This is a genomic window from Devosia sp. 919 (assembly GCF_013185965.1).
Classification (GTDB): domain Bacteria; phylum Pseudomonadota; class Alphaproteobacteria; order Rhizobiales; family Devosiaceae; genus Devosia.
The window spans coordinates 2417965-2475071 of record NZ_JABAOL010000001.1 but is presented as its reverse complement, the minus strand read 5'-3'; the positions used below and the strand labels follow the sequence as shown (position 1 = coordinate 2475071).

Here is a 57107-nt window from a genome sequence, read left to right as displayed (position 1 = left end):
ACGAATTTTTGAGCGAGCAGGACGGTGCGTTCGGCGCGCTGGTTGACGCGGTGATGCTGGACCAGTTGGGGATCGGCGTCGGTGATCGCTTCCAGCTCGGGGGCACCGAGTTCGAGGCGCGCGGCACCTTGTCGAGGTTGCCCGATGCGGCGGTGCGCGGCTTCAAGCTGGGTCTGACGACGCTGATTTCAACCGATGCTTTTGCCACCGTATCGGATCGGACCTCGCCGCTGCCGGGTTTGGGCGTATGGTATCGCTACAAGCTGCTGCTCGAGGAAGGTGACGCCGAAGCGGTGCAGGGGGAGATCGCTACGGCACTGGCTGATACCGGCTGGACCATCCGCACCGCCCGTGACGGGCTGGGCGACATGGTGCGCTATTACGACCAGTTCATGCGCTTCCTGATGATTGTCGGGTTGGGTTCACTGCTGATCGGGGGCGTCAGCGTCTGGACCAGCATGCAGGCTTATATCGCCGAGCGCACCCAGGTGATTGCGGTGCTGCGCAGTATTGGTGCGACGCATAACCGGGTGTTGGTGCACTTCCTGTCCCAAGTGGGCGCGCTGGCGCTGGTTGGCGTGGTGGCTGGCATCGCCATTGGCGGCGGTGTTGCTTATTTCGTGCTGCCTTATGTGGGCGAAGCCATGGGTATCGGCCTGCGGCCGAGCATCAATCCGCAACCGCTGCTGGTTGCAGCTGCGGCAGGGATCTTGACCGCCTTCGCGTTTTCCTTCCAGCCGCTGCAGCGCACGCAGGCGATCCGGCCCATCCTGCTGTTCCGCGCCAAGGGGCTGGACGTTGGCAGCGCCAAGTGGACCGATCTGTTGCGCATGCCGCAGGGCCTGCCGATGATCATCGCCGGTATTGGCCTCTTCTGGCTGGCTTATCTGATCACCGGCGATGCACTGCTGGTCGCGGCCTTCGCCGTGGCGAGTGCGCTCTCGGTGGTGCTGTTCCAGCTCTTTGTCCGCGCAGTACGGGCGACGATTGCCGGACTGCCCGAAATGCCGGGGCAGGTGCTGCGGCATGCCGTGCGGTCCATTGCAGTGTCGCAAACGGCGGCCGCCTCGATCGTCACGGCGGTAGGCATGACGCTGACCATGCTGATCATCGTGCTCGTGCTGCAGGGCAATCTGCGCCAGGAGTTCCTCGGCGCTTCGGCCTTTGATGTCCCCACGCTGGTGGCCTCAGACCTGTTCCCTGACGAGATGGAAGATCTCGAGGCCATGCGGGCAACCACGGCGGGGATCGAAGCTGTCGTGGCAACCCCCATGCTCCGCGGCGCGCTGGCCGAGGTGGCTGGTGAGCCCGTGGACACGCTGCGGCCGCGCGGCCCCGAAGCCACGTTCCTGCTGTCGGGCGAAGTGCCCCTGACCTATCGCGATGCCTTGCCGACCTCCTCGGTGGTGACGGCGGGCGAGTGGTGGCCGGCGAACTATGAAGGGCCCGGCCTGGTTTCGCTGCACCGGAGCCTGCGGGAGGGGCTTGGTGTCGATATTGGCGACGAGCTGACCTTCAGCATATTCGGCGAGCCGATCACTGTTACGGTCGCGAGCTTCCGCGATTATTCCTGGCAGGGCGGCATCGACTTTCTCGCCACCTTCTCGCCCGGGGTGCTGGAGGAGTATCCAACGACGCTGTTTGCCGCGGTGACGGCGGCACCCGGCGCCGAGGAGCCAGTGGAGCGCGCGCTTGCCAGCACCTTGCCGGACGTGAACTTCATCCCAGTGGGTGAAACGCTCAAGCAGGTGACGGACGCGCTGCAGCAACTTTCCTTTGCCGCCTTGCTGGTGGGTGGATTGGCGGTCGGTAATGGGCTGCTGGTAGTGCTGGGCAGCATTGCGACCGGCCTCAAGCAGCGGGAGGCTGATGCCGTGATCAACAAGATGCTGGGCAAGGCCCGGCCAACCATCCTGACCACGGCGCTGGTGCAGTATCTTGTGCTGGGGCTGCTGGCGGCGATCCCCGCAATGGTGGTGGGACTTGGCCTGGGCTGGCTCGTCAGCCGGCTGTTGACTGATGTGGAATTTACCGCCGAGGCGGCCACGCTGTTCAGCGTCGTGATCGCCAGCATTGCGCTTACCGGCGCATTGGGGGCGGCGACCTTGCTGCGCGCCACCACGGCTGCACCGGCCCGGCTGCTGCGCGAGTTGTAGCCGGCGTCGCCCTTCGGGCGGGACTTACTCGACCTTCTGATGGGCTTTTCTAGTTTGCCGGTTTTGCCGGCGCCTCAGCGTCGGCATGGAGGGGCGCGACCACCGGGGTAGTCTGGGGGATGGTTCGGAATATGGCCTGGTCGCTGGCTTGCGGGGACGGTCGGATCCGGGTGCGCCAGATGCCAAAGCCACCAGCTGCGAGACCCATGGCAGCGGAAAAGATGAAGAGCCCATCGGGTCCGAACAGCGATATGCTGAAAGATGCGATCAGCGGGCCGAGGATCGAACCCACGGAATTGAGCAGGATCAGCCCGCCGCTCGCCGCCACCAGATCGGCCCTGGCGACGTGGTCGTTGGCGTGGGCGAGGCAGAGCGGATAGATGCTGAAGGAAATGCCGCCAAACAACAGGGTAGAAAGCAGGAACATCCAGCTGCCATAGCCGGAGGTAAGCATGGCAATGCTCAAGAGCGCCAGGGCCCCGCATACACCGATGATGATGGTGCGTCGGTCGAAGGCGTCGGAGAGTTTGCCCAGGGGAAATTGCAACAGCACGCCCCCAGCGATCAGCACGGTCATGAAGGTTGCCGTCCCCGTCATGCCGAGGCCCGTCGAGGCCGCATAGACGGGCGCGAGGCCATAGATGGCCCCGATCACGCCGCCGCTGAGGAACACGCCAACCAACCCCAGTGGAGAGGCTTGGTAGAGGGCGCGGAGGCTGAAGGAGCTGACATCAGGCAGCGACGGGGGCGCCGAGCGGGTCAGGCAGACCGGCACCAGCGACAGCGAAAGCAGGATCGAGATGATCATGAACAAGAGTGGGCTGCCGCTGGCATTGAGGTTCAGTAATTGCTGGCCTGCAGCCATCGCCGCGTAGAGCGTGACCATGTAGGACGACACGATCAGGCCGCGCGTCTTGTTGCTGGCTTCGGCATTGAGCCAACTCTCGATGCACATATAGATGCCGGCAAGGCACACGCCTTCGGCAAAGCGCAAGGCCGCCCACAGGATGAGATTGTCCGAGAGGGCGTGGCCGAGCGAGGCGGCGGAATAGACCGAGGCGAATGCCGCGAAGGCGCGGATATGGCCCGCCTGCTTGATGAAACGGAAGCACTGCAGCGAGCCAAAGGTCAGGCCGGCAAAGAACGCGGCCGTCACGGCGCCCACAGCGAGCGAGCTTGCCCCGGTATTGGTCATGCGCAGGCCAATCAGGGTGCTGAGCGCCCCATTGCCCAGCATGAGGATGGCGACGCTGGCCAGCACCGGCAGGATTGGGCGAATGGATCGCAGCATGTGTTTCTCCGGCCCTTGTGCTAATGTTAAAACCCGGAACCGCAGAAGCGGTCCCAAGCCAGACCGGCTCGCGACCAGTTGGTTGATGCCGTGCGGCCTCGCCCAAGGAAGCGGAACCAGGTGGGGATTATTCGCAATCCAGCCGGCATCCTGCTGTTCGATGCCTTGGTGCTGCCGGCACCATTGTTTCACCGCAGGGAGCGCGATAGCAGCGATTTCCAGCAGCTTTGCGGCAGCGAGGTTATCGGCAAGGAAGCTGCTATTGGCAACCGGCACAATGCGGTTGACCGGGAAACCAGCGGTCGCACCCCCCCGATCGCGATCACGGAGGTGATGACGACCCTGGAGGGCGCCAGCATCAGTCTCTGGTTGAGCCGGGCCGTGACGGTACGCAGTGCGAGGGCGGCTGGACCTCGATCGGCATCTGCCAGGGGGTCGAGCCAAAGGCCTAGCAGGCCCCATCGGCTGCTGGGTGCGCCTGAAGCCGCACCGGCCTTGGGCCGTGCGGGTATGGGCAGGCGGGCATCGCAGCAAGAACTGCGACATGGGGCGAAGTTCGCCTCGGTGCCGGTCGTCCGGCAAAAGGGTAGAAGGTGAAGCAAGCTTCGCCCCATGCTCCATCGGAGACTCTTCGGTGAGGACCGTCCGTGGCTAGACCCGTGCCAAACGCCAGAAGCCCTGAGGCTTCATGGACCGGGGGATGAAATCGGTCCCGGATCATCCTCGTCCCGAAGGAGCTTGGGCGACCCCAAACTCATCCGATATTCCCGCACCGACCGTTCGTCGCGACCGCGCAGCTTGCCCAGGAACAAGGGGGATTGTGCCTGAGGTTTTCGGGGGCGGGGATAAGTTTGTGGGGTGGGGGCGCGCCGTGGGACCGGTGTTGGCCGCCCTCGTGGTTCGAGGCTGCGCTGCGCTGCGCACCTCACCATGAGGGCTCCGGATGGATCTGGTCGTTGCGGGACCTCGATGAGCCCTCATCCTGAGGTGCCGCGTAGCGGGCTCGAAGGGCAAAGGCGGCAATCACCGCTCCTTGCGGCTGGCCAGAGCAGGCAGTGCCTCATAATCATAGCTGATCAGCGCTTCCTTCTTGCGCCGGCTCCAGCCCTTGATCTGCCGCTCGCGCTCGATGGCATCGACGATCCGCTCATAGGTTTCGGTGAACACCAGTTCCACGGGGCGGCGGCTTTTGGTGTAGCCTTCAGTGAGCCCCTCATTGTGTTCCCAAACCCGCTGTTCGACCGGCTTTTTGGTGAGGCCGGTGTAAAAGGAGCCATCCGAGCAGCGCAGCAGGTAAACGGTGACTTCCATGATGCCCTCCGGAGCCTGATGCTGGGGCGGAAACGGGGTGGGTGCAAGGGGCTTGCGCGGCCATTACCAAGGCGTGTTGGGAGCCCTCATCCTGAGGTGCCGCGCAGCGGCCTCGAAGGACGGGGGCGGCTTGCTGAAATCGCGGTGGGTGCTATGGACGGCATGGGGGCTGCGCCCTCGTGGTTCGAGGCTGCGCTGCGCTTCGCGCCTCACGATGAGGGCTAGGGGGCGGTAATGCTGGGTGGGAGATCGGTTCTGGGGGCGTCGGTTTTCCCCGCCCTTGCGGCAGCCCTCATCCTGAGGTGCCGCGCAGCGGCCTCGAAGGACGGGGCGGCTTGCTGGACTCGCAGTGGGTGCTATGGACGGCATCGGGGCTGCGCCCCCGTGGTTCGAGGCTGCGCTACGCTTCGCGCCTAAGCAAGCGAGGGCCGGAGGCCCTCGCTGCATGCTGCTATTTACTGAGTGTGACAGGTAGGGCAGCAGTAAAAACAGCCGTTGACCTGCGTATAGTAGGTCTTCGCAGAAGCTACAGCAGGACGGCAGTCTGAAAATTCGCCAAGGTAAATGCGATTTTCAGCCAGCGGCAGGCAGTAGCAGGTCTGGATATGGACCTCATGATCGCCATTGGTCTGTTCGTTCCGGTTTACGTAGTAGGAAGCCATTGGGCATGCTCCTTTCTCCCGCAACTCTTGTGCCAATGTGCTCGGGAAACTCGACGGGTTTGGTGCCAAACACCTGCCCGTCGATTATCCTTGGGGCAGTAGCGAACGCGTCGCTTCCCGCGGTGCGGTCCTTGCGGCTCACCGCGATCTGCTCTATCGCATCGCAGAACTCGTCGAAGCCGTCGCCATCAAGCGAGTGCAGGGATACCAGACCGCCGCCTCGTCGGCCGCAGCGAAATCCCCATGGATCGTTTCCACAAGAAGCGCCATAGCTTTTCCTTTAACATGGAGGTGCTCTGGCTCGCTGTGAACCTCTATGTACTAGGCGAGCACGCGGGACGCGCCGTTTTAGACGTGACCGGGTCCGGCACACCGCGGGGCGGCGACGACACAGTGACGATGCTGGACACATCATTGGATTGCCGCCCGTCAGCCAGTCCGCAACCGCAAGTATCCCTTCAAGGTGTTGGGTAGCAATACGCTGCCCAGCACGTGCTCTCGCATCGCGACCACCTGTGATGGCGGGGTGGGGGCCGCCTGCAGTCTGTCAGCTTTCGGGACGCCAGGATCGAATAGCCGCCGTTTGGCGCCGTTTGGGCTGAGGGCAGCTCCCGACCCCATTTCGGCCATTATCGCTCTGTTTGGCACCGCCAAAAGCGGACATCATCTTGATGCTTGTCAGCTTCTTCGAGTTCAAAGAGCATCCATGACAACCCTTAGAAGCCAGGACGTTCTGGGTGGCTTGAACAATGCACCCGGCAAAGTTGGAAGACCAATCATCAAGGACCTGGATCAGCGATCCGGCCTAGGTCTTTCCGGCAACGATCATAATGGGAAGAAAAGAAATGCCGTAAGGGCAGCCAATATGTTTATAGCCGACCGGTGTCGAAATTTCTCTCGCGAGTGTCGAAATGCTTCTTCTTGGCGCGACATTGAACAGGATGAGGAGCTGACAATGAATAAGCACGTATTAGCCACGCTTAAGGACGACATCATCATGGGTGAGTGCACCCGGTGGTATGACGGACGTATCTGGTTCGCCGACTGGATCAAGGGCGCCATCTACGCCGTAGATGATGCCGGGTATAGCACGACGGCGATAACCTTGAAGTCGCTTCCAATTTCGTTCGACTGGAACAATGAGGGGCGTTGTTTTGTCGTGAATGCCGGCGCGCGCAGGCTGCAACTGCTGGAAAATGACCAACTGACCGACTTCGCCGATCTGTCGGCAGCGCCCTTCCCCTACAATGAAATCGTTATCGATGATGCCGGCCACATTTATATCAACAACATCAATTTTCAGTTTCCGGGCGGTGAATTTCAATCCGGTTTTATCGCGCTAGTAACGACAGACGGCCGTGTACTCCGCCAAGAGGGGGATTTGGCCTTTCCTAATGGCATGGTCGTGACGCCAGACGGCAAGACGCTGATTTGCGCCGAGTCTTACAACGGCAAATTGACTGCATTCGACATTGCACCCGACGGGACTCTGTCCAATCAGAGGCTGTGGGCGCATATCGAGGGACAGGGCGGCGACGGCATCTGCGTCGATGCGGAAGGCGCAATCTGGGCAAGTTCTGGAAAGCGCTGCGTCCGCATCATAGAAGGCGGCGCCGTGCTCGATACCGTCGATCTGGACCGGATGGCATTTGCCTGCATGTTGGGCGGAGTCGACGGTAAAACGCTTTATATCGCAGCTAACGAATGGACCGGCAAAATCGACCCAACTGGAACAACCGGTCGGCTTTACTCGACGCAGGTTCAAGTTCCCCATGCCGGCTTCCCCCGCAATGGGTGATGGGGGAAGTTGATCGCGCTTAGTGATATGCTATTGGCAGCAACCTGTCTGAGCATAAGGGGCATCTTTGCTGGGCCGAAAGCTGGCATCTCCGGCTTGATCATCCCGACCCTTAGGTCTTTGGCTGAGTAGATAGCCTTCCCGTCCACCAAAACCTGTCCCTCGGCCTGCCCTAGTGTCAGTGCACCCCGCCGGGCTCGCTTGATGCTGACTTCGTACCTAACCAGGTTGGATGAGGGGGTGATGTCGCCACTAAAGCGCACTTCACCAACGCCAATAGCCCGCCCCTTGCCGGGCGACCCGACCAGCCCAGCCAATAGCCGACGATCTGCCACATGGCGTCCAAACCAAGGCATCCTGGCATGACCGGATCATTTACGAAGTGGCAGTTGAAGAACCAAAAGGCTTGGAGTGATATCGAGCTCAGTGGCAACGTAGCCGTTCCCATATGAACCCCCATCCATGCTGATTTCGGTGATCCGGTCCATCATCAGCATCGGAGGAGCGGGAAGCTGGGCGTTGCCAGGACCGAAATATCCCCCGTTGGCCGAGGCGATCAGGTCAGGCTTGGAGTACGACGACTGCGGTGTGTGGAACGCGTGTGGACTTGGCACCCTTCAATACTCCAGTCAGCTATGTGTCTGCCGCGAGGCTGTTTCAGTTCCACCAGAATTAACCCGCTCCTGTTGAGACCGCCACTCCCTTGAAGCGCCACAGCGCTAACGCGTCTGCCCTACTGCAAATTGGCACTCGATAGCGGACCGGCAGAAAACCACCCCGACTTTGCCGTTAGTATGGTGTGGATGATGGCAGCTTTCTGGAAAGCTAAGACGTGGGTAGCGCGACCATGCGTTGGAGCGTGCTCCTGGCTCGGGCCAATCCAGAGGGATGATGGCGTGCCGCGGCGCCTGAGCTTTGGCGCAATCACGAATTGCGCAAGTTGCGCTCCACACTTTGCAGGTGTTGGCGCATCACGGCCGCAGCGCGGCTGGTGTCGCGATCGGCGATAGCGTCGACGAGTTGCTGATGCTCCACAAAGCTGTGGTGATCGCGGGCAGGGCGGTCTGGGCCCCGCAATCGGCCCCAGGTTACTTCGCGTCGTACGGCATTGAGCGTATCGAGAAGCCCAAGCAGCAGACTGTTCTGGGTAGACTCGCCGATCAAGCGATGCAGGCGATTGTCCCATAACTCGTATTGTCGCCACGACGCGGCCTCAAGGGTGCGGGCAATGCAGTTGCGCATCTCGGCAACTTGCGCTGGCGTCGCATTCAACGCGGCGGCCCGGGCGATTTCAGGTTCAAACACGCTGCGGGCGCCCATTACCTCGATCGGGTTGCTGCGCTTCGCCATCGCCGACACATCCGCGAAGTTGTCGAAGGGGCGGCTGCCCCAAAAGGTGCCCTTGCCAACCTGGCGCCAGATGTGACCCTCGGCCTGCAGCACGGCAAGGCCTTTGCGCAAGGCAGACCGCCCTACACCGAGGGCTTCGGCTAGCTCTCGCTCGGGTGGCAGGCGCCGGTCCCCCGATAACTCGGTTTCGCCAAGAAGCGCTCTAAGCCTCTCGCCTACCTCCGCCGCCGAAACGGGCAACTTATTGTCCTGCATATCTCAACCAATCGCTATATTGGTTCCGGTATAGGCGGGCCCGTCGGGGCTGTCAAACGAATATTGGTAGTTGTCCAGACAGAAGCCGAAATCCGTTAACTCACTGTTTTAGACCAATAAAAGTAGGATTTCTCCCACGGCAAGGTACAACTCCATTGCGCGATTGGATTGATGTTTGCTTGAAAAGGTTGACATTGGTCTTGGCGCAGACTTAGTCTATTTCACGATTGGTTGCGGATTGGCTTGGCTAACAAGCAGCGCATCCCACGGGAGGGAAGACATGAAGTTCACAGCTAAACTCAGAACAACCACTGCTGCCTGGGTGTTCGGGGCGATGATCGCCGCCGCCCCCAGCCTCGCAATGGCCGAGCCGATCCGGATTGCGTTCGGCGATATCGCCACCGTTGAATCCCTGCACTTGCTGGTCGCGTTTGAGCGAGCCCGCGAACAGGGACTTGAACTTGAGGTCACCTATCTCAAGTCGGAAGATATTGCCGCGCAGGCCGTGGTCGGCGGCCAGGCTGATATTGGCGTCGGCGGCCCATATTCGTTGATCCAGAAGGTCAACGCGCCCGTGCGACTGTTTCTACAATTGAGCCAGCTCCGGTTTTATCCGGTGGTCAATTCCGAGTTTTATCAGGAATGGGCGGACCTTGATGGTCAGGACATCGCCGTGCATTCGCGCGGCTCGGGCACCGAAGCGATCATGAAGCTGATGGCCGACAAGCACGACATTTCCTATGCGAGCATTTCCTATGTGCCGGGCGCGGAAGTGCGCACCGGCGCTCTGCTGCAAGGCAATGTGAAAGCCACCATCGTCGACTCCTCGGGCAAGCGCATCCTCGAGCAGGAAGCGCCCGGCAAATTTGTCTTCCTGCCGCTTGACGATGTCAGCGCCACTGACGAAGCTTTGTTCGCGAACACGGCTTTCCTGGAGCGTGAGCCGGAAAGCGCCGCGATCCTGATCGAAGCGATCCTGAGCACTTGGCGCGATGTTGCTGCCGATCCCGCATCGATCCTGGAGATGCGCGAGCAGTACAACCTGCTGCCCGACGCCACCCCCGACATGGTGGCCGATATTGTCCCCTACTTCACGGAAGCCGCAGCCTTGGGCATGCCGCTTAATGGCGGCGGCCCGGATGCGGCCCGCGATGATTTCGACTTCTATACAATCTCTGGTGCGCTTGAAGGCAACGCCGCCGACCTCAAGGTCGAGGACTTCTGGGAATTCGGCCCGCTCGACGCGGTTATCGCCAAACTCGGCGCAAAATAGGTCTGAATATGTCATCTTCGATCAAACTGGGCACGATGACCGGGGCTCCCTCTGCCCCGGTCGGTAAGGGTGCATCCATCAGTCACGCCTACCAGAAGTGGCCGATACTTTGGCCGCTTTCCTCGCTGCTTATTCTGTTTGTTGCGTGGGAAGTGGCCGGAATGGTGCCCATCAGCATCGCCTTCCCCACTTTTTCCGCCACGGTGGCGGCGTTCGTGGAAATGGTGCTCGATGGCTCCATGATCTACGCCTACTTCCTGACCTTGCAGCCCCTCATACTTGGCGTCGTCATCTCGGCAATACTCGGCGTTGTCATGGGCATTGCCATGGGGCTGTCGCCCAAGACCGAATGGTTCGTGGCGCCTGTGTTTATCGTGCTCCAGGCCGCCCCCATGGCCGCACTCGTGCCACTGGTTACCTTTGTGTACGGCATTGGCCTGACGGCAAAGACACTCGCCGTCATCATGTTGGCTCTGCCGGTCATTGTGCTCAACTCCTATAAGGCAGTCCGCCACGTCAATCCTTCGCTGGTTGCCATGTGCCGCTCGTTCCAGGGTACCCGCCTGCAGCAAATCGCCAAGATCATTATTCCTGATGCTTCTGCCGTGATTTTTGCCGGTTTGCGCCTGGGCATCGCGGCCGGGTTTATCGGTGTGATGCTCGCGGAATTGTTGATCACCCCCACAGGGGTCGGCGACCTCATCACCTACCATCGCTCGGTGGCCAACTACGCTCACATGTATGCTGCGGTGGCCTCCATCATCGTTGTTTCCACATTCACGCTTGCCGGCCTCCAGCGCTTCGAGATCGCCTTCCTGCGTCCAGAAAAAAGAAAGAAGTGACATGGCGTATTCCGCTCTTTCACCAGACACTTCCCATGCATCCGTCGCGCCACCCGCGCCCATAGTCGATGGGGTGGTCAAGGTTCGCGGCGTCTCCAAGACTTATGGCGACATCGAAGCACTGCGCAATATCGAGCTCGAGTTTGAACGGGGCCAATTGACGACCCTGCTTGGGCCTTCGGGTTGCGGCAAGACAACGCTTCTCAAGATCATCGCCGGACTGGTCCCTGCGACATCGGGTGAGATCCAGGTCAACGACCGCGTCGTAACCGGACCCGGGCCCGAGCGCGCCTTCGTGTTCCAGGATTTCGCATTGATGCCGTGGGCCACGGTCATGCGCAACGTCGCCTTCGGGCTGGAGCTGCGGGGCATCAATGCGGCCGAACGCAAGCGCATCGCGTCGCGATATATCGAGGAGGTTGGCCTCGCCGGATTTGAGGACAAGTACCCACACGAGCTGTCAGGCGGCATGCGCCAGCGCGTCGGTATCGCCCGCGCATTCGCCGTCAACGCGGACGTGCTGTTGCTCGACGAGCCCTTTTCGGCAGTGGACGAACAGAACCGGCGCAAGTTCCAGGAAGACCTGTTGCGGCTGGTGGCCCTTGAGAAAAAGAGCTTCATCTTTGTTACCCATTCGATCGAAGAGGCGGTTTATGTATCGGACCGCATCGTCCTGCTTTCCCCCCGTCCGGGTCGCATTTCGCAGATCATCGATCCCCGGATCGATCGCAGTGCGACCCCCGACGACATCCGCCGCGATCCTGGCTACCTCGACACCGTCGAGGAAATCTGGAACGGGCTGCGTCATTACGCGGAGTGAGGTGAACCATGACCTTATTCGGTAAGCGCATTCCCATGATGGCCTCATTGCTGGTCTGGGCACTGGTGTGGGAAGTGGTGGGCCAGCTGGACCTGATCTTTCTCATTCCACCCATGAGCGCGATCATTCAGACCGGCATACAACTGGTCCAAAGCGTCTCCTGGCAGAGCGCATCCATCATCACCATCCGCAGCTTCTGCATCGGCATGGCACTCGCGATCGGCGTCGGCGTTCCGCTGGGAATTCTGATGGGCCGGTTCAAGGCCATCGACAATCTGATGGCGATTTGGGTCAACATGTTCGTCAGCGCCCCGCTGTCGGCCTTGGTGCCCATCCTGATGATCCTGTTCGGCCTGGGTGAGACCACGGTAGTGGTGACGGTTTTCCTGTTTGCGGTGTGGATCATCGTGCTCGATGCCCGTGCTGGCGTTATGCAGGTGCCGCCATCGCTGCTCGAAATGGGCCGCAGCTACGGCGCGTCCGGCTGGAAGTTGTTCACCCAGATCATCCTGCTGTCAGCGCTGCCCGAGATTCTCGCGGGTATTCGCATCGGCCTCATTCGCGGCGTCAAGGGCGTCGTCATCGGCCAGATCCTCGTATCGATCGTGGGATATGGCGAGTTGTTCGAGTTGTTCTCGCGCAGCTTCGAGATGGAAAGCTTCTGGGCCCTGACTCTCATCCTCTTCGCGGCAGCATTGCTGTTGTCTGCGCTGGTCGAAATCTTTGAAAAACGCATCGAGTACTATGCTGGAGCACGCTAAATGAACGTCCACGCCCCGACCAAAAACTATGTCTTTGACCCCTTGCCGATCCCGACCTTGCCAGTTGTGGGTTCCAGCGATCTGTTCCCGGTGCACCGCATTTACTGTGTCGGGCGCAACTTTGCCGAACATGCCATCGAAATGGGCCACGATCCCAATCGCGAACCCCCATTCTTCTTCCAGAAGAACCCCGATACGCTGGTGCTTTCGGGACAGGACTTTCCGTATCCCGCGCAGACCAGCGATGTGCATCACGAGATCGAGTTGGTTGTTGCCTTGAGCAAGGGCGGCGTCGATATCGCGGTGGAGGATGCCCTGGACCACGTTTATGGGTACGCCGTGGGTCTCGACATGACCCGTCGCGACCTTCAGGGCGTGGCCAAGAAAATGGGCCGCCCCTGGGAAACCGGCAAGGCCTTCGAAGCCTCGGCGCCTTGTTCCGCAATCGTGCCTGTCAGCCAGGTCGGCCATCCAACCGACGGCGCCGTTTGGGTCAAGGTCAATGGCGAAATGCGCCAGACCGGTGATCTCAACCAGATGATCTGGAAGGTGCCAGAGATGATCTCTTACCTTTCCGGCCTGTTCACGCTTCAGCCTGGTGACCTGATCTATGCCGGCACCCCATCGGGTGTGGGTGCTGTGGTCCGCGGCGACAAAATCCATGGCAAAATCGAAGGCGTTGGCGAGATTTCGACACTCGTCGTCTGACGCCATCTTTCGGGCGCGCTGGAGATCCAGCGCGCCTTTTTGCCGTTTTGATCCTCCCATCTCCTCATGCGTTTGACGCGCAACTTCTCAAAGCTGCCCGTCGTGCAGTGGCTGAAAGTTCATAATGTATAGCCTCAGTTTTATTCTTCCCTTCGCGCTCGGGCTTGCCGCCGTGGGCTGCGTTTCCGGCTTCATGGCCGGGCTGCTAGGGGTTGGCGGCGGCATCGTTGTTGTGCCAGTGCTCTACCACGTGCTCGAGGCGTTCGGCGTTGACGATGAGCTCCGCGCCTTTATCGCGGTAGGGACGTCGCTCGCCACGATCATTCCCACCTCGGTCCAGTCAATCAAGGCTCACCGAGCGCGAGGAGCGGTTGATTTCGACCTGCTCAAGTGGTGGGGCCCGTTTGTCGGCGTGGGTGTTGTCATCGGCATCCTGCTGGCGGCGATCTTCAGCGGAGCCGTGCTGACCGCCATCTTCGGCGTTGTCGCGGCAATCGTGGCGCTGCATATGCTGCTGACACCCGAAGGCGTTTATCTGCGCGAAAGCGTTCCCGCCAAGCCAGTCCAGGCGGCCATGGCTACCACGATCGGCACGATCTCGACCCTGATGGGTATTGGCGGCGGCACGTTGACCGTGCCAACGCTGAGCCTGTGCAACTATCCGGTCAGGCGCGCCGTGGGGACCGCATCGGTCATCGGCCTGATCATCGCTTTGCCCGGGGCCATTGGCTTTGTGATCAATGGCTGGTCCGCCCAAGGATTGCCGCCATTCTCGCTGGGCTATGTGAACATTGCCGGGTTTGTGGCTATCGCTCTGACCAGCATGTTCTTTGCGCCGCTCGGGGCCAAGGCTGCCCACACGATGAACCCGAAATGGCTAAAGCGCCTGTTCGGTGTGTTTCTCGCCGTCACGTCGGCAAAAATGCTGTTGGATTTCGCCACCCTTTAACGAACCCAGCCGCGGCCGCCCAAGTGGAAGGCCGCGGCTGGTCTATACTTTACCCAATGATCCGCGTGAAAGTGGCGGAGGGCCGCATCACTGCACCCGTCTTGGCTGGATCGGTGTGGTAGTAGCCACCCAGATCAGCCGGTGTTCCCTGGGCGGCCGCCAACTCTGCGACGATGGTCTTTTCGTTCGCCGCCAAGGCCTCTGCTATCGGAGCAAAGTGTTTGGCAAGGTGGGTATCTTCGGTCTGAGCCGCCAGTGCCTGAGCCCAGTAAAAGGCGAAGTAGAAGTGGGTGTCGCGGGTGTCGGTTTGGCCAACTCTCGAGCGGGGCGATTTGTCGTTGTCTAGGACCGCCTGTGTAGCGACGTCAACGGCGTTTCCGAGGACTTTAGCCTTGGCGTTCCCCTTGAGTTCATTCAGGAATTTCAGGCTTTCCCCCAGCGCACAGAACTCCCCGAGGGATTCCCAACGCAGGTGGTTTTCCTCGGTCAGTTGCTGGGCAAGCTTGGGGGCTGAACCTCCTGCACCGGTTTCGAACATGGCGCCGCCGTTCATCAACTTCACGATCGAGAGCATCTTCGCCGATGTTCCCAGTTCGAGAATAGGGAACAGATCCGTCAGATAGTCGCGCAATACGTTGCCGGTTATCGAGATGGTGTTTTCGCCCCGACGGATCGTCTCAAACGAGACCCGCGTCGCTTCACCCGGGGCAAGGATCTCGAACTTGTCGGTCAGTCCAACGGCGGCGAGCATTGGCTTGACGTAGTTGATGATCTGGCCGTCATGGGCACGGGTCTCATCCAGCCAGAAAATGGCCCGGCAGCCTTCTGCCTTCTGGCGCGCGATGCCGAGCTTGATCCAGTCTTCAATAGCGGTTTGCCGCGTCGAGGCTGCGCGCCAGATATCGCCGGCCTCAACTTCGTGCTGGTGCAGCACGTCGCCATCTGCTGCGATCAACTGGACAGTGCCGTCCTTGGGGATCTTGAACGTTGTCGGGTGTGAGCCGTACTCTTCGGCCTTTTGCGCCATCAAGCCAACATTCTGAACCGACCCTGCCGTGGCTGGGTCAAGGGCTCCGGTTTTCTTGAAATAGCTGATGGCCTCCCGGTAAACGGCGGCATAGGAGCTGTCTGGGATAACGCAGTTGGTGTCGGCTGCCTGGCCATCAGGGCCCCAGCCCTTGCCGCCGGCGCGGATCAGGGCCGGCAGGGATGCGTCGATGATCACGTCCGAGGGGACATGCAGGTTGGTTATGCCCTTGTCCGAATTGACCATGTACATCGCCGGGCGGTCTGCCAACACGGCCCGGATGTCCGCCTCGATAATCTCGCGCTCTGGCATCAGGGCGACTTTATCGAGCAGGGAACCAAGTCCGGAGCTGGGGTCGACCCCAGCATCGCGCAGCGCCGCACCATGCTTGTTGAATACGGGCTTGAGGAATTCTTCCACCGCATGGCCGAAGATGATCGGGTCCGAGACCTTCATCATGGTCGCCTTCAAGTGCAGCGAAAACAGGACACCGTTGCGCTTGGAGTCATCGATTTGTTGTGCCAAAAATGCGCTAAGGGCCTTGGCCGACATGAACGTCGCATCCACTACCGTGCCGGCAGGGTAATCGAGTCCCTCTTTAAGGACGGCAACCGTGCCGTCCCGGCCCGTCAATTCGATCCGGGCTGGCCCGGCCTGCTCAGCGCTGATGGTCACCGATTGCTCGTTGGCGCGGAAATCGCCGCCTGACATGGTGGAGACATAGGTTTTGCTGTCTGGCACCCAAGCACCCATCGAATGTGGGTGGGACTTGGCATAGTTCTTGACCGCGACTGCGGCGCGCCGATCCGAATTGCCTTCGCGCAGAACCGGGTTCACCGCCGAGCCTTTGACTGCGTCGAACCGCTTGCGGATTTCGTGTTCCGTCGGCGTGGATGGATTTTCGGGATAGTCGGGCAGGTCATAGCCTTGTGCCTGCAGTTCCTTGAGGGCACCGACCAGCTGGGGTACCGAAGCGGAAATATTGGGCAACTTGATCACATTGGCCCCGGGGGACTTCACCAGGTCGCCCAGTTCGGCCAGATCATCGGCCTGACGCTGCGCTTCGGTCAGGTTTTCGGGGAAAGCTGCAATGATGCGGCCGGCCAGCGAAATGTCCTTGGTGCCCACCGAAACGCCTGCGGCTGCAGCAAAGCGACGGATGATCGGCAACAGCGACGCTGAAGCAATCTCGGGCGCCTCATCGACCTTGGTGTAGATGATGTCGGGAGTCTGATCGATGCTTGGCATGTTTAACCTAGTTTGCTCTGATGGGGAGTGTTCGGGTGGCGGCGGGGCGACTGTTTATCAAGGCGGCTGCCTTGAGTTGGAATTTCGTCTTCCATTCTCAAGTGATGGGATACGGGCTTACGGCCGATGCCCAATCCAGTGGGATGCGCCGATTGCTGTAAGCAGGGCACTTACCTCCTGCTGATCGACTGCCATGACAATTACTTGCGTCCGCTTCCGAAATCAATCCCAACCAATTGTTCTGAACACAAACAGGCGCTTATTCTGGGACTTTGACCATTGAGTCTTGAAGAGAAGTGCCGGGGATGGCATGGATTGGTTGACCAATCGAGGGAACTATGGTGTCGAACCAACTTCTCGGAAACACTGATCCAGTAGCGCGACTGCGCGGCTATATCATTGAAGGCGGGTACACTCATGGGGTGCGCCTTCCTCCCGAACGCCAGCTGACCGAGACGCTCGGGATGACGCGGGCCACTCTGCGCAAGGCTCTCGACGTTCTTGAGCGCGACGGACTGATCTGGCGCCATGTCGGCAAAGGCACATTTGTCGCTGACGGGGCGCCGGTCGGGGCGAGCAGCGCTCTGGCGGGGCTCGGGCGGCAATTGACCCCATTTCGGATGATGCGTGCGCGCATCGCCATTGAACCGGGCATCGCACGCGAAGCTGCAATAAACGCTTCCGGGGACGCGCTGAGCAGGATGATGCAGGCCATTGATCGATCCAAAGCGGCAGCAAACTGGTCGGAATACGAAGCGCAGGATGACGTGTTCCACCGCACTGTGGCGGAGGCAAGCGACAATCGCCTGCTCCTGTCGCTGTTTGACCAACTCAACGAGGTGCGGCGAGCGGTGGCGTGGGGGAATGTGACGAGGCACAGCGAAAGACCGACCCCAACCCATGTCAGCTTTACCGAGCACGATGCAATTGCACGAGCAATTGGGGAGCGTAATTCGGCAGCGGCTGGCGATGCGATGCGGGCACACCTGCTTTCGGTCGCGCAGCGGCTTTTCGGAGAAAACTGACGCAGAGCGCCGCCAGATCGGTCCCCCGCCCGGAGAAAGACAATTTCCTCAGGCTAGACAACAGCGGTTTCGACCTCGATCGTCGTCTGGTCCATCTCGTCGTAGTCAGCAATAGGCCTCTGGTACAGCCCGATCACGGCTGCATGCCCCAAATGCTGGCCCGGTAGTGAAGAGAGTGGGGTCGGCCTTCTCATCTCTGGTTCTCAGGGCGCGGCACGTGCTCGTCGATATCCATGACGAAGCCCGGCGCGAACCCGTTGCCCCTTTCGGATAGGACGAAGTGATGGCCGCGCGGGTTTGCTACGACCCTCGTGCCACCGACCTGGTAATCCAGATGGCGGTGGATGTGCCCGTGGATCCAGACGTCGGGCGCGTCGGGCCCCTGCAAAATCGTCGATAGGCTGGAGCCATAGCACCAATCCGGGCATCCCCCGTGCCGGGGATCAAGGCTATTGGGATGTGGCGCATGGTGCGTCACGACCGCCGTCCTGCCGGCGAAAGGCTGCGCCAGCTCGGCCTCCAGGAATGACCGAGTCGCCCGATGCGCGGCGATGGTATCCTCTGGACGCAGTCGCTTCCGTTTGCCTTCGTGTGCCGTCGACCACCGCTTTATCGCCCGTTAGTCCGACATGCCCTCTCTGCCTGCAGCTTCGGCCATCTTCGATCGAGTATCGGAACGCCCAACCGTCTGAAAGTCGGTCCATAATGTGCCGCCCGCGAACCGCACGCCGGCGATCTGGACGCTGTTATCGAGCAGCAGATGGATACCGAAGCGATCCGCGAGTTTTCGCCCCGAGTCAGTCTGCTCCGTCATGGTGTAGCTGCCGCTGTCGGCGACGAAGAAGTCTTGGTTTCCGGGACGTAGATAACCGGCACGCCTGTGAAGCGATCTGCGATCCAGCGTAGGTGGTGCGCTTCATCATCGTTTACCCCCACATGGACCCGACATCGGCTGAATTCTCCATGAGACACGTAGCAAGCCCGCGATCGAGAGCCTAATCTCCAGGCCGGTCCGAACGAAGCGACAATGTCGATCCTGTCATCTCTGCCTTAACTGCCGGTGCTGCTGCAGTCTGCGCTTAGGCTCGCCGATGAGCCGCAGCAGAGCGACTTCGGTTTCATGTTGCCGCAGAGGAACACGCTTTCCCTGATGTTGATGGCAAGCCCAGAGCTTGATCTGTGGACAAGCGGCCATCACATGGGTAGTTATTGATCTTCAGATGGTGGAGGCCGGAGTGTTGCAGATCGATGTTCCAATGCCGACAATGCCCAACCGGCAGGACTTCTCGGCCGAGAGTGACCGCGTACGGCTCTCGAAGGTCGCCCTGAAAGCCTACAAGCGTCTCGTCAAAGAGTGGGGTCTGAAGGGTGAACAGGCGGCGGCGCTGCTCGATGTGTCCACGAGCACCTGGGAGCGCATGAAGCAGGAGGGCAAGGACAAGGCCCTCAGCCAGGACCAACTGACCCGGATCTCCGCCCTGGTGGGCATCTACAAGGGGCTGCATCTCTTGTTCGCCGATGGCATGGCCGACCACTGGCCCGGATTGCACAACAAGGCACCGCTGTTTGCCGGGATGAGCCCAATCGACTCCATGCTCAAGGGCGGCATTCCGCAAATGCTGGAGGTGCGGCGCTATGTGGACGCCGTCCGTGGAGGCTTGTGATTGTCGATCGACGGTGTGCCGGTCGTCACCGAAGCCTTTCCGAGGACGGTTCGACTGGTAACGACAGCGCGGCTGCGGGCGGCGGTGTTGACGCCTCTCGTCGACAACGAGGACGAGCTCGCCGTGCTGTCCGAGATCGAAGGCGCGACGAGCAGCCGGTTGATGGCACAGGATCGCGGTATAGCCGGGCTCGCCGCCAACGAGCTCGTCTACGATGTGCCGCATGCGCCTTTTATTAACGCGTCCTTTGCCTATGCCAAGCCACAGCAGCCGAACCGCTTCAACGGTGCTGACCGGGGCGCCTGGTATGCCGCTCTGGATGTCGCCACCTGCATCAGCGAGGTCGGATATCACCTGACCAACATGCTGGCAGACGCGGGGGATTTCAACGCCACCGTGGAGTACGCGGAGATGTTTTGCAGCCTCGCTGGCGAGTTCCTGGACCTTCGGCAGGTACCCGGCCATCCTTCGCTCGAGCCCGACCCGGTTAAGGCTTACCCGGTCGGCAACGCCATCGCGGAGAGCGCCCGGGCCACCGGGCTCAACGGCATCATCTACCCATCCGTACGACACCCGGGCGGCACTTGCATCGTCGCCCTGCGGCCGGCCGCCGTTCAGTCCGTTCGCCAGGGGGCCGTCTACCGCATGATTTGGAAGGGCGATCCAGCACCGCTGATCGAAGGGCCGCTGTGATCGCTTCGACACTGATCAGGTGGATGGTTGGACGGAAGCAGGGCAGGGGCGCGTTGCCGTCCGGCAGCAACGCGACCCCATTGCGGCCATTTACAGTTCAATCTGAGATGCCGGAAAGCGGCCATTCTTAGCGTACAGGGGGTGCCTAGAGCTTTTCAGACTGAAGGCCAACAGAATGCTGCTATGCCGCCGTGAGGCACTTGCTTTTGCGTGGCAGCGAGCTTGCAGGAAAGCGCCATGGCGCTTCCCTGCATTGGCTCAGTTAAGCTGGTAGAACATGGGTTCGCGGCGTTCCTTTCGCGTAAACATGCTCTGCAGGAAGCCCGGCGTCGGGTCTGAACTCATAGTCCAGCTTGGCAAGTTCGGAAGCTAGCCCGGGGCCGTCATCCAAGTTCGACAAGCCCAGCAGCAGGTCCAAAATTGGCTTGGCCAGAAGACCTGGAATCGAGGTGCTGCCCACATGCTCCAGGCCGCATACTCGACTCGCAAGCGACTGCCGTAGATCCGAAGCCTCTTCCTCAAATGCGGCTCGCCAACCTTGATCGTAAGCCGCCAGTCTGACGCGACCATGCTCCAGACCCAAGTTATGATGCGCCACGGCCGCGTCCCATTCTTAAGTGCTTCAACTTACGATTGAAGGATAGTACTGGTGGAATCAATGTCCAATAACGGCCAATGCCCCACCTGGGCGATCAACTTTTCCACTATAATGGCCCGGCTGCGCGAAGAGCACCGCTCCTCCTGGAAGCTGCCGTCAAGCCTCTCAGCGGCACTACACGACCAGTTGGCGCTCTGATCTCGCACCGGTTAGGTCCGCCTGTCGCTCGAGAGTAAGTACGGCGCGTGGACTATCTGAGCGGCGCCCTAATTTGCGTCTTAGCCAGAGAGGCCACTCCGCACCTCCCCCAAGGGTGGACTGAAGCCAGGGAAATACCGGAGAGCCCCGTTTCCGATGCCAGGGGAGCGGCCTGGAAGGGATGGTCAATCCCAAGGCGAAATTCTGCTTTGCAAGGCATACGGCCCCGCATCACTCGGGCTTGTATTGGCCCTCCGTGAAGGTATTTAGTGCGAAGGACTGACCTGACCCTACTAAATGTTAGCCTTGAGCAACGCCTGGGCAATGGTGAACCGGCAGTCTCCGCACGCTGACCAACGCGGCCGAGCCGGACGTGCGTGGAGGCCCTGCCTCAGTTGCAACACGCCGAGGGACACGATCCCGTCAACTTCGAGGACTTCCCCCGTCGCCACTCCGGCACCGGTGAAATCGTCACGATCTTGACCTTGGTCAACGCCGCAGTGGGTGAGGAAACTAGAATGATCTCAGGCTCCGAGGTGCGGGGCTTCCAAGGAGATCACGATGCGCCAAAACTCTGAGATCGAACCCCGGTATACTGACGGCATCCAGGCAGACGCTTTCCGCGACGCGATCCAGGAAAGAGTAGTAAAGACAGGACTTCTTGCAGCGCTTACCCTCCCCATGATGTTTGCAACGTCAGGGGCCGCTTTCGCCGCCAAGCTGGAGGTCGGCTCTCTGGCCTGCACGGCCGGAGAGAGCGGCGGCATCATCGTAATGACGGAGCAAGCGCTGGATTGCGTATTCCAGCCGTCCGACGGCGGTGAACCCCAGCAATACGTTGGCGAGGTCCGTAAGTTCGGACTGGACGTTGGCGTTACGGGCGGGACCCAGATCCAGTGGCTTGTTCTCGCCGACGAGTCCGACTGGGATCCTTCGGCGCTGGGCGGTAACTACCTCGGTGTGTCAGCCGATGCGTCCCTCGGCATCGGCGCGGGCGTTAATGTCCTGCTCGGTGGCACCAACGGCTCCATCGTGCTGCAGCCGGTCAGCGTCCAGGAAGAAGTCGGCCTCGATATCGCCGTCGGCATCACCGACCTTCAGTTGACCCCCGTATAACTGTACCCGACGGCGCCAACGGGCGGGCATTCTGGTTCCGCACCGCAATCGTCGGGCCATCAGAATGCGGCCGAGCCAAATGGCTCGCCAGACTTTTTCAGGCGCCCCACTGCTGTACCGAGTTGACAACCGTCCCGCACCCCAACCGGATCGCTACTAAGAGGAGCCGGCGTTGAACTCCGCTTTGTAAAAGGAGTGTCACTCGGCTCATCAAGGACCTACCCCGATCCATGGCCGAAATCTTCGAGACCCTTCGACGGAAAGCGCGCGCAGATGGTCAGCTCAATCGAGCTCTCCTGCTTGAAGCCGCTAAGCGTGTGCTGAACGAAAAGGGTGCCGCCGTCAGTCTGAACGAGATCGCCCAAGCGGCCGGGGTGGGGAACGGGACGCTCTATCGGCACTTCCCGACGAGAGTCGCCCTAGTGGCGGCAGTGTATCAGGAGGACGCGCGCGAACTTATCAACGCCGCTACCCATCTGGCTGCCACACGCGCGCCGCTAGAGGCGCTTTCAGCGTGGATGAATGCCTTTATCGGGTGTATTGCGACCAAACAGATCGTTGCGGAAGCCACTAATGCGCTGCTCTCCACATCCCTGGACAGCACAAACTCTTCCCGCGCCGATGTCGGCGCGGCCCTCACGTTGCTCTTCGATCGCGCTGTCGCCGAAGGACAGATAAGGGGCGATGTTGACCCGTTGGACCTCGTGCGGGCTGTAACCGGCGTCGCGACGATCAACTCGCACCCTGACTGGAAGAACAACGCTAGGAGGCTGATTGGCGTGATTATAGCCGGGCTGAGGCAGAACTCATCCACTTGAGGCGGGCGCGTGAGACTCTCCGCGACCACCTACCATGTTCGCTTTGGTCATTCTGGTCCTCAGAGCTACCGGACAGGAATCCACCCCGTGGCGGTCGGTCTGCAGCCGACCCCATCTCTGTCATACAGAGTGGGCGTGATAAGTTCCAGAAGCGGACTTTGCTGTTCCAGGGTTAGATTGGCGATGCCCGGTCAGTGGCCGGTACTTTGCAGACCGCCGCTATGGCGTCGTGGCTCGCCTCCAGAACCTCATCTGCAAGCGCCTTGTCGGCTTTCGCGACCGCCCGCGACACCGCAATGGCCCCGATCTGGGCGGCGCTGGCGGCAACGGCCAGTTGGCGCCGCTCGCTCGTGGTGAGCGAAGGCTCAAGCGATTTCTCAAACATTGCCACCACCTCCTCGAACGCATCTGCGAACCTCTCGCTGAGGGCGTCGCCCTGACGAGCAATCTCGCTGGCCGAGGCGGACATTGGGCAGCCGGTCTCAAGCCGGTCGCGCGTCCCCTTGGAGAAGAGGCCCTTGAGATATTCGTCGAACGAACTGGTGTGCGCTTGCTCCAGTACTCGCGTCTCAGCCACGTTGGCTTCGAAGCCATAAGAGAATGCTTCGGCAACGAGTGCTTCCTTTGACGGGAAGTGGGCGTAAAGCGCGCCATGCGTCAACCCGGCGGCCTTGGCGACCTCTGCCACGCCTACGCCATCTATACCCCGCTGCCGGAACAGTTGGCTGGCCGCCTGCAACAGGGCTTTTCGGTTCTCGGCCGACTTCTCCTTTGAAACCCGCATTTTCAACACCTCTGAACTTCGAGTCTGAATTTTAGTTGCATGCGCAACCAAAGTCACTAAGATTGTGACCGCAATCACAAAGTCTCGCTGCTTTGGCGAAGGCCTCTCCTGAACGGAGAAGGCCCACACTTGATCGCGCAACTACGAAGGAATGACACTTTGCGATATAAAATCTTTGGCAGACACACCGGCCTGCGGGTTTCCGAGCTTGTTTTGGGAACGGCCAATTTCGGCATGGCCTGGGGCCACGGCGCCGGCCCGGAAGAAGCCCGGCGGATATTTGACACTTATGCCGACCAGGGCGGCAATTTCCTAGATTCCTCCAATGGGTATCAGGGCGGCGAGTCGGAGGAGTTTCTCGGCGAGCTGTTGAAGGGCCGGCGAGACGATTTCGTTGTCTCCACCAAATACGCCGTTCAGACTGATCCGAGCTCGGGCGTTCTGGTCACCGGCAACAGCCGCCAGGCAATGGTGGCCTCGGTAGAAGCAAGCCTTAGGCGCCTCAAGACCGACCGCATCGATCTCTATTGGAACCACGTCTCGGACGGCGTCACCCCGCTTGAGGAAATTGTGCGCGGCTTCGACGACTTGGTCCGGGCTGGGAAGATTCTTTATGCCGGTCTCTCCAATTTCCCGGCGTGGCGTGTTGCGCGGGCGGCAACGATCGCCGAGCTGCGCGGCGCCGTTCCCATCGCTGGTATCCAGGTCGAGCATAGTCTGGTGCAACGAGCTACCGAACAGGATCTTATCCCTGCCAGCCAGGCGTTGGGCATCGGCGTGGTGGCCTATTCGCCGCTTGGCGGGGGCGTGCTGACAGGCAAATATCGTGCAGGCAAGAGCGACAGCCGGCGAGACGAAGCTTGGGCCGGCGCCGGATTCCAGCCCGAGAACAGCCCGCAACGGACCGCCATCATTGACACCCTGCTCGCGGTCGCAGAGGAGGCGGGCGTGACCCCTGGTGAGATTGCCATTGCCTGGGTCGCCAAAAAAGGATCCCTGCCCATCATTGGGCCGCGCACACATGAGCAGCTGGAAAGCAATCTCGCTGCCTCAAAAGTGTCGCTGTCGCCCGAACAGATGGAGCGCCTCGATGTCGTGAGCGCCCTTCCGCTGGCCTATCCTTACACAGTGCTCGATGACCCCCGCATCAAGGGTCTGATCACCGGCGGTAAAGACGATCAAATCGACCCTCCGGCCTATCCAGTCGCCTAAGCGAGGGAAAAAGCACGGCTTATCACCCAAAGCCGTGCGCCTCCCGCCACGCTTACCCCCAACATCGATGTTAAGTCGCCGTGCTTGGGCGCGCGCGACAGGAGAAATACCATGGACGATCTTTCGTTCGCGACCGCCCCGAGCGCGAAGCTCAATGGCAAGCACGTGCTCATCTTCGGTGGCACCTCAGGCATCGGCCTGGCAACGGCCAGGCAGGCCAAAGCCGCAGGTGCCGTTGTGACCGTCGTTGGGTCTGATCCAGCACGCACCCAGAAGGCTGCAACAGAGCATGGCTTTTCCGACTGGCGGGCCGCAGACATCGCCGATCCCGACGCTATTGGGCCGGCGCTCTCCTCCATCGGCACCGTCGATCACTTGGTCCTGCTTGCCGGATCATTCATTGTGGGCACGCTGTACGACACCGACATCGCCCTGTTTCGCCGTGCATTCGATGAGCGTCTGTGGGCTGCGGTTCACATTCTGCGAACCCTTGGAGATCGGCTGGCAGCGGACGCCTCGATAACCTTCGTGTCCGGCGTGGCGGCGGACCGACCCAGTGGCAACGGCACGGCGATCATCGCTGCTGCGAGCAAGGCCGTAGAAACTCTGGGGCGGGGGCTTGCCCAGGAGCTCGCTCCGCGTCGCGTCAACACCATTTCGCCGGGCCCTATCGATACCCCCATGCTGAGCAAAGCCCTTGGCGAGGGACGCGACGCCTTTGTCGCAGGCCTGAAAAAGCAACTGCCAGCAGGTCGTTTAGGCACTGCAGACGAAGCCGGTAACGCCATCATTTTTCTGATGTCCAACGGCTTTATGACAGGCGCCACCATCAATATCGATGGCGGTATGATCCTTACATCGTAACTGAGAAAGCAAGCGATCCTTACGTGGCTTTGTGGCTCGGCTCCGTCGCAAACGGACATCCAATCACAACTCCTTTGCCAATCTGCTCAAGTGCGCTTTTGCAGTTGGGGGCCGATCAGCAGACGGTCACCAAACCACCCCGTTCCTGCCGCTTGGAATGGCGTCCCTGAAGGGCAGGGTAGGGGCCGGGAGCGGAATAGCAGCTTTCGTCGGTGTGCCTGCGATAGCGGACATTCCGCGCACGCGGTGCCATGTGGTCATAATGGCGTCGGAGGCTATCAGTCCGGGTCGGAGAGAAGTAAGTGAAGCAGACGCTGTCGACAAAAGCGCCCAGGTTTGCCCAGTCGCGCTCGTTGAGGCAGGCGATATATTCGTTGTAGATGAGGGGCAGTCTGGCTTGGTCGAATGGGCTATCCTCAGCACGGCAATTTGCAGTCGAAATGCTCAACCTCAAAAGCCGCCGTTAAGTACGGCTTGGCGGGGTCGCATCGTCGGGCCGGCCGCCCATACCCATCCCCATGCCTCCGCCGCCTCCGCCAACACCACCGGCACCGCCTCCGCCATCTTCGCGGCCACCGCTGCCCTGCTGACCACCACCCCTGCCTCGTCCGCCAGTGCTGGCCGGTCGGCTCGGGCCCTGCATGGGGATCTGCAGGTCAGCCGGAATTGCAGACAGGTCGAGCGCCTGGCGAATGAAATTGCGTAGCGACACCACGAGCTCATCGGTATGGATCTGATTGCCGGCCACGAGGTCACGCGCCGCCTTCTCGGCCAGCCGAACATGCTCGTCAGTGCCCAGCAGGATTATGTCGGACAGCGCCGCTTCCACCGCGTCACGCATCTGGCGAACGCGTTCGAACATCTCGTCGCTCATGGTGCGCGGCACGACCGCCTCCCCGCCCTGCTCGGCCGCCAGCTTTTCAGCCGCTCGGATGTCGCGCAGGTGGCGCGGCTCGACCGAGAGTCTTCCGGTAAACGAGCCGCCCAGCACCTTGTACGCAGCCATCAAGGTCTTGAGGCGCTCGTTGATCTGTCGGTTTTGGCGCTGCTGGCGCTGCTGGATCGTGGTCATCATCACCAGCCGAATCCCGATGCCCACCAAAGCGAATAGGGCGACGCCGACCAGGGTGGTCAGGACACTCTCCCAAGAACTGAAATCGTAACTGCGCAAACTATTCTCCTGCAACTGGCGCCAGAGTGCCATGCTAGGTGGATTGGTGCAAAGCGAGATCGGGATCGTCTTCTCGCGAGGTTATTACCCTTGCGGTTGCTAGCCAATGTCCCCTGGAACCAAAAACCGGGCAAGCAGCAGCGACACTGCCACCAAATTCAGTGTGAGGTGTAACGCTAAGGAGGACATCTCGGCCTTTGCTGATTGCTTTTTGGCTAAGCTCTGCGCCAGAATTCAGACAGACTGCATACCACCCGGTGCAGTCGGTCGCACTTTGCTTTGTCGATTCTCATCCAGCGCCGCCACTGAACCGCTTCCAGCTGACTTACCCTGTCACCAAATCCTGCTAGACGTGCGTTTCACTTCCAAGCAGGACGCGCGATGAAGTCCCATCACCGCATTTACCTCCTCCAGTTCATCTTTGCCCTGTCCATGGGCGCTCTTCTGGCGCGCCTGCCGGATTTGCAAGTGCAGTTTGAACTCGGCGAAGGACAGCTGGGTCTACTCCTCATCACCATGTCCTGTGGTGTCCTTGCGGGGCTCACTTTTCTTGGGCGCACCGTGCAGCGCATAGGCGCACGTGCCACAACGTTCATGACCATCTTCGGCGCTACAGTTTGCTATGCGCTAGTTCCATGGATGCCTTCAGCGCTCGGAGCGGCCCCTCTGCTGTTCATTGCTGGTACTCTAGCAGGCGCCCTTGAGATCAACGCCAATGTGGAAGCGGATCGGCATGAGGCAGTGCTCGGTCGACGTATCATGAGCCGTGTTCATGGCATGTGGAGCCTTGGCTTCTTCGTCACCGCGTTGGCTGCGGCGGCGCTACGGCAGTGGGGAGTTTCGGTGGAGCTCCACATGATCCTGGCATTAGCGGTGGTGGTCGTATCGGGCACTCTCGCCTTCTGGAACATGCAAGGAGCCCCGGCAAGGATCGATGGCGGGTCAACGGATCAGCCGCCTTTCGCCTTGCCAACTGTGGGTCTGCTGCCTCTCTGCCTGCTTGGCGCTGCACCGCTTTGGGTGGAGGGGGCAGGGGTGGACTGGTCCGCAATCTACATGCGCGACATCTATTCAGTGGAGCCCTTCGTAAGTGGGCTCAGCGTTACCCTGTTCTCGCTCGCAATTGCTCTAGGCCGCCTTAGCATGGATCCGGTGGTGGATCGCTTTAGCCCTCGTGCAGTCGCCACAGTCCTACTTCTCCTGGCGATAGCCGGAGTCACGCTGGTTGCGCTGGCGCCAGATCCTGTGACGGCACTCCTCGGGTTCGCCCTGGCGGGTATTGGCTGTTCCTCTGTATATCCGCTGGCCGTCTCGGCCGCTGCTCGCCGTACCGACCGACCATCCACACAGAATGTCGCGGCACTCAGCCAAATGACCTTTGTCGTTTTCTTCGCTGGCCCACCTTTACTCGGCTTCGTCGCAGAGCACCTCGGCCTGCGGTTCTCTTACGGCATTATCTTGCCGGTGCTAATTGCAGCACTGATGGTGAGGGGAGCGCTTAGTTCTAAGCGCAGTACTGGGACACTGATAGGCATTCCAGCGGACCACTGAACGTCTGCCTTCCGGAACCGAATAATCAAAGCGGACGGTCTGCATTCCACCCCAAAGGGGCGGTCCGGAGCCGAGCCGGAATGCCGCTCTCATCGCCGCAGGCGCTTGGCTGCGGCACCGTCGTCGCAAATGTGCAAGCGAACCTCCACCAGCTTGCTTCCAGCAAACAGAAACTGCTCGGCCAAATGGATTGTCCCGGCAGAACCGACCAGACCTGCGCGAATGGTGGCGAACACGATATCCCCATCGCCGTATACGCCAAGCAGCTCAAAGCGGTCGAAGTCATAGAACGCCCGCACTGCGGGATAGAACTTCTGAAACTCACCCAATCCCCGATACGTCCCCCCGAAGGGCAGGGATGCCGGTTCATGCATGATGAGGTTATCGTCGAACCGATCGGGGTAGTCCTCGAGGCGCCTCTTGGAGCCGATCATTTCCCGAATGAACGCCTTGTTCTCGTCGGTTAAGCTCATATGGCAGCACTCCCGATTCCAGCCATCTGTGGCGGCTGTGTCGGTAAACTGAGTGAAGCGGCGGGCACGAACAAGTACGCACAAGTTTGGCTGCGAGTACCATTCTTGAAAGTAATGCGATGCGCTGGAAGCGGTCTGAGCAGAGAACGGGATGCCCGATAGAGGCAACCCTATCGGTCGTAGGTGGCGTGTGGAAGCCACTGATTTTCTACGCACTGCTGAGCGGGCGACGGCGCTTTGGCGAACTTCACCAGCAGATCCCCGGATCGACGCCGAGGATGCTGACGCTGCAGCTGCGAGAGTTGGAGGCGGACGGCGTCGTCGTCAGGACCGTCTTCGCGGAAGTTCCTCCCAGGGTCGAATACGAACTAAGCCCGCTGGGGCATTCTCTGGCGCCCGTCCTGGCAGGGCTGCATGAATGGGGGATACTGTATCGTCGGCAACTGCAACCCCCGGAGGAGTAGCATCCATTTGCCAGGACCTGGCCGCCCGTTGTTCGGCTGGTCGGCTGGCCTTGGTGTCTTCATCGATCCTGGATGGCTTCTGGCCAGGCTCCGTGATCGGTCCGATAAAGCTGATCGGTCAGATGTTCCACGCCGACCGCGCGGCCGTGACGATGACCGAGAACGATAGCATGTTCTGGGTCGGTTTGACCGCGCCGGCTATGATGCAGTCAGCAGCGTCCGCACCGTTGCTACCGGCATGAACAGCCGGAGGGGATGAGAGGGCATTGGGGTAAAGCCGTAGCCTTCATGGAGAGCTTTGCGTCGGGCCGTCTTCGTGGCGTCGCCGCAATTCAGGACATCCAGCACGGCCACGGCAATGCCGATCTTGTCGGCCGCGCTGGCGATGCGGCGCAGACCATCCACCAGCAGGTCGCCACCATAGCCATTCCCTTGATGGCCACCATCGACGCCGATCATAGAGATATAGGCGGCGGGAATGCTGCCATGGCCAGGGCGGGTGCGGGAGTATTTCGTCGGTAGGTCTATATAGTCCACCGCATGGGCATTGAGTGCATAAAAGCCGATCAGGTCATCGACGGGCCTGGTCATGACAAACACCCGCAGATTGTCCGCTGTGGCCAGCTTGTTCGCGGTTCGCTTGAAGAAGTTATCGACCTGTTCGACGCCGCAAGAAAAGGCCGCTTGATCATGTTTGTCAGGATCGAGCGGCGCAATGATGTCAGTCGTGTTTCCTTCGCTGCCGTCACTTGCAATCGATCGTAGTCCCGTGGTCCGAGTTGGGATGAAGGACCCGGCCACGCTAATCGGCCCCACCATCAGCGATACGTCCGTATATGGCGCCCGGGCACCATATACGGACGCAACTCGCAATGGATTGTCAGCTTGTTCAATCCAGTTGCCTGGCAACAACGTCCATCGCGACCGCCCGGGGACTCTGCTCGAGCTTTCAAATCTGTTTGTTGCCATTGCCACACCTTGGCTACTCGGCTGCGCTACGGATAGCGCTCCTCTCGGATGGATCGTCGAAGGGACTGCGGCGGCTGCCCCAGGACGCGCAGGAAGGCGCGCCGCATTCTGCCGGCCTCGCTGAAGCCAACGCGTCGGGCAATCTCGTCGAAGGTCCACAGACCTGCCTCGACGAAGTCTCGGGCGGCCGCGACCCGCATTTGCTCCACTGCTTTGGCTGGAGTCGTTCCCATCTCGCGCAGGAAGGCGCGTGCGAAGTTGCGCGGGCTCATCGCGGCGCGCTCTGCGAGCTGCTCGATCGTGAGCGCCTCATCGAGGTTCTCGTTCACCCATGCGACCAGCGCTTCGAAGCGTCCCGATTGACCGCCGAGCTCGAGCAGACCCGAGAACTGTGATTGCCCCCCAGGGCGGCGGGCATGAACTACCAATTGCTGAGCGGTGCGGCGGGCGATTTTAGGCCCGTGATCGTCTTCGATCAGGGCGAGGGCTAGGTCGATGCCTGCCGAAATGCCAGCTGAAGTCCACGTGTCACCGTCTTTGGTGAAGATGCGATCCGGCTCGAGGCGGACCCGTGGATAGCTGCGCCGGAAACGCTCGGTGCTCTCCCAGTGAGTGGTGGCCGAACGGTCGTCGAGCCTGCCGGCCTCGGCCAAGAGGAATGCGCCTGAGCACACGCTCGCCAGCCGGCGCGGCCGAACGGTCCTCAACCACTCAACGACAGTGTGGAAGGCGGCCATGTCCCAGACGAGCTGGCCGCCTGACACAACGATCGTGTCGATTCCGCCGGCGTCCAGTTTCATCGCCGCTAACTCGAGGCCGGAGGAACTGGTAATCATTCCTGCCGTTGGCGCCAGAACTTCGAGCGCATAACTTTCCGGAACATAGCGCGAAGCAATTTCGAACGCCGCCGTCGGACCGACCACGTCAAGAAACTGAAACCCAGGGTGGATCACCAAGCCGACCTTCCGAGTCATGGCAGTTTTCGCCCGATATATGTCATTTCGGACATAGTCGGCCCTGAGCTAAGCTCCAGTCAATATGCGGCTCAAGGAGAAGCGAAGTGAGGAAACGGATCGTCGCGGTTTGGGGCCTTGTGGGCACTGCAACTTTGGGGCTGAGCGGATTCGGCATCTGGCTGGCCACGCTTCCCTCCGACGTAGTAGCGTCGCCCGAGCCGGTGCCCGCGTCGGAGGAGGCCGCGGTACTGGAGGCGCTCCGGCCTCCCGCGGGCGAGCGGCCGATCATCGCTGTGATCGGCATCAACGATGCGACTGAGACCACCGACTACCTCGTGCCGACCGGCATTCTACGTCGAGCCAATATTGCCGATGTGATGATGGTGGCGACGGGACCAGGTCCGGTGCAGCTTTATCCCGCGCTCCAAGTCGAGCCGGATGCGGCGGTCTCGGAGTTCGACGCCGCGCATCCGGAGGGAGCGGACTACGTGATCGTGCCGGCCATGAGCCGGGATGATGACCCCGCGGTCATGGCATGGCTTCAGCAGCAATCGGCCAAGGGCGCCATCGTGATCGGCGTCTGCGCTGGGGCCAAGGTCGTCGGCGCTGCCAGCCTGCTCGACGGCAAACGCGCTACGACGCACTGGTACTATCTCAGGGACCTGCTCGGGCGCAGCCCCACCATCGACTACGTTGCGGACCGCCGCTTCGTAATGGACGGACACGTCGCGACGACCACCGGCATCACCGCCTCCATGCCGATGATGCTGACGCTGATCGAGGCCATCGCAGGGCGCGAGAAGGCGGAGGCGGTGGCCCGCGACCTCGGCCTACAAGACTGGGGTGCAGAGCACGCAAGTGCGGCATTCACTCTCACGCGTCCGTTCGCTTCGACCGTCCTCGCCAATACCTTGACCTTCTGGAACCGCGACGAGCTCGGCATCGCGCTCGAGCCGGGGAGCGACGAGGTGTCACTGGCATTGGTGGCCGATGCCTGGTCGCGGACCTATCGATCCAAAGCGGTCACGTTCGCAGAGCTACCCGCCGTGGTGACGGCCAACGGCATTCGCGTTCTGCCTGACCGGAACGCGGAGGCGTGGCCGGATGATCGTGTCGTCTCGATCTTCCCCGACCAGCAACCCGCAATCGCGCTGGACCAGGCCCTTCAGACAATCACCGAGCGATACGGCGAAGGCACGACCAATCTAGTGGCGATGCAGCTCGAGTATCCGAGGTCAGCCGAGTGACCGCAGTGGGAGGCCTTGGTCTGCCAAACGAAACCGTCACGACGGATACCAAGAGCGAAAGTTGCTCGCATGTCGATCTCGGTCACACCTTGTTCGTCGTGTTGGCATCAGCTCTCAACCGAAAGGAAAATTCGATATGCTCCGCACAGTCATCTTTGCCGCCGGTCTCGTTGTTGCCGCTCCCTCTCTTGCCCAGTCCGAACCCGCAGGCGACTACGCCGAGGTCAATGGCATGCGGATGTATTACGAAGTCTCGGGCGAAGGTGAGCCGATCGTCGTCCTGCCTGGCGCCCACATGAATATCATCACGATGGGCAGGATCATTCCGCTGCTCGCCGAGGCCCACAAGGTCTACGCCCTCGAATTCCAGGGACACGGCCGCACCAACGACATCGACCGGCCGATCACTTACGAGAATCTCGCCGACGACGTCGCCGCCTTCATGGATGCGGTCGGGCTCGAGCGGGCCGATATTTTCGGCTACTCGATGGGCGCAGGCGCCGGTCTGCAACTCTCCATCCGCCACCCCGACAAGGTCGGACGTCTCGTGGCCGCTTCGATGTCCTACAGCTCCGAAGGCTGGCAGCCGGTGTTCCAGGAAATGATCCCACAGATGTCGCTGGAGATGTTTGCTCAGTTCGAAGAGCAGTGGAAGTCACTCGCCCCAAATCCCGATGGGTATGAAGCGTTCATCGACAGGATGATCGCGCTCGAGCACGAGGAGTTCGACTGGCAGGAAGGCGTCGCGGCGCTCGAAATCCCGGTCCTGCTGATCACCAGCGATGCCGACGTGACCGTCCTCGAGCACTCGGTTGAGCTGTTCCGTCTTCTGGGCGGCGGGATCATGGGCGATATGGGCCAGCCCCTGCCCAAGTCACGGCTCGCGGTTCTGCCGGCGACCTCGCACACGGCGATCATCACCCAGACCGACCTGCTGATGGGCTTCATCGAGCCGTTTTTGAAGGACGAGACTCCCAAAGGCTTCTTTGAGCAGTAAGGGGGCACTTGTCCGACTACGACTCCGGGCGTCCCCGTAAGCGGACTCTGGCGCCCGGCACCGCAGCACCGAGCAAACAAGAGGACGAACATATCACTCGTCCACGTACAGGATTTTTCGATCTCGCTCGATGACTTCGGGGCGGTCGAGGGTCTCAGTCGCGATGACCCGTTCGGCCACGCCGGCGAACGGCTGCATGAATGGATGTTCGAGACGCGATGGTGGCATGAGAGGAGCGGAGTATCGGGTGGCACGAGCGGCGTCGACGACACCTTTGTGCCCCGCTTCCACACCAATAATGACTGCTTCATCCGGATCTCACACAAAAGCTGACATTCGGCTTCCCACCCCGTTTCTGCTGTTCCGCATAACGACCCGGAAGGGCAGGGTAGGGGCCGATAGCAGTCCGGCTGCTTTTAAGATCTATGGCCCAAAAGCCGCCGTGTAGCAGCAGATCGCCGCAGGGCCTATTCCATCCCACATCATCTTTCCGCGCTCGGCGTCTCTCGAGGTCCGGAGCTAACGTGAGGACTGGGCGGCTCCCAGGTATTTTTTGATATTAGGCGTGTCAATGCTGAGGGCTGGAGTGTCCATCCTGATTCAGGAGTTTAATGGCTAACACGGGGGACGTAGTCGCCGCTGCCGCCGACGAGAAAATCCATATCGGCTCCGCTGTCGGCCTGGAGAACATGTTCGACATAAAGCTTTTCCCAGCCACGCCGGTAGGGCGAGACGAAGGCCACGAGGTCGAGCCGACGGCGCTCCAGTTCGGCTTCGCTGACATCGAGGTGCAGCAGCCGGTTGGCGACATCCAGGGTGATTAAGTCGCCGTCGCGCACCAGAGCCAGCGCGCCCCCGGCCGCGGCCTCGGGCGCGACATGCAGCACGACGGTGCCAAAGGCGGTCCCGCTCATGCGCGCATCGGAGATGCGCACCATGTCGAGGATGCCCTTGTCGAGTACGCGCTTGGGGATGGGAAGGTTGCCGATCTCGGCCATGCCGGGATAGCCCTTCGGCCCGCAATTGCGCAGCACCAGCACGGAATTCTCGTCCACCGGCAGGTTGGGATCGTCGATGCGGGCCTTGAGGTCATCGGGATCGTTGAAGACGATCGCCGGGCCGGTATGCTGCATCAGGTGCGGGGTGGCGGCGGAGGGCTTGATGACCGCGCCGTCGGGACTGAGATTACCCCGCAATACCGCGATGCCACCGGCCGGCTTGAATGGGGCGCTCAGCTGATAGATCACCGCGCTGTCGTGCACGTCGGCACTGACATGGCTTTGCCCAAGTGATCGTCCGGTAACGGTCATTGCGTCCAGGTCGAGCAGCCCTACGATCTCGCCGAGCACTGCTGGCACGCCGCCGGCATGGAAAAAGTCTTCCATCAGATATTGTCCGGATGGCATCAGGTTGACCAGGCACGGCACGTCGCGACCCGCTGCATCCCAATCAGCGAGCGTGAAATCAACCCCGAGCCGACCGGCCAGCGCCAGCAGGTGGACGACCGCGTTGGTCGAACCACCCAGCGCAGCATTGAGCCGGACCGCATTGAGGAACGCAGCCTTTGTCAGGATCTGCGACATCCGCAAATTCTCGCGGACCATCTCGACGGCACGCCGGCCGGCATTAAAGGCCATGGCCTGCCGCCGGGCGTCGACGGCGGGGATGGCGCCGTTCTCCGGCAGGGCGATGCCAAGACCTTCGCAGAGACTTGCCATGGTCGACGCCGTGCCCATGGTCATGCAGGAGCCGGCACTGCGTGACATGGCGGCCTCGGCGGCCATGAACTCATCGACCGTCATCGAACCGGCGCGGACCGCCTCTTTGAAGCGGATCACATCTGTGCCCGAACCGATCTGCCTGCCCTTCCAGCGACCGGACAGCATCGGGCCCCCGGAGACAAGGATCGTCGGCAGGTCGACGCTTGCCGCGCCCATCAGGCTGGCGGGGGTGGTCTTGTCGCAGCCGACCAGCAGCACCACGCCATCGAGTGGATTGGCGCGGATTGAGGCTTCGACATCCATGCTGGCGAGGTTGCGGAACAGCATGGTGGTGGGACGCATGTTGGATTCGCCGAGCGACAGCACTGGAAACTCCAGCGGAAAGCCCCCCGCCGCATAGACCCCACGTTTGACGTGTTCGGCCAGGCCGCGCAGGTGGCCGTTGCAGGGCGTTAGGTCCGACCAGGTGTTGCAGATGCCGATCACAGGCTTGCCGTCGAACATGTCCGCGGTATGGCCCTGGTTCTTCATCCAGCTCCGGTAGATGAAGCCGTAGGAATCCTGGCGGCCGAACCACTCGGCGCTGCGCAGCTTGGGCTTGTCGTCCTTGCTCATGGTGTGCTTCCTAGTCGAGCCAATCGAGTATCTTGCCGGTCACTACCACGTGCTGGCCCTGGCGCACGCGGGCGCCCCAGGCCTGGCCAATGACGACGCCATCGACACCCGCCCGGGCCGGCCAAGCGGGGGCGTCGATGCGTTCGAAGTCATGTACCAACCCAACCACTTCGCCAGCTGAAACGCGGGTGCCGCATTCGAGCAGCGGCTCGTAATGGCCGGAAAAGGGTGTAGTGGTAAAACAGGCCCGGTCGACCATTTCGGCCTTGAGCTGGGTCTTGTCGCGATGATGGTCGATCGGCTCGATCCTGCCGTCGAGCAAGCCGTTGCGCATGGCGGCCGCCAGCACGCCATGCTTGCCCCAACGAACGCCGTTCGCCTGCACCGCCGAGCCCCAGCCCAGCTCTGCGCCGATGGTGATCTTGCCCAGACTCTCGGCCTCGGAGGGCAGCAGCCCCGGCGTCTCGTTCTGGTAGACGATGACGATCGGTGTGCCGAACCAGCGCGCCGTTTCCTCGATCCGGCGGCCCTGCACCGGATCGTCGATGGGGTGAAAGCTTGTGCCTGGCGCGAAGCGTCCCACATCGCCGCCAGCATGCAGATCAATGACGATATGGACATGGGGCCAGATCGCCTGCCGCACGAAGCGGGCAATGCGGTGGGTAATACGACCCAGAGCCGGCGTTGTGCCAGCGCCGTCGACGAAGGCCCGGTTGAGATTGGCGCCGTCATCGAGCGTTGAATCGCGCGTACCCGCTCGGAACGCCGCTGGGTTGAGCACCGGGACCAGGATGATGCGCCCGGTGACTTGGCCAATGTCGATGTCGCGGAGCAGGTGCCGGATCACCACCGGCCCCTCATATTCGTTGCCGTGGTTGGAGCCGAAAACGACCATCCCTTCCCCAGCCTTGGCGTCGGGGCCGACCATCACCGTCAGCGGGATCAGGTGATCGCCCCAGATTGAGTCGTGTTCGAGCGCTACGAAATAGTCTCGGCGACCGGGGCTTTCGAGGTCGAGCTGGGCGGGTTTGACGATGTGTCGCGGCATGGTCGATCCTTGTTCAAAGCGTCACGCGATGCGCGGCGATAAAATCGAAGTCCACGTCGACACCGCCCCCCGGACCGTCGGGGATGGCGAGCATGCCATCGTCGTCGATCTTGAAGCTGGCCTGGGCGATACCACCCGTCAGGGCGCTCTGGCTGACGTTGAACTCAACAAACGGCGCCCTCGGCAAAGTGGCGATGAGTTGCAGGCTGTAGCCCGTCAGCAAATGCGTCAGCCAGGAATGCGGCACCAGGTCGATATTGGCCCGTTCCGCCATCTGCGCGATGCGCCGGGCGACGGTCAGGCCGCCGCAGCGTGACAGGTCGGGCTGGATGATATCGACGCAGCCTTCGCCGATGAACCGCTCGAACTCCCAGACCGTCGCCAGTTGCTCGCCGGCGGCAATCGGCACGGGGCTGAGGGCGCGAACTTCGGCATATTCGTCGAAGCGCTCGGGATGGATGAAATCTTCCACCCAGCCCACGCCATAGTCGCCCAGCCAGTCGCACAGCTCGATCGCCTCGCGGCGACTGCGCATGGGACCCGGCTTGCTCCAGCCGGCAGGGTACCAGCCCGGATCGACCAGCAGATGCCGGTCGGGCCCAAGCGCGTCGCGGGCCGCGGCCACCAGTTCGCGATCGCGGCCTTTGTCTTCGCCGAAGACGCCCCAGCCGAACTTGACCGCCTGGAAGCCCTTGTCGATGTAGCCGCGCGCGGCCTCGGCCATGCCTTCCGGGGTCGAGCGAAACAGCGTCGACGCGTAGGCCAACACCTTATCGCGCTGGCGTCCGCCCATCAGTTGGGCTATCGACAGGCCGGTGGCCTGCGCGCGGATCGACCAGAGGCAGTTGTCGATAGCCGAGATGCACTGCATGGCAATGCCGCGCCGGCCATAGTAGGCGCTGCCGACGTAGAGCTTGTCCCATAGCCGCTCGATATCGAGCGGATCCTCCCCGATCAGGATGTCACCCAAAGTGTGGAAACCGAGCGTTCCCATGCCCTGCCCGGCGATGATGGCCACCGCTGCCGGTGCCAGCGTCTCTGCATCGGCCCAGCCTTCGATCCCCTCATCGGTCATCACCCTGACGAGCAGTTGCCAGTCGCCGTTGTCGGTCGCCTCCGCCCCGTCGGCAGGCGAAGCATAGGCTTGGTTGCCGCGCAGCAGGATGGGTTCGACCTGGGTGATGCGCATGGGTCGGCTCCTATGGTGCTGCGGGAGCGGGAACGGGTGCTGAGCCCCCGGTCAGCTCGGCAAAGTGGCAGGCGACGTGCTGGCCGGGCTCGATTTCGCGTAGGGCCGGATCGTCGGTCTTGCAGATATCCTGCGCCAGCGGGCAACGGGGATGAAAGTGACATCCACTGGGAGGGTTGAGCGGGCTGGGCATTTCGCCACGCAGGCGTTTGCGGCTCTGGCGCAGTCGCGGATGGGGCACCGGCGCCGAGGCCAGCAGGGCCTGGCTATAGGGGTGGCGTGGGGCGACATAGAGCTTGGCTTTGGGCGCTGTTTCGACGATCCGGCCCAGATACATCACCGCGATGCGGTCGGCGATATGTTTGACCACCGCCAGGTCGTGCCCGATGAACAGGTAGCTCATCGCCAGCTCTTCCTGCAGATCCTGCAGCAGGTTGATCACTTGGGCCTGAACGGAAACGTCCAGCGCCGAAACGGCCTCGTCGCAGATTATGAATTTGGGCTTGGGCGCAATGGCCCTGGCAATGCCGATGCGCTGGCGCTGCCCGCCGGAGAATTCGTGCGGATGGCGCTGGGCGTGCCTTCTGGACAGGCCCACCTTCTCGAGCAGTTCGCCAGCATAGTTGGTGAGCTCGGCCGACGAGCGCTCGCCCTGCGCGTAGAGCGGCTCGAGGATGATGTCCTCCACCTGCATGCGCGGATTGAGCGAGGCATGCGGATCCTGGAAAATGATCTGGAGATTGCGCCGCAGCCGCCGCAAGTCGCGTGGATCGGCTCCCACGAGTTCAGTGCCCATGAAGCGCACGGTGCCGGCGGTGGGTTCGATCAATTGCAGGATCAGTCGCCCGGTGGTGGACTTGCCGCAGCCACTTTCGCCCACGAGGCCCAGCGTCTCACGCTCGCCGACCGAAAAGCTGACCTTGTCGACAGCCTTGACCAGCGGCTTGTCGCGCTGGAACCAGTTTTCCGAGCGGGTCTCGAAACGTTTGACGAGTCCCTCGACCTCAAGCAGTGCGGTCATGCCAGAGCCTCCAGTGCGAGTTTGGGGGCGCGGATGCAGGCCGCCTTCTGTCCACCGGGCAAAGCCAAGAGCGGCGGCTGCGCCGTGGTGCATTCAGGGATCGCCTTGGGGCAGCGCGGCGCGAACAGGCATCCGGGCGGCAAGGCACCGGGCGAGGGCATGCCGCCGGGGATGGTGACGAGCCGCCGGGCGGTGCCCCCCATATCCGGCGTGCTGCCGAGCAGGCCCTCGGTATAGGGATGCTGGGGCTCGTCGAAGAGCTGAAAGATACCGGCTTCCTCGACCACGCGACTGGCATACATCACCACCACCCGGTCAGCGACTTCGGCCATGACGCCCATATTGTGACTGATCAGGATGATGGCGGCGCCCAGTTCTTCCCGCAGCCCATTGAGCAGGTCGAGCAGTTGCGCCTGGATGGTCACGTCGAGCGCCGTGGTCGGTTCGTCGGCGATCAGCAGCCGCGGCGAACAGGCAAGCGCGATGGCAATCATCACGCGCTGACGCATGCCACCGCTCATCTGGTGCGGATAGTCTTCCAGCCGACGGCGCGGGGACGGGATGCCGACCTTGTCGAGCAGGTCCACGGCACGGTCGGCGGCCGCCTTCTTGCTCATGCGGTCCTGCGCGGTAACCGCCTCCATGATCTGGTCGCCCACGGTAAAGACCGGGTTGAGCGAGGTCATGGGCTCCTGGAAGATCATGCCCAGCTGCTTTCCGCGCAGGTGCCGCAGCTCCCGCTGTGACATGGCCAGCATGTCACGGCCTTCGAACTGCAGGCTGCCGCGAAGCTGGGCCGTCGGTGGCAGCAGGCCCATTATCGCCAAAGCTGTGACGCTCTTGCCCGAGCCGGATTCACCGACAATACCCAGCAATTCGCCGGGATGGACGTCAAAGCTTGCCGAATTGACCGCCAGGACATGTCCCTTGCCGGCAGGAAAGCCGACCGAGAGGTCCCTGACGCTGAGAAGGGGCGTCCGGGTCATCACTGTTCCACTTTCATGCGGGGGTCGAGCACGTCGCGAAGGCCGTCGCCCAAGAGGTTGAGACCGAGCACAGTTACGGCGATGGCGACGCCCGGCACCATGGTGAGCCAGGCAGCTTCGCGCATATAGGCGCGGCCTTCCGAGATCAGCACGCCCCAGCTGGGCACGGTGGGTGGCGATCCGAGGCCGAGAAAGCTCAGCACAGCCTCCGAGAGGATGGCATAGGCAAAGACGAAGCTGAGCTGGACGATCAGGGGCGCCATGCAGTTGGGCAGGATATGCTTGGTTATGATGCGTGCGTCCGTTGCCCCCGAGGCACGCGCCGCCTGCACATAGTCCAGTTCACGCACCACCAGGATCGATGCGCGCACCACGCGGGCGGTCCGAGGGATGTAGACGACGGCCAGGGCCACAATTGCCGTAACTGCCGATGGCCCGAGGGCGGCTGCAATGCCGATGGCCAACAGCACCGCCGGAAACGCCATCAAGGCGTCAGCGACGCGCATCAGGATATTGTCGAGACGCCGATAATAGCCGGCGAGTGCCCCGAGCAGCACGCCGAACACGGCGTTGAGCAGGATGACCGCAAAGCCGATGCCCAAGCTCAGCCGGGCGCCATAGAGCACCCGGCTCAGCATGTCACGGCCCAGATTGTCGGTGCCGAGCAGGAATTGCCAGGAGGGGGGCTGGAAGCGGTCGCGGATCGACAGCGCATTGGGGTCGGTCCCCACCAGCAGCGGTCCCACGAGCGCGGCAAGGCAGATGAAGCCGAACAGCAGGCTGCCCAGAGCGAAAGCGCGGTTGGCCAGCATACGACGCATGGTTGCGCGGGTACGGGCGAAACGGGGCGGCACCGTCAGGGCGAGATCGGTCATTTGCCGCCTCCCACACGGATGCGCGGGTCGAGCCAGGTATAGAGCACGTCGACAACGATATTGAGCAGCAGCAGCGCTGCGGTGACGAAGAGCAGCCCGCCCTGGATCATCGGATAGTCGCGGCTGGAAATGGCGTTGCCCAGCAGGGAGCCGATACCGGGCACCCCGAAAATGGTCTCGATGACGATCGAGCCCGACAGCAGGACCGAGAGGATCAGTCCGAGCACCGTCACGACGGGCATCATGACATTGGCCAGGGCGTGCTTGCCGACGACCTTCCACTCCGAAATCCCCTTAGATCGGGCGGTGCGGATATAATCCTGGCTCAGCACTTCGAGCATGGTGGACCGGGTGATGCGGGTCAGCAGCCCCGCCTGCAGCAGCGCCAAGGAGACAGCCGGCATGGTTGCGGTGCGCAGCCAGCCAATGGGATCCTGGGAGAACGGCACATAACCCCCGGTTGGCAGCCAACCCAGATTGACCGAGAACAGCACGATCATCACCAGCGCCAGCCAGAAATTGGGCAGCGATACCCCGATCAGCGCGAAGATCGTTGCCGCCTGGTCAAGCCAGCGATTGTGGTTGAGCGCGGCGATGATGCCGGTCGACAGGCCCAGGGCAATGGTGAGGACAAGCGAATAGATGGCGATGCCGATGGTGACGGGCGAACGCTGGATCACCGCCTCGGTGACCGGAATGCCCAGCAGCAGCGAACGCCCCAGATCGCCCTGCAGCAGGTTGGCATAGAACGTCCAGATCTGCACATGAAGCGGCTGGTCGAGGCCGAGATTGGCCCGGATCTGTGCCAGGTCCTGCGCGCTGGCGGAGGGCCCGCCGATCACCGTCGCCGCATCCCCCGGGATCAGGTAGATGATCCCGAAGGCCATGAGGCTGACCAGGAACAGGATGGGGATCGCCTGCAGCAGGCGGCTGATCGAATATCCTAGCAAATGACGATCCCCGATGTTGGAGACCGGGCCGGTCGACCCGGCCCGGCGTGACTACTGCTCAAGCCAGACGTTTGATACGCGCGTATTGTAGTAGGGCTGGTAGCCCTCCACCGTCGCGAGCACGCCCTGGGCATTCGACATGATGCCGAACGGGATGGCCATCACGTTCTCAAAAGCGATCGCCTGGGCCTCGGCAAAGGCTTCGCGCCTGGCGTCGAGGTCGACCCCGGCCTCGATCTTTTCGAAAGCCGCGTTGAACGCCTCGTCACCGGCATTGTCCACGGGCTTGTAGACATTGTTGGGATTGGCGAGGTTGCGCAGCGAAGTCGGCCCGCCCTGCGCCGTTACCGTGGCCCAGAAGGTGAAGAAGATGTTCCAGCCAGCGGTTTCCTTCTCACTGGTGGCGAGCGCGGTCGGCCAGTCGAGCACCCGCAATTCGGCGTTCATCCCGGCGGCCTGCAGCTGTGCCGCCATCACCAGTGCACTGTTGTACATGTTGGGGAACTGCTGGTTGGTCAGCAGCACGATGGGCTCGTTGTTATAGCCTGACTCGGCGAGCAGAGCCTTGGCCTTTTCCAGATCGTGCTGGTTGTAGAATTCCTCGCCGGCGGTCGAGTAATAACCGGTGTCGGGAAACTGGAACGATGGGTTGAGCTTGAAAGCACCGTCAGTGGCCGCCTCCATGATTTCTTCCATGTCGAGTGCGGCCAGGATCGCCTGACGCACCTGCAGGTTGTCCGTCGGTGGCGCCGACCAGTTGGGATAGGCCACGTTGAGCGCGAAGTTCTCGAGCCGCACCAGCTCGATCCCCTCGGTGCCGGCGAGCCGTTCCTGGGAAATCGTCGGCACGTTTTCCACGATGTGGACCTCGCCGGTTTCCAGTGCGGCCATGCGGGCGCCTGGCTCGGTCAGCATGCGGAAGGTGACGGTATCGACGCAGGCCTGCTTGTGTCCGGCAAAGCCAGACAGGCCGGGGAAGCTGTCATTGGCGACATAATCGTCATAACGCTCGAGCTTGACGAAGCTGTCGGGGACGAACTCGGCGAACTTGAACGGACCGGTTCCGATCGGCTCGATCTGTCCGGCCGGCTTGGCTGCCTCTTCGGCCGGCAGGATGACGATCGGCACGGTGTAGGACGAGAGGCTTTCAAGGAATGTCGGCTGCGCCTCATTGAGCGTAATGACGAAGGTCTTGTCATCGGTTGCTTCCCAGGAGGCGACGACGTCGAGCGTCGCGCGATTGACGCCCAGTTCCTTGTAGCGGTCAAAGGAGGCAACGACGTCGGCGGTGGTCAGGGGCTCGCCATTGTGGAACTTGACGCCATCGCGCAGCACGAAGGTGTAGGTGAGCCCATCATCGCTCACCTCGATCAAGGCGGCGAGATCAGGGGCCGGATTCATGTTTTCGTCGCGAATGACCAGGGTTTCGAAGATGTTCATGGCCACGTTGCGGGTCGCCGAAGAGGTGGCGGTATGCTGGTCAAGCGTTGGCACGCCGGATTCAATGCCCACGATCAGATCGCCACCGGTCGCCGGACAGGTAAAGGCCTCCTGGGCCATTACGCTGGTCGTCGACATGAGGGCGGTTAGCGCGCCAGGCACAAGCAAGTTCAGAAGTCTACGAGAAGGCATATGACACTCCCATTTGGCTTTGGACCGATATGCGCCGGCGGTCGTCCATAATCCGCCGTCAGAGGCTGAGCCCACCGTGCCACCAGTGCTGGAACGGGTTGGAATAAAGGATGGAGTCGATGGTCTCGGTGCTGACCCGGGGCAGTGCGGTGCCTTCGACCTGCGCGTTGATGTTGCGCAGGCCGTCGATGCTCTCGCGCACATGGGCGAATGGGAAATCGGTGCCCCAGAAGATCTTGTCGCGCTCGGTGATGCGGTATTCCTGGGCCGTGATCAGGATGTTGTAGAACTGCCAGGGGCGGTAAAACAGGGCGGACACTTCGCAATAGACATTGGGGCGCTTGCGCGCGACCACGATGCACTCCTCGGCCCAGGGATGGGCCATGTGCGCCATGATCATCTTGAGCTCGGGATAGCGCCCGGCGATTTCGTCGACCGCCAGCGGGCGGCCATATTCGATCGGCGCGTTCTGGGCGAATGTCGTGCCCATATGCATGGTCAGGGGCAGGTTGTTCCTGACGCAATATTCGTAGACCGGCACCATGCGCGGATCGAGCAGCGACACACCGTTGTAGATCGGTCCGAACTTGACGCCCTTGAGCTTGAGGTCCTCGACCGCATGCTCGAGTAGGTCCATGGCGTCGGCACGGCGCGGATCGACGGCCGCAAAGCCAACGAACTTGTCCGAATATTTGCGAACGGCCTCTGCGGTAACCTCGTCATCGCCATCGATGCCAGCGCTGTCGGCGTAGCGCAGCGTAAAGACGATCGCCTTGTCGACGTCGGCCATGGCGGCATAGACCGTATCGGGATCCGCCAGCGGGCTTACGGCGCCAGGGCGCGCATGGGTGGTCCCGGCGGCAAACAGCGGCCGCACATGCTCGGGCTTCCAGAGGTTAACGTGGCAATCGACGATCATGGTCCGCCCCCTACAGCACGCCGAATTCGTCATAGACATCGGCAAGGCGACGCCCTGCGAGCAGCGCGTCGCGCGTCTTGTTCTCGCCCTTGAGCTTTTCGTAGGCCAGCGCCACGACCTCGGCTTCGATGGCCTTCGGAATCACCACGACCCCGTCGGCATCGCCGAACAGGATGTCGCCCGGATTGATCCGGACACCGGCGCATTCCACCGGCACGTCGATCGCGATCACCTCGCCACGCCCCTTGCTGTCGAGTGGACCAATGCCGGCATGAAACAGCGGGAATTCCAACTCGCGGACATGCCGGATGTCGCGCACCAGGCCGTCCATCACCGCACCGGCGGCGCCGCGGACCTTCGAGGCCGTGCTGAGCAGCCCGCCCCAGGGGGCAATGCGACCCGTGGCGCCGCAGGCACAGACCGCAACCTCGTCCGCACCCAGGCTGTCGACCAGCTTGATTTCGAGTTCATAGGGGTTTTCGCCAGCCTGCGGCCGCGCATAGACGTCGGCATAGAGCATGGTTCGCGCCCGCCCCACCATGACAAGGGTTTCGTCCAGCGGACGGATGCGAGCCGGCAGCGCCTGATGCATATACCCCAGCTCATCAAGGGTATCGGACAGCAGGGCACAAAAGAAATGCTCCCGCATCTGGGCAATAAGGTTGTCGTCTGACTGGCTCGGCAGGGTCATCGTCACATCCACGCTTTATCGTTAAAGTTGTGTCGCGGATTTTTCTTCGCGTCAAGCGGCCCTGACGATATTTCTGGCAGGAATGTTTGGTGCCTAAATTACAGCCTAGGTAAGAGACGTCTCAACTCGATGCGGCGGCGACGAATTCCACCGGCAGGACGATGTCCGGCGCCGAGAAGGCCCCTGTGCGAAAATTCGTCAACAGCTCCTCGCCCGCGCGCAAACCCATCTGGTAAGCGGCCGAGCGCACCGTCGTCAGCGCAGGCTTGCTGTATGCTGACAGATCGAAGGCGTTAAACCCGGTCACGCCCACTGTCTCTGGCACGGCGATCGCGTGGGCCGACAGCCATAGTAGGGCCGCCATGGCCATGCGATCGTTACCCCCGATAACCGCATCGGGCACGCCATGTGCGGCCACGGCCGCTGCGAGGGCCGTCTCGGTGTCGCCCAACCCCTCGTCGCCGCAGCGCACCAGGATGAGCTGGGCCCCGGCGCCCGCACAAACTTCCCGCACCCCCGACTCGCGCTCGTTCATCGCCGGCCATTCCTCGGCCGGCAGCAGCATCATGATGCGGCGCGCGCCGCGCGACAGCACGTGCCGGGCGATTTCCCTGGCGCCTCCCCGATCGTCCTGGCGGATCGTGCACACGCCGGGCGCCACCAGATGCTCCTGCACCAGCACGAGCGGCATGCCAAGGCTCAACAGCCGTTGCGTCAGGCTCTGACGCTGCTGTGCCGTTCCCGAGAGCAGCGCGCAGACCCCATCGGCCTCGATCTGGGACAGCAGCGGCGCATTCTCGAAATTGGCGTAACGAACCCCCTGCAACACAAGGGTATAGCCGTTGTCGGCGGCCACATTGGACAAGCCGGCAATGACCTGGTTGGTAAAGGGATCGCTCAAAAAGGCCGGCACGTCGTCGAGCACCAGCATGCCGATGGCATTGCGCCGCCCGCTCCGCAGACGCCGCGCCACCGAATGGGGCCGATAGCCCAACAGTTCGACGGCGGCGACCACTTTGGCCCGCGTTTCCTCACTGACCTGGCCGCTGCGCTGATTGAGCACATTCGACACCGTCATCGGCGTCACCCCCGCCAGCCGGGCAACGTCCTTGAGCGTTATAGTCCCGGTCCCGCCGAACTTCCTGTTGAAATCAGAAACCATCTTCCGCTCGCTAAGCTCACACCGGGCAGTATCGGGGCGCCCGCGAGCGGTCAATGTTGCCCGCTTCTGCCGCCAGCCGTCCACACCGAACGGCCCACGGCTGCCTCCCCGTCGCGAAATTGGTAGTAGACCACCCCTTTGCCTTCATCATTGAAGCGTTCTCTGCTGAACGGCTGCATTTGGCAAAATCCGCGAGGGGCGCGAATGTCCCGAATGGGGCGCACTCCTGCCCACCAGCTACGACCCTATTCCAGACCAATCTTCAAAGAGGATTGTGCGGCACTTTAGCGCGCAAGCAATGATTGTGGATAGTCCGACTTCAACCTGGGTGGAGGGTCTCGGGAGGCGCATATCGCCGAAGCACGTGGCCGCTTTGGTATGAACGACTACAAGTCCATCCGGCGTTGGTCGAGCAAGTATCCAGGCAAGCGGAAGCCCCTTCGACCCGAAGACACCATCGCGGCACACGCGGAGACCAGGAGCTTCCTCGATTCTCATCTGGAGCAAAGGTCAAAAACTCCGACCGTCGTTGTGACCCATCACGCGCCGCTATCAGAAAGCATCGACGTCACTGCGCGTCTATCGTGGTGCTATGCGAGCCGGATAGATTATCTTTTCGATGGCGACGCTGGTCCAGCACTATGGCTGCACGGTCATATTCATCAGCCGGTCGACTATGTTCGCGGAGCTACGAGGGTTGTCAGCAATCCCCGTGGCTACGCCTTCACTGATGAGCAACGTGAGAGGAAATTCAATCCGGGTCTGGTGATCGAGGTGCCAATCTAGGATCTTCCCGATAGGGCCGCACTCAAAGCCCTAAACGCGACTATGTCGGAGCGTCTTCCATCGCCTAGCAAGCAGAAAAGCCCCGGTTCCCGGGGCTTTTCTTTGGGTTCTGCTCTGAGAGCGGAACTGTTGCGTCGTTTGGGTGAGCACTAACTGTCGATATGCATAACCTTTGCGCGCATCCACATTCGGCGGCCGACTAACCCTCAGCTACAACCAGTCGTCGTACCGCAGGTATCACACTTCAAACATGTGCCGTTTCGGACCATCGTGAAGTTGTGGCACTCGGTGCATTGGTCGCCGGTATAGCCTTTCATCTGGGCTTCGGCGCGGAGCACGCCCGTGTCCTTGGACGGGGGCGGGGTTGGGATGGGGTGGAGCTCGGCGGCGTTGAGGGCAGTCGGGGTCGGGTCGATCTTGAGGGCCGTGGCCGAGCGCAGCGTGGTCACCGTCGAGGCGGAGGCTGCCGGCGCCGCGTAGTGCGCGGCCTGGGCGGTGGGGACCAGCATCAGCGAGGCGTTCTGCGTGCGGCCACGGGTCATGCCGCGGGACACGAACTTTTCGGCTGGAACCGGTGCCGGGCTGGCGGAAGCCGAGGGGCGCGCATGGTGTTCCTCATCAACGCCACCGGAAAGCGAGGTGGGGCTGTCGGGGTTCACATGGGCCAGGTCGTCGCGGTCGAGATAGGAAACGGCGAGTTCGCGGAACACGTAATCGAGGATCGACGTCGCGTTCTTGATCCGGTCATTGCCCATGACCATGCCAGCGGGCTCGAAGCGGGTGAAGGTGAAGGCCTCCACATATTCGTCCAGCGGTACGCCATATTGCAGGCCCAGCGAAATGGCGATGGCGAAGTTGTTCATCATGGCACGGAAGGCGGCGCCTTCCTTGTGCATGTCGATGAAGATTTCGCCCAGGCGACCATCGTCATATTCGCCGGTGCGCACATAAACCTTGTGGCCACCGACCACGGCCTTCTGGGTGTAGCCCTTGCGGCGATCGGGCATCTTTTCGCGCGAGCGCACTTCCACTTCGCGCTCGATGATGCGCTCGACGATCTTTTCGGCGATCGCGGGGACGCGGGCATCGGCGTTCATGGCGACAAGGTTCTCGACGTGATCCTCGTCCTCATCCTCGTCGGCTGCGGCGAGCACGGAGGAGTTGAGCGGCTGGGAGAGCTTGGAGCCATCGCGATAGAGCGCATTTGCCTTGAGCGCCAGGCGCCAGGACAGCATATAGGCCTGCTTGGCGTCCTCCACGGTCGCGTCATTGGGCATGTTGATGGTCTTGGAAATGGCGCCCGAGATAAAGGGCTGGGCCGCCGCCATCATCAGGATATGCGAGTCAACCGACAGGTAGCGCTTGCCGATCTTGCCGCAGGGGGTGGCGCAATCGAACACGGGCAGATGCTGGTCCTTGAGGTGCGGCGCGCCTTCGAGGGTCATGGCGCCGCAAACATGGATATTGGCGGCCTCGATGTCCTTTTTGGAAAAACCAAGGAAGGGCAGCAGCTCGAACGAGAAGTCGTTCATCTGCTCTTCGGTGACGCCGAGCGACTTGAGGAAATCGACACCCAGGGTCCACTGGTTGAAGATGAACTTGATGTCGAAGGCGGATGCGGTCGCAGCGTTGAGCGCGGCGATCTTGTCATCGGTGAAACCCTTGGCGCGCAGCGTCGATGGGTTGACGCCCGGTGCCTGGTTCAGGTTGCCGTGGCCCACGGCATAGGCTTCCATTTCGGCAATCTGGGATTCCGAATAGCCGAGGGTGCGCAGGGCCGGGGGCACGGCACGGTTGATGATCTTGAAGTAGCCGCCGCCAGCGAGCTTCTTGAACTTCACCAGGGCGAAATCGGGCTCGATGCCGGTGGTGTCGCAATCCATGACAAGGCCGATCGTACCGGTGGGGGCGATCACGGAAACCTGGGCGTTGCGATAGCCATGGGCTTGGCCGAGTGCGAGGGCATTGTCCCAGGCGAGCTTGGCGCGCTCGCTGAGGTTGGCGTCAATCAGCGAGGCATGATCGAGCGGCACGGGGGTGATGGAGAGACCCTCATAGCCCTCGGCATTGCCATGGGCGGCGTTGCGATGGTTGCGGATGACGCGCAGCATATGGGGGGCGTTGCGCTTGTAGTCCTTGAAGGGGCCGAGCTCCTTGGCCATCTCGGCCGAGGTGGCGTAGGCGACGCCGGTCAGGATGGCGGTGACGGCACCGGCAATGGCACGGCCTTCGGCGGAGTCATAGGGAATGCCCGAGGTCATCAGGAAGCCACCGATATTGGCGTAGCCGATGCCCAGCGTGCGGTATTCGAACGAGCGTTCCGCAATGGAGCGCGAGGGGAACTGCGCCATCATCACCGAGATTTCGAGCACAATGGTCCAAAGGCGGACGGTGTGCTCATAGGCCGAGGTGTTGAACGAGCTATCGGGGTTGCGATAGGGCAGCAGGTTCACCGAAGCGAGATTGCACGCGGTGTCGTCGAGGAACATGTATTCCGAGCACGGATTGGACGCGTTGATCGGGCCGGCCGCGGGCGAGGTGTGCCACTCATTGATGGTGGTGTGGTACTGGATGCCAGGATCGGCCGAAGCCCAGGCGGCATAGCCGACCTGTTCCCACAGATCGCGCGCCTTGAGGGTCTTGGTGACCTTGCCATCCTTGCGAGCGGTCAGGTTCCAGTCGCCATCGGTTTCGACCGCCTTGAGGAAGTCGTCGGTGACGCGCACGGAATTGTTGGAGTTCTGGCCCGACACGGTCAGGTAAGCCTCGGAATCCCAATCGGTGTCGTAGATGGGGAATTCGAGATCGGTATAGCCCTGCTTGGCGAACTGGATGACGCGGTAGATGTAGTTCTCGGGCACCAGCGCCTTTTTGGCGGCGCGCACTTCGCGCTTGAGGGCGGGGTTGAGGGTCACGTCAAAGCAATCGTCACCATTGCCTTCGCAATTGACGCAGGCCTTCATGATGGCCTTGAGGTGCTTGGAGACGGTCTTGGAGCCGGTCACGAGCGCCGCGACCTTCTGTTCTTCCTTGACCTTCCAGTTGATATATTCCTCGATATCGGGGTGATCGATATCGATCACCACCATCTTGGCGGCGCGACGGGTGGTGCCGCCCGACTTGATGGCGCCGGCAGCACGGTCACCGATCTTGAGGAAGCTCATCAGGCCAGAAGAACGGCCGCCGCCGGAAAGCTTTTCGCCACCGCCACGGAGCTTGGAGAAGTTGGTGCCGGTGCCCGAGCCATATTTGAAGAGGCGCGCTTCACGCACCCAAAGATCCATGATGCCGTTGTCATTGACGAGGTCGTCGTTGACCGACTGGATAAAACAGGCATGCGGCTGGGGATGTTCGTAGGAGCTCCTGGACTGCACGAGCTTGTGGGTGAAGGGATCAACATAGAAGTGGCCCTGGCCGGGACCATCGATGCCATAGGCCCAGTGCAGGCCGGTGTTGAACCATTGCGGCGAGTTGGGGGCGACGCGCTGGGTGGCGAGCATGTAGCAGAGCTCGTCAAAAAAGGCGCGGGCATCGTCCTCGCTGTCGAAATAGCCGCCCTTCCAGCCCCAATAGGTCCAGGTGCCGGCAAGGCGATCAAAGACTTGGCGCGAGTCCATTTCCGAGCCGAAGCGTTCGGCTTCCGGCAGCTTGGCGAGCGCGGCTTCGTCAGGGACGGAGCGCCACAGCCAGGACGGAACGGAGTTTTCCTCAACCTTCTTGAGCGCACGGGCTACGCCGGCCTTGCGGAAGTACTTCTGCGCAATAATGTCGGCAGCGACCTGGCTCCAGGTTGCGGGAATCGCGATGTTCTCGAGCTTGAAAACGACCGAGCCATCCGGGTTGCGAATCTCGCTCGTGGCGGAGCGGAATTCGATTGACGCGTAGCGGTCCTCGGCGGCGGCAGTGAAACGGCGATCGATCTTCATGGTGGCCTCGATTGATGCGGTTTGAGACTGGCGAGCTTAGTGGCCAGACTCCGGTGTTGGGTCATCGATACCATCTCCCGCGAAGCTGTCGACGGGAGAAAATTCGCTAGAGCTTGTGCGTGAGCTGCTGGCACTGATCTATATATAGTACCAGCCTGTGAAAAACGAGGAAAACCGGGGGTTCGCGAAACCGTTATCAAATCGTTAATGGATGATGATAAGGACGCCGCGTTCGGGCTCGATTGAGCGAAGAGTCAGGAGTCCTAAGGGCTTACCGAAATGCCGGCTGGCTGCGACTCTGGACCGCACGGGAGTCAATGGCAAAAAATCGAGCTGTGCGGAGCAGGGGGGGCCTTGTGTTTGCCGAGCGTTCTTGTTCCCCGCACGAAACCCTAGTGTCGCCATATGCAGCATGGTAAAGGCACTGCAGCCCCAACGCGGGCACAAGACTGATGTGGAACGCCCGATGAAAGACTTTCTCCTTGAGATTTTCCGTTGGTGGCACGGCCAGACCTGGGGCACCAGGCTGTGGCTGAAGCGGCACGGCGAGTTCGTGGGAACGGACCAGTTCGGCAACCGCTACTACAAGGACAAGAAGAGCAATCGGCGCTACGTGACCTATAACGGGCCAGCCGATGCCTCGAACATTCCCCCAGGCTGGTATGGCTGGATGCACGGGCGCACGGACCTGCCGCCCACCCAAGACACCTACACCCCCCATGCCTGGGAAAAGCCGCACCAGCGCAACATGACCGGCACGGCCGAGGCTTACCGTCCCGATGGCAGCCTGCTCAAATCGGGCGAGCGTCCCCGGGTGACGGGTGACTATGAAGCCTGGTCGCCTGAATAGGCCGAGACTTTGCGCTTCACTGATTTAGAGCCACTGCGCCTTTGGCGCCGAATCGCCGTGCTCGGCACCATTCTGGTGCTCGCCGTGCCAGGGTCGGCCGTCGCCCAGCCCATCGCCAATCCGGTCGCGACCTTTGCCGGGCTCGACAAGATCACCGGGCGCATCACGCGCTTTGACGTTTATGTCGACGAAACCGTGCTGTTCGGCGCGCTCGAGATCACGCCGCACGTTTGCTACAACCGGGCGCCAACCGAAACCCAGCAACGCACCTCCGCATTCTTGGAAGTGGAGCAGCGCAGCCTGCAGGGCGTGAGCAAGCGCATTTTCACCGGCTGGATGTTTGCAGACAGCCCGGCGCTCAACGCCGTGGACCATGCGGTTTATGATGTTTGGCTGGTGGAGTGCAAAACCTCCACCGATGTACCGCCGCCGGACGCGCGCTAAGATAAAATTCCCCTGGGCTGCAATTCTTGTGGCGGGCCTGTCGGCTTGGCAGGTCCACGCGCGTCCTGTTCCTGATCAAACCAGGAGAACACGATGCTGAGCTTGCCCCAGATCGTTGAACGGCCTGAACAGGCCTATGCCTATCTACCGTTCCGGGTCCGAATGGATGAGATGAAACTCCCGGCCGACCAGGGATTTCCGAAGCTGTTCGGTTTTCTAGGCGAACAGGGCACCGCCCCCAGCTCTGCGCCCTTTTACAATTATCGCCGCATCAACATGGCCGAGACCCTCGATGTCGAGGCTGGCGTGCCCGTGGCGCAGCCCGGGCAGGAGGCAGATGGCGTAAGGTTCGGCGTGTTGCCGGCGGGGCGCTATGTGACCCTGGACTGGCACGGCCACTACGATGCACTCGAGCAGGTAACGGCCATGCTGATCGGCTGGACGAGGTTGGTGGGCCTCGAGTTCGACATGGTCGAGAAAGCCGAAGGGGATCATTTCGCCTGTCGGCTAGAGATCTACGAGACCGATCCGAGCGAGGTCCCCAACCCGGAGGATTGGGTGACCACGCTGGCGTTTAAGCTCAAGCCCTGACAGTAGTTTCGATGCTGCTGTGGCGGGCAGTCAGCAGGGGGATCACGATCTCCATTACGCCGATCAGCACATGGGGCCACCAGATCCGATCGGCGAAGCCGAACAACCATGGCGAAGCTGCCAGCAGCAGACCGCTGGCAATGTCGAGGCCCAGATGCACCGGCATGGGGATGAGCTTGGCAATACTCAGCTCGTAGCGGGTGAGCAGGCTGTAGATGAGCGCGGTAACGCCCAAGATCATCGGCACCCATTGGGCCGCCGTTCCATCGGCAAAGCCGAGAATATAGGGCGCGAGGATCAGAACAATAGCGACGATATAGTCGATGACGCCATGGACGCGAGTTGGAATCATGGTCAGTTCTCCGGTTGTTTGGCGTCAACTGGAGCGGGGGACCTAAGTTCCGCAAGCAGCGCAGCGCTTAGACCATGTTATGGCAGCTGTGCTTGTTGCTTGCCGCTAGAACAGGTTGTCGAGCGCATTGTAGTAGCGGTAGCGGACCTCGTCCCATTCGGCGCCATAGCTGGCGAGGAATTGGGCGACACGTTCCTCGCCAATATTGTACTGGATGCTGCGGCAGGCTAGCGCCAGGTCCTGCCAAAGATCGGCCACGCCCAACCGAGCGCAATCAACCATGCCAGAAAAGCGCCCATCAGACGCAAGAATGTTGGGCGCGCAAGCATCGCCGTGAGTGACGATGCTGTCGCGGCTGGTGGGCCTGTTGCGGTGCAACCAGTCGAGCACAGCCCCTGCGCTCCACCCCTGCTGGTCGGGCCCGAAGTCGGTTTCGTCGACAAGGCCGGCCGCAACCTGGGCCTGTGCGGCGGCGAGGCGCTGATCGAGGCTATGGTCGAATGGGCAGGTGCGGGGATCCAGGGCGTGCAGCCGCCGCAAGCCTTGAGCGTAGATGCGGACAAACTCGGCTTTGTCCACCATCCAATGGGTAAGATCCTGGCCGGGCACCGCAGTCATGAGCAGCCATAGTCCGCCCTGGGTCTCATCCGTGTCGACGATGCGCGGCGCCTTGAAGCCCATGCGGGTGAGCCAGCCAAGGCGGTCGATCTCCCCAGGCAGTTCCGCCAGCGGATGGTTGGCTTCGCTTTTGAGGAAAACCGCGTTGCCATCGCTGAGGGCGATGCGCCAGACCCGCGCACCGGACTTGCCGATGGTGATCGGTGTCCAGTCGCGTGCGGCCAGATCAGCGAATTTCGGGGGAAGGTCCGCAGGTATGGTCATTGGCGGTCAATCGCGTGCCAGTCGCCTTGCAGGAGAAGCGCATTGCCCAAGCGCTCCTCGTAATCTGCCCGCGCAATTTCGATGCCGCCGAGCGATGCCAGGTGATCGGTGACAAACTGGGTGTCGAGCAGTGTGAAGCCGCCTGCATTGAGCCGATCCACCAGATGGGCGAGGGCCATCTTGCTGGCATTGGTGGCGCGGTGAAACATGGATTCGCCAAAGAATGCGCCACCGATAGCGAGGCCATAAAGGCCGCCCACCAGGTCCGGCCCATCCCACACTTCCACAGTGTGGGCAATGCCGCGACGGAACAGTTCGCCATAAACCGAGCGGATGGTGGCGTTGATCCAGGTGCTGCGCCGATCCTTACCCACGGTGGCACAGCCTTCGATGATGGCGGGAAAATCGGTATCAACGCGGATGGTGAAGGGGGATTTGCGGATCGCTTTGCGCAGGCTGGCGGAAAGATGAAAACCATCCAGCGGAATAATGCCGCGCATTTCCGGGCTGACCCAGAACACGTCCTTGTCGGCGGCGTCCTCCGCCATGGGAAATATGCCCGCGCGATAAGCCCGGATGATCAACTCCGGGGTGATCTCGATGCTGAACGGGTCAGGACGGCGCGGCATTTGTGTGGCTGCAACTCCTGGAGCGGTGTGCCCGCCCCGTGGTTCGAGGCTCGTGAAGAACTCGCACCAGACCATAGCCCCTATAACAGGGCGGTAGAAAAGCCCCCATGGTCAATGCGCCACCCAGCGCCGGACCACGAGGGCTTGAAGTCTAGACCTTGTTGGCGGCGAGGTATTTTTCGAGCCAGTGGATGTCGTAGTCGCCAGCCAGGATTTCCGGCTCCTTGATCAAGCGCTGGAACAAGGGCAGGGTGGTCTTGACCCCATCGATGACGAATTCATCGACGGCGCGGCGCAAGCGCTGCAGGCATTCCTCGCGGGTGCGGCCGTAGACAATGAGCTTGCCGATTAGCGAGTCGTAATAGGGCGGGATCTTGTAGCCCTGGTAAACGGCAGAATCGACGCGCACGCCCACGCCACCGGCCGGGTGGTAGAAGGTGATTGTGCCGGGCGAGGGAGCAAAGGTCTGCGGGTCCTCGGCATTGATCCGCACTTCGATGGCGTGGCCATAGAAGTTGATCTTGTCCTGCGTCATCGAGAGCGCCTCGCCCGAGGCGACGCGAATCTGCTCATAGACGATGTCGATGCCGGTGATGCGCTCGGTGACGGGGTGTTCCACCTGAAGGCGGGTGTTCATTTCGATGAAATAGAACTCGCCATTCTCGTAGAGGAACTCGACCGTGCCTGCGCCGGAGTATTTGAGCTTGCGCATGGCTGCGGCGCAAATCTCGCCGATCCGGTCGCGTTCCTCAGGCAGGATGGTCGGGCCGCCCGCTTCTTCCCAGACCTTCTGGTGGCGGCGCTGCAGCGAGCAGTCGCGCACGCCCAGATGAACGGCGTTGCCCTGACCATCGCCCAGCACCTGCACTTCGATGTGGCGCGGCTTGCCCAGGTATTTTTCCATGTAAACGGAATCATTGCCAAAAGCGGCCTTGGCTTCCGAGCGGGCCGTGGACCAAGCCACCAGCAGTTCGGCTTCGCTATGGGCGACCTTCATGCCGCGCCCGCCGCCACCGGCGGTGGCCTTGATCAGCACGGGATAGCCGATTTCGGCCGCCGTGGAGATGGCGTCCTCATCGTTCTCGACGGCGCCGGCGGAACCCGGCACAACGGGAATGCCCAGCTCAACGGCGGTCTTTTTGGCCGTGATCTTGTCGCCCATGATCTCGATATGGTGCGCGGAAGGGCCAATGAAGGTGACGTTGTGCTCGGTCAAAATTTGAGCGAAGCGAGCGTTCTCGGACAAGAAGCCATAGCCGGGATGCACTGCATCGGCGCCGGTGATCTCGCAGGCGGCCATGATCGAGGGGATGTTGAGATAGCTGTCCTTGGCGGCGGGGGGGCCAATGCAGACGCTTTCATCGGCGAGGCGCACATGCATGGCATTGGCATCGGCGGTGGAGTGAACCGCAACGGTCTGGATGCCCAGCTCCTTGCAGGCGCGCAGGATGCGCAGCGCGATCTCGCCGCGATTGGCGATCAGAACCTTCTGGAACACGGGGCCGCCTCCTATTCGATGACGACGAGCGGCTCGCCGTATTCCACCGGCTGCGCGTCCTGCACCAGGATGCGGACAACAGTGCCGGAGCGATGGGCGGGGATCTGGTTCATGGTTTTCATGGCTTCGATGATCAAAAGGGTCTGACCCTCGGTGACCTTGGAGCCAACTTCGGCAAAGGCGGGCTTGCCGGGTTCGGGCGAGCGGTAAGCGGTGCCGACCATGGGCGAAGTCAAGGTGCCGGGATTGGAGGCGAGGTCCTCAATCGCGGCGGGCGCAGCAGCCGGCACGGAGCCGGCAGGGGCCAGCGGAATGGCCACTGCTGGCGCAGGCGCGTATTGCGGCGGGGCTGCGTAGGTGACCGTCTCGCTGGCGTAGGACCGGGTGACGCGGACGCGGAAATCTTCTTGTTCAATCTCGATCTCGGCGAGATTTTCCTTGTTGAGGAGTTCGGCGATGGCGCGGACCAGATCCTGATCCACTTGCGATGACTTGCTCATTCTTGTTGGTCTCCCGCGCTTGCGCGTCGATCGTTGTTTACAGTTTTTCAGCCAGTGCCTGGAGCGCCAGCTTATAGCCGAGCGCCCCAAAGCCGCAAAGCACACCCACAGCAACGGCTGAGACAAAGGAATGGTGCCGGAATGGCTCACGCTGGTGAATATTGGAAAGGTGGACTTCGGCTACCGGCAAGCCGACGGCCTTGAGGGCATCGGCAATGGCCAGGCTCGTGTGCGAATAGGCGGCCGGGTTGATCAGGATGGCATCGGCCGTGGCGCGCGCGTCCTGAATCCAGGTGACCAGCTCGCCTTCATGATTGGACTGCCGGAAATCGACGCTGAGGCCGAGTTCGGTCGCCGTATCCCGGCACAGGTTCTCAATATCCTTGAGGGTATTGGAGCCGTAGATGCCGGGCTCGCGGATGCCCAGAAGATTGAGATTGGGTCCGTTGAGTACGAGTACGCGCTTAGCCATGAAGGTCGCCTTTGCACCGGCGGTTGAGGGCCGGAAGTTCGTCGGTTACACGACTCGGCGGCAAAAGGCAAAAGGCGGCGTCAGCCTTCACACTGGCTTTCACCACAAGCGCGCATG

General features: G+C 61.6%; 52 protein-coding genes and 1 pseudogene (2 of these 53 only partly in view). 23 read left to right on the top strand and 30 right to left on the bottom strand.

Annotated features, from left to right (window positions below; genetic code table 11):
• Positions 1–2156, top strand: partial view of an FtsX-like permease family protein gene (locus tag HRQ64_RS12075; RefSeq protein WP_172123464.1) — the 3' portion only. Its footprint begins 388 nt before the window's first position; the window shows 2156 of its 2544 coding nt (coding positions 389–2544); the start codon falls outside the window, past its left edge; the stop codon is at positions 2154–2156.
• A 49-nt stretch (positions 2157–2205) separates the two neighbouring features.
• On the opposite strand, the gene HRQ64_RS12070 is transcribed toward HRQ64_RS12075, so the two are convergent.
• Together HRQ64_RS12070 and HRQ64_RS12065 are read right to left on the bottom strand one after the other, a co-directional pair.
• A complete protein-coding gene (locus tag HRQ64_RS12070; RefSeq protein WP_172123463.1) occupies positions 2206–3447 on the bottom strand; it encodes an MFS transporter in 1242 nt (413 codons plus the stop codon).
• Between the two features lie 1023 nt (positions 3448–4470).
• Positions 4471–4758, bottom strand: coding sequence for a GIY-YIG nuclease family protein (locus HRQ64_RS12065; protein WP_172123462.1), 288 nt, complete (start codon positions 4756–4758; stop codon positions 4471–4473).
• A gap of 1617 nt (positions 4759–6375) precedes the next feature.
• Between HRQ64_RS12065 and HRQ64_RS12060 the strand changes: the two genes are divergently transcribed.
• Entirely contained in the window at positions 6376–7218 is an 843-nt protein-coding gene (locus HRQ64_RS12060) for an SMP-30/gluconolactonase/LRE family protein (protein ID WP_172123461.1), read from the top strand.
• 95 nt (positions 7219–7313) lie between these two features.
• Here the strand turns inward: HRQ64_RS12060 and fabA are convergent.
• Positions 7314–7832 (bottom strand): annotated as a pseudogene (gene fabA / locus HRQ64_RS12055) (bifunctional 3-hydroxydecanoyl-ACP dehydratase/trans-2-decenoyl-ACP isomerase); the annotation flags it as partial.
• Between the two features lie 310 nt (positions 7833–8142).
• A complete protein-coding gene (locus tag HRQ64_RS12050) occupies positions 8143–8823 on the bottom strand; it encodes an FCD domain-containing protein (RefSeq protein ID WP_172123460.1) in 681 nt (226 codons plus the stop codon).
• Positions 8824–9103: 280 nt separating this feature from the next.
• On the opposite strand from HRQ64_RS12050, the gene HRQ64_RS12045 reads away from it, so the two are divergent.
• The 6 genes from HRQ64_RS12045 to HRQ64_RS12020 all read left to right on the top strand — a co-directional run bounded on the left by HRQ64_RS12045 (position 9104) and on the right by HRQ64_RS12020 (position 14176).
• Positions 9104–10096: an ABC transporter substrate-binding protein gene (locus tag HRQ64_RS12045; RefSeq protein ID WP_172123459.1), complete on the top strand. Its 993-nt coding sequence runs from the start codon at positions 9104–9106 to the stop codon at positions 10094–10096.
• 8 nt (positions 10097–10104) lie between these two features.
• Positions 10105–10938: an ABC transporter permease subunit gene (locus HRQ64_RS12040; protein ID WP_172123458.1), complete on the top strand. Its 834-nt coding sequence runs from the start codon at positions 10105–10107 to the stop codon at positions 10936–10938.
• A gap of 1 nt (position 10939) precedes the next feature.
• Positions 10940–11758: an ABC transporter ATP-binding protein gene (locus HRQ64_RS12035; RefSeq protein ID WP_172123457.1), complete on the top strand. Its 819-nt coding sequence runs from the start codon at positions 10940–10942 to the stop codon at positions 11756–11758.
• Between the two features lie 8 nt (positions 11759–11766).
• Complete coding sequence (locus HRQ64_RS12030; protein ID WP_172123456.1) at positions 11767–12519, top strand: ABC transporter permease subunit; 753 nt, start codon at positions 11767–11769, stop codon at positions 12517–12519.
• On the top strand, positions 12520–13227 hold the full coding sequence (locus tag HRQ64_RS12025; RefSeq protein WP_172123455.1) for a fumarylacetoacetate hydrolase family protein: 708 nt from the start codon (positions 12520–12522) through the stop codon (positions 13225–13227).
• 124 nt (positions 13228–13351) lie between these two features.
• A complete protein-coding gene (locus HRQ64_RS12020) occupies positions 13352–14176 on the top strand; it encodes a sulfite exporter TauE/SafE family protein (RefSeq protein ID WP_172123454.1) in 825 nt (274 codons plus the stop codon).
• A gap of 49 nt (positions 14177–14225) precedes the next feature.
• Here the strand turns inward: HRQ64_RS12020 and HRQ64_RS12015 are convergent, their stop codons facing one another.
• Positions 14226–16451 carry an NADP-dependent isocitrate dehydrogenase gene (locus HRQ64_RS12015; protein WP_172123453.1) on the bottom strand — a complete coding sequence of 742 codons (2226 nt, stop codon included), beginning with the start codon at positions 16449–16451 and terminating at the stop codon, positions 14226–14228.
• A 338-nt stretch (positions 16452–16789) separates the two neighbouring features.
• Here HRQ64_RS12015 and HRQ64_RS12010 point away from each other — a divergent pair, with 338 nt between their 5' ends.
• Entirely contained in the window at positions 16790–17476 is a 687-nt protein-coding gene (locus HRQ64_RS12010) for a FadR/GntR family transcriptional regulator (RefSeq protein WP_172123452.1), read from the top strand.
• A gap of 619 nt (positions 17477–18095) precedes the next feature.
• Here the strand turns inward: HRQ64_RS12010 and HRQ64_RS12005 are convergent.
• A complete protein-coding gene (locus HRQ64_RS12005) occupies positions 18096–18290 on the bottom strand; it encodes a hypothetical protein (protein WP_172123451.1) in 195 nt (64 codons plus the stop codon).
• 421 nt (positions 18291–18711) lie between these two features.
• On the opposite strand from HRQ64_RS12005, the gene HRQ64_RS12000 reads away from it, so the two are divergent.
• The 4 genes from HRQ64_RS12000 to HRQ64_RS11980 all read left to right on the top strand — a co-directional run bounded on the left by HRQ64_RS12000 (position 18712) and on the right by HRQ64_RS11980 (position 22563).
• Positions 18712–19140 carry an antitoxin Xre-like helix-turn-helix domain-containing protein gene (locus HRQ64_RS12000; protein WP_349236699.1) on the top strand — a complete coding sequence of 143 codons (429 nt, stop codon included), beginning with the start codon at positions 18712–18714 and terminating at the stop codon, positions 19138–19140.
• Complete coding sequence (locus HRQ64_RS11995; RefSeq protein WP_172123450.1) at positions 19141–19833, top strand: RES family NAD+ phosphorylase; 693 nt, start codon at positions 19141–19143, stop codon at positions 19831–19833. It begins immediately after the preceding gene.
• A gap of 1357 nt (positions 19834–21190) precedes the next feature.
• Positions 21191–21745 carry a DUF992 domain-containing protein gene (locus tag HRQ64_RS11985; RefSeq protein WP_172123448.1) on the top strand — a complete coding sequence of 185 codons (555 nt, stop codon included), beginning with the start codon at positions 21191–21193 and terminating at the stop codon, positions 21743–21745.
• 230 nt (positions 21746–21975) lie between these two features.
• Positions 21976–22563, top strand: a complete 588-nt coding sequence (locus HRQ64_RS11980) for a TetR/AcrR family transcriptional regulator (RefSeq protein ID WP_172123447.1) — start codon at positions 21976–21978, stop codon at positions 22561–22563.
• Between the two features lie 172 nt (positions 22564–22735).
• On the opposite strand, the gene HRQ64_RS11975 is transcribed toward HRQ64_RS11980, so the two are convergent.
• Positions 22736–23425, bottom strand: coding sequence for a TetR/AcrR family transcriptional regulator (locus HRQ64_RS11975; RefSeq protein ID WP_349236698.1), 690 nt, complete (start codon positions 23423–23425; stop codon positions 22736–22738).
• 51 nt (positions 23426–23476) lie between these two features.
• On the opposite strand from HRQ64_RS11975, the gene HRQ64_RS11970 reads away from it, so the two are divergent.
• Both HRQ64_RS11970 and HRQ64_RS11965 read left to right on the top strand, forming a co-directional pair.
• Complete coding sequence (locus HRQ64_RS11970) at positions 23477–24559, top strand: aldo/keto reductase (RefSeq protein ID WP_248308206.1); 1083 nt, start codon at positions 23477–23479, stop codon at positions 24557–24559.
• Positions 24560–24670: 111 nt separating this feature from the next.
• On the top strand, positions 24671–25423 hold the full coding sequence (locus HRQ64_RS11965) for an SDR family oxidoreductase (protein ID WP_172123446.1): 753 nt from the start codon (positions 24671–24673) through the stop codon (positions 25421–25423).
• 463 nt (positions 25424–25886) lie between these two features.
• On the opposite strand, the gene HRQ64_RS19965 is transcribed toward HRQ64_RS11965, so the two are convergent.
• The gene (locus tag HRQ64_RS19965) at positions 25887–26594 is read right to left on the bottom strand and encodes a hypothetical protein (RefSeq protein ID WP_210258547.1); all 708 of its coding nucleotides are present in this window, start codon (positions 26592–26594) and stop codon (positions 25887–25889) included.
• A gap of 381 nt (positions 26595–26975) precedes the next feature.
• Here HRQ64_RS19965 and HRQ64_RS11955 point away from each other — a divergent pair, with 381 nt between their 5' ends.
• Complete coding sequence (locus HRQ64_RS11955; RefSeq protein WP_172123445.1) at positions 26976–28145, top strand: MFS transporter; 1170 nt, start codon at positions 26976–26978, stop codon at positions 28143–28145.
• 89 nt (positions 28146–28234) lie between these two features.
• Here the strand turns inward: HRQ64_RS11955 and HRQ64_RS11950 are convergent, their stop codons facing one another.
• Entirely contained in the window at positions 28235–28618 is a 384-nt protein-coding gene (locus tag HRQ64_RS11950) for a hypothetical protein (protein ID WP_172123444.1), read from the bottom strand.
• 119 nt (positions 28619–28737) lie between these two features.
• Between HRQ64_RS11950 and HRQ64_RS11945 the strand changes: the two genes are divergently transcribed.
• Positions 28738–29082, top strand: coding sequence for a helix-turn-helix domain-containing protein (locus HRQ64_RS11945; protein WP_172125002.1), 345 nt, complete (start codon positions 28738–28740; stop codon positions 29080–29082).
• Positions 29083–29280: 198 nt separating this feature from the next.
• On the opposite strand, the gene HRQ64_RS11940 is transcribed toward HRQ64_RS11945, so the two are convergent.
• Together HRQ64_RS11940 and HRQ64_RS11935 are read right to left on the bottom strand one after the other, a co-directional pair.
• Entirely contained in the window at positions 29281–29901 is a 621-nt protein-coding gene (locus HRQ64_RS11940; protein WP_248308205.1) for a GNAT family N-acetyltransferase, read from the bottom strand.
• Positions 29902–30077: 176 nt separating this feature from the next.
• On the bottom strand, positions 30078–31025 hold the full coding sequence (locus HRQ64_RS11935) for a GlxA family transcriptional regulator (protein WP_172123443.1): 948 nt from the start codon (positions 31023–31025) through the stop codon (positions 30078–30080).
• Positions 31026–31111: 86 nt separating this feature from the next.
• Between HRQ64_RS11935 and HRQ64_RS11930 the strand changes: the two genes are divergently transcribed.
• Positions 31112–32254, top strand: a complete 1143-nt coding sequence (locus HRQ64_RS11930; protein WP_172123442.1) for a DJ-1/PfpI family protein — start codon at positions 31112–31114, stop codon at positions 32252–32254.
• Positions 32255–32390: 136 nt separating this feature from the next.
• Positions 32391–33251 (top strand): alpha/beta hydrolase, encoded by an 861-nt coding sequence (locus tag HRQ64_RS11925; RefSeq protein WP_172123441.1) that lies wholly within the window; start codon positions 32391–32393, stop codon positions 33249–33251.
• A gap of 608 nt (positions 33252–33859) precedes the next feature.
• Here the strand turns inward: HRQ64_RS11925 and HRQ64_RS11920 are convergent.
• The 11 genes from HRQ64_RS11920 to HRQ64_RS11870 form a co-directional block, all read right to left on the bottom strand.
• The gene (locus tag HRQ64_RS11920) at positions 33860–35587 is read right to left on the bottom strand and encodes an IlvD/Edd family dehydratase (protein WP_172123440.1); all 1728 of its coding nucleotides are present in this window, start codon (positions 35585–35587) and stop codon (positions 33860–33862) included.
• 10 nt (positions 35588–35597) lie between these two features.
• Complete coding sequence (locus HRQ64_RS11915) at positions 35598–36635, bottom strand: succinylglutamate desuccinylase/aspartoacylase family protein (protein WP_172123439.1); 1038 nt, start codon at positions 36633–36635, stop codon at positions 35598–35600.
• 13 nt (positions 36636–36648) lie between these two features.
• Positions 36649–37824, bottom strand: coding sequence for a mandelate racemase/muconate lactonizing enzyme family protein (locus HRQ64_RS11910; RefSeq protein WP_172123438.1), 1176 nt, complete (start codon positions 37822–37824; stop codon positions 36649–36651).
• A 10-nt stretch (positions 37825–37834) separates the two neighbouring features.
• Positions 37835–38845: an ABC transporter ATP-binding protein gene (locus HRQ64_RS11905; RefSeq protein ID WP_172123437.1), complete on the bottom strand. Its 1011-nt coding sequence runs from the start codon at positions 38843–38845 to the stop codon at positions 37835–37837.
• Positions 38842–39831, bottom strand: coding sequence for an ABC transporter ATP-binding protein (locus HRQ64_RS11900; RefSeq protein WP_172123436.1), 990 nt, complete (start codon positions 39829–39831; stop codon positions 38842–38844). Before HRQ64_RS11900 ends, HRQ64_RS11905 begins: the two co-directional genes overlap by 4 nt.
• A complete protein-coding gene (locus tag HRQ64_RS11895) occupies positions 39831–40706 on the bottom strand; it encodes an ABC transporter permease (RefSeq protein ID WP_172123435.1) in 876 nt (291 codons plus the stop codon). Before HRQ64_RS11895 ends, HRQ64_RS11900 begins: the two co-directional genes overlap by 1 nt.
• Complete coding sequence (locus HRQ64_RS11890; protein ID WP_172123434.1) at positions 40703–41656, bottom strand: ABC transporter permease; 954 nt, start codon at positions 41654–41656, stop codon at positions 40703–40705. Before HRQ64_RS11890 ends, HRQ64_RS11895 begins: the two co-directional genes overlap by 4 nt.
• Positions 41657–41707: 51 nt before the next feature.
• Positions 41708–43234 (bottom strand): ABC transporter substrate-binding protein, encoded by a 1527-nt coding sequence (locus tag HRQ64_RS11885; RefSeq protein ID WP_172123433.1) that lies wholly within the window; start codon positions 43232–43234, stop codon positions 41708–41710.
• Between the two features lie 112 nt (positions 43235–43346).
• Positions 43347–44207, bottom strand: coding sequence for an amidohydrolase family protein (locus tag HRQ64_RS11880; protein ID WP_172123432.1), 861 nt, complete (start codon positions 44205–44207; stop codon positions 43347–43349).
• Positions 44208–44217: 10 nt separating this feature from the next.
• On the bottom strand, positions 44218–44898 hold the full coding sequence (locus HRQ64_RS11875; RefSeq protein ID WP_210258546.1) for an RraA family protein: 681 nt from the start codon (positions 44896–44898) through the stop codon (positions 44218–44220).
• Between the two features lie 121 nt (positions 44899–45019).
• The gene (locus HRQ64_RS11870; protein WP_172123431.1) at positions 45020–46060 is read right to left on the bottom strand and encodes a LacI family DNA-binding transcriptional regulator; all 1041 of its coding nucleotides are present in this window, start codon (positions 46058–46060) and stop codon (positions 45020–45022) included.
• 378 nt (positions 46061–46438) lie between these two features.
• On the opposite strand from HRQ64_RS11870, the gene HRQ64_RS11865 reads away from it, so the two are divergent.
• Positions 46439–46846 carry a metallophosphoesterase gene (locus HRQ64_RS11865; RefSeq protein WP_172123430.1) on the top strand — a complete coding sequence of 136 codons (408 nt, stop codon included), beginning with the start codon at positions 46439–46441 and terminating at the stop codon, positions 46844–46846.
• A gap of 206 nt (positions 46847–47052) precedes the next feature.
• Here HRQ64_RS11865 and HRQ64_RS11860 read toward each other — a convergent pair whose 3' ends face one another.
• On the bottom strand, positions 47053–50772 hold the full coding sequence (locus tag HRQ64_RS11860) for a vitamin B12-dependent ribonucleotide reductase (protein ID WP_172123429.1): 3720 nt from the start codon (positions 50770–50772) through the stop codon (positions 47053–47055).
• A 466-nt stretch (positions 50773–51238) separates the two neighbouring features.
• Here HRQ64_RS11860 and HRQ64_RS11855 point away from each other — a divergent pair, with 466 nt between their 5' ends.
• From HRQ64_RS11855 to HRQ64_RS11845, 3 genes are all read left to right on the top strand, one after another.
• Positions 51239–51622, top strand: coding sequence for an NADH:ubiquinone oxidoreductase subunit NDUFA12 (locus tag HRQ64_RS11855; protein ID WP_172123428.1), 384 nt, complete (start codon positions 51239–51241; stop codon positions 51620–51622).
• A gap of 33 nt (positions 51623–51655) precedes the next feature.
• Positions 51656–52066 (top strand): DUF2155 domain-containing protein, encoded by a 411-nt coding sequence (locus tag HRQ64_RS11850; RefSeq protein ID WP_172124996.1) that lies wholly within the window; start codon positions 51656–51658, stop codon positions 52064–52066.
• Between the two features lie 93 nt (positions 52067–52159).
• Positions 52160–52657: a GyrI-like domain-containing protein gene (locus HRQ64_RS11845; protein ID WP_172123427.1), complete on the top strand. Its 498-nt coding sequence runs from the start codon at positions 52160–52162 to the stop codon at positions 52655–52657.
• Here HRQ64_RS11845 and HRQ64_RS11840 read toward each other — a convergent pair.
• The 7 genes from HRQ64_RS11840 to HRQ64_RS11810 all read right to left on the bottom strand — a co-directional run.
• Entirely contained in the window at positions 52647–53009 is a 363-nt protein-coding gene (locus HRQ64_RS11840; protein ID WP_172123426.1) for an SPW repeat protein, read from the bottom strand. The genes HRQ64_RS11845 and HRQ64_RS11840 overlap by 11 nt on opposite strands.
• Before the next feature lie 105 nt (positions 53010–53114).
• Positions 53115–53891 (bottom strand): APH(3') family aminoglycoside O-phosphotransferase, encoded by a 777-nt coding sequence (locus HRQ64_RS11835; RefSeq protein ID WP_172123425.1) that lies wholly within the window; start codon positions 53889–53891, stop codon positions 53115–53117.
• A complete protein-coding gene (gene aat, locus HRQ64_RS11830) occupies positions 53888–54520 on the bottom strand; it encodes a leucyl/phenylalanyl-tRNA--protein transferase (protein WP_172123424.1) in 633 nt (210 codons plus the stop codon). The genes HRQ64_RS11835 and aat overlap by 4 nt, the downstream gene beginning before the upstream one ends.
• Positions 54521–54671: 151 nt before the next feature.
• Positions 54672–56018 carry an acetyl-CoA carboxylase biotin carboxylase subunit gene (gene accC / locus HRQ64_RS11825; RefSeq protein WP_127753207.1) on the bottom strand — a complete coding sequence of 449 codons (1347 nt, stop codon included), beginning with the start codon at positions 56016–56018 and terminating at the stop codon, positions 54672–54674.
• An 11-nt stretch (positions 56019–56029) separates the two neighbouring features.
• The gene (gene accB / locus HRQ64_RS11820) at positions 56030–56518 is read right to left on the bottom strand and encodes an acetyl-CoA carboxylase biotin carboxyl carrier protein (protein WP_172123423.1); all 489 of its coding nucleotides are present in this window, start codon (positions 56516–56518) and stop codon (positions 56030–56032) included.
• 37 nt (positions 56519–56555) lie between these two features.
• On the bottom strand, positions 56556–56990 hold the full coding sequence (gene aroQ, locus HRQ64_RS11815) for a type II 3-dehydroquinate dehydratase (RefSeq protein WP_127753205.1): 435 nt from the start codon (positions 56988–56990) through the stop codon (positions 56556–56558).
• 80 nt (positions 56991–57070) lie between these two features.
• Positions 57071–57107: the 3' end of a DsbA family protein gene (locus HRQ64_RS11810; RefSeq protein ID WP_172123422.1), read on the bottom strand. It continues 833 nt past the right edge of the window; only the last 37 of its 870 coding nucleotides appear in the window; its start codon lies off the right edge, out of view; the stop codon is at positions 57071–57073.

Bases quoted from the DNA above. Each gene is read 5' to 3' on its own strand.
- HRQ64_RS12070 (WP_172123463.1), bottom strand. From the start codon at position 3,447: ATGCTGCGATCCATTCGCCCAATCCTGCCGGTGCTGGCCAGCGTCGCC.
- HRQ64_RS12065 (WP_172123462.1), bottom strand. From the start codon at position 4,758: ATGGAAGTCACCGTTTACCTGCTGCGCTGCTCGGATGGCTCCTTTTAC.
- HRQ64_RS12060 (WP_172123461.1), top strand. From the start codon at position 6,376: ATGAATAAGCACGTATTAGCCACGCTTAAGGACGACATCATCATGGGT.
- HRQ64_RS12050 (WP_172123460.1), bottom strand. From the start codon at position 8,823: ATGCAGGACAATAAGTTGCCCGTTTCGGCGGCGGAGGTAGGCGAGAGG.
- HRQ64_RS12045 (WP_172123459.1), top strand. From the start codon at position 9,104: ATGAAGTTCACAGCTAAACTCAGAACAACCACTGCTGCCTGGGTGTTC.
- HRQ64_RS12040 (WP_172123458.1), top strand. From the start codon at position 10,105: ATGTCATCTTCGATCAAACTGGGCACGATGACCGGGGCTCCCTCTGCC.
- HRQ64_RS12035 (WP_172123457.1), top strand. From the start codon at position 10,940: ATGGCGTATTCCGCTCTTTCACCAGACACTTCCCATGCATCCGTCGCG.
- HRQ64_RS12030 (WP_172123456.1), top strand. From the start codon at position 11,767: ATGACCTTATTCGGTAAGCGCATTCCCATGATGGCCTCATTGCTGGTC.
- HRQ64_RS12025 (WP_172123455.1), top strand. From the start codon at position 12,520: ATGAACGTCCACGCCCCGACCAAAAACTATGTCTTTGACCCCTTGCCG.
- HRQ64_RS12020 (WP_172123454.1), top strand. From the start codon at position 13,352: ATGTATAGCCTCAGTTTTATTCTTCCCTTCGCGCTCGGGCTTGCCGCC.
- HRQ64_RS12015 (WP_172123453.1), bottom strand. From the start codon at position 16,451: ATGCCAAGCATCGATCAGACTCCCGACATCATCTACACCAAGGTCGAT.
- HRQ64_RS12010 (WP_172123452.1), top strand. From the start codon at position 16,790: ATGGTGTCGAACCAACTTCTCGGAAACACTGATCCAGTAGCGCGACTG.
- HRQ64_RS12005 (WP_172123451.1), bottom strand. From the start codon at position 18,290: ATGACGGAGCAGACTGACTCGGGGCGAAAACTCGCGGATCGCTTCGGT.
- HRQ64_RS11985 (WP_172123448.1), top strand. From the start codon at position 21,191: ATGCGCCAAAACTCTGAGATCGAACCCCGGTATACTGACGGCATCCAG.
- HRQ64_RS11980 (WP_172123447.1), top strand. From the start codon at position 21,976: ATGGCCGAAATCTTCGAGACCCTTCGACGGAAAGCGCGCGCAGATGGT.
- HRQ64_RS11965 (WP_172123446.1), top strand. From the start codon at position 24,671: ATGGACGATCTTTCGTTCGCGACCGCCCCGAGCGCGAAGCTCAATGGC.
- HRQ64_RS11955 (WP_172123445.1), top strand. From the start codon at position 26,976: ATGAAGTCCCATCACCGCATTTACCTCCTCCAGTTCATCTTTGCCCTG.
- HRQ64_RS11950 (WP_172123444.1), bottom strand. From the start codon at position 28,618: ATGAGCTTAACCGACGAGAACAAGGCGTTCATTCGGGAAATGATCGGC.
- HRQ64_RS11945 (WP_172125002.1), top strand. From the start codon at position 28,738: ATGCGCTGGAAGCGGTCTGAGCAGAGAACGGGATGCCCGATAGAGGCA.
- HRQ64_RS11940 (WP_248308205.1), bottom strand. From the start codon at position 29,901: ATGGTGGGGCCGATTAGCGTGGCCGGGTCCTTCATCCCAACTCGGACC.
- HRQ64_RS11935 (WP_172123443.1), bottom strand. From the start codon at position 31,025: ATGACTCGGAAGGTCGGCTTGGTGATCCACCCTGGGTTTCAGTTTCTT.
- HRQ64_RS11925 (WP_172123441.1), top strand. From the start codon at position 32,391: ATGCTCCGCACAGTCATCTTTGCCGCCGGTCTCGTTGTTGCCGCTCCC.
- HRQ64_RS11920 (WP_172123440.1), bottom strand. From the start codon at position 35,587: ATGAGCAAGGACGACAAGCCCAAGCTGCGCAGCGCCGAGTGGTTCGGC.
- HRQ64_RS11915 (WP_172123439.1), bottom strand. From the start codon at position 36,635: ATGCCGCGACACATCGTCAAACCCGCCCAGCTCGACCTCGAAAGCCCC.
- HRQ64_RS11910 (WP_172123438.1), bottom strand. From the start codon at position 37,824: ATGCGCATCACCCAGGTCGAACCCATCCTGCTGCGCGGCAACCAAGCC.
- HRQ64_RS11905 (WP_172123437.1), bottom strand. From the start codon at position 38,845: ATGACCGCACTGCTTGAGGTCGAGGGACTCGTCAAACGTTTCGAGACC.
- HRQ64_RS11900 (WP_172123436.1), bottom strand. From the start codon at position 39,831: ATGACCCGGACGCCCCTTCTCAGCGTCAGGGACCTCTCGGTCGGCTTT.
- HRQ64_RS11895 (WP_172123435.1), bottom strand. From the start codon at position 40,706: ATGACCGATCTCGCCCTGACGGTGCCGCCCCGTTTCGCCCGTACCCGC.
- HRQ64_RS11885 (WP_172123433.1), bottom strand. From the start codon at position 43,234: ATGTCGACGACCAGCGTAATGGCCCAGGAGGCCTTTACCTGTCCGGCG.
- HRQ64_RS11880 (WP_172123432.1), bottom strand. From the start codon at position 44,207: ATGATCGTCGATTGCCACGTTAACCTCTGGAAGCCCGAGCATGTGCGG.
- HRQ64_RS11875 (WP_210258546.1), bottom strand. From the start codon at position 44,898: ATGACCCTGCCGAGCCAGTCAGACGACAACCTTATTGCCCAGATGCGG.
- HRQ64_RS11870 (WP_172123431.1), bottom strand. From the start codon at position 46,060: ATGGTTTCTGATTTCAACAGGAAGTTCGGCGGGACCGGGACTATAACG.
- HRQ64_RS11865 (WP_172123430.1), top strand. From the start codon at position 46,439: ATGAACGACTACAAGTCCATCCGGCGTTGGTCGAGCAAGTATCCAGGC.
- HRQ64_RS11860 (WP_172123429.1), bottom strand. From the start codon at position 50,772: ATGAAGATCGATCGCCGTTTCACTGCCGCCGCCGAGGACCGCTACGCG.
- HRQ64_RS11855 (WP_172123428.1), top strand. From the start codon at position 51,239: ATGAAAGACTTTCTCCTTGAGATTTTCCGTTGGTGGCACGGCCAGACC.
- HRQ64_RS11845 (WP_172123427.1), top strand. From the start codon at position 52,160: ATGCTGAGCTTGCCCCAGATCGTTGAACGGCCTGAACAGGCCTATGCC.
- HRQ64_RS11840 (WP_172123426.1), bottom strand. From the start codon at position 53,009: ATGATTCCAACTCGCGTCCATGGCGTCATCGACTATATCGTCGCTATT.
- HRQ64_RS11835 (WP_172123425.1), bottom strand. From the start codon at position 53,891: ATGACCATACCTGCGGACCTTCCCCCGAAATTCGCTGATCTGGCCGCA.
- aat (WP_172123424.1), bottom strand. From the start codon at position 54,520: ATGCCGCGCCGTCCTGACCCGTTCAGCATCGAGATCACCCCGGAGTTG.
- accB (WP_172123423.1), bottom strand. From the start codon at position 56,518: ATGAGCAAGTCATCGCAAGTGGATCAGGATCTGGTCCGCGCCATCGCC.
- aroQ (WP_127753205.1), bottom strand. From the start codon at position 56,990: ATGGCTAAGCGCGTACTCGTACTCAACGGACCCAATCTCAATCTTCTG.